The sequence below is a fragment of the Sphaerochaeta sp. genome, from assembly GCF_050256055.1.
Classification (GTDB): Bacteria; Spirochaetota; Spirochaetia; order Sphaerochaetales; family Sphaerochaetaceae; genus Sphaerochaeta.
In genome coordinates, this window is record NZ_JBFWIJ010000011.1 from 1 (window position 1) to 57,671 (window position 57,671).

Annotated in this window: 49 protein-coding genes (1 of these 49 running past the window's edge); 19 read left to right on the top strand and 30 right to left on the bottom strand. The window is 52.3% G+C overall.

From position 1 onward, the window contains the following. Positions 1–266: 266 nt before the first annotated feature. From AB7C91_RS06030 to AB7C91_RS06055, 6 genes are all read left to right on the top strand, one after another. On the top strand, positions 267–1,310 hold the full coding sequence (locus AB7C91_RS06030) for a LacI family DNA-binding transcriptional regulator (protein ID WP_332447127.1): 1,044 nt from the start codon (positions 267–269) through the stop codon (positions 1,308–1,310). 44 nt (positions 1,311–1,354) lie between these two features. Beyond that, complete coding sequence (locus AB7C91_RS06035) at positions 1,355–2,473, top strand: amino acid ABC transporter substrate-binding protein (RefSeq protein ID WP_428589904.1); 1,119 nt, start codon at positions 1,355–1,357, stop codon at positions 2,471–2,473. A gap of 64 nt (positions 2,474–2,537) precedes the next feature. Continuing rightward, positions 2,538–3,749, top strand: a complete 1,212-nt coding sequence (locus AB7C91_RS06040; protein WP_332447125.1) for an ABC transporter permease subunit — start codon at positions 2,538–2,540, stop codon at positions 3,747–3,749. Positions 3,750–3,759: 10 nt separating this feature from the next. Next, positions 3,760–4,950, top strand: coding sequence for an amino acid ABC transporter permease (locus AB7C91_RS06045; protein ID WP_428589907.1), 1,191 nt, complete (start codon positions 3,760–3,762; stop codon positions 4,948–4,950). A 14-nt stretch (positions 4,951–4,964) separates the two neighbouring features. Beyond that, a complete protein-coding gene (locus AB7C91_RS06050; protein WP_332447123.1) occupies positions 4,965–5,723 on the top strand; it encodes an amino acid ABC transporter ATP-binding protein in 759 nt (252 codons plus the stop codon). Between the two features lie 19 nt (positions 5,724–5,742). Then, the gene (locus tag AB7C91_RS06055) at positions 5,743–6,480 is read left to right on the top strand and encodes a glycerophosphodiester phosphodiesterase (RefSeq protein ID WP_428589910.1); all 738 of its coding nucleotides are present in this window, start codon (positions 5,743–5,745) and stop codon (positions 6,478–6,480) included. Here AB7C91_RS06055 and AB7C91_RS06060 read toward each other — a convergent pair. Genes AB7C91_RS06060 through mnmE form a run of 5 tightly spaced genes read right to left on the bottom strand, consistent with a single transcriptional unit; the run spans position 6,455 to position 13,900 of the window. Next, the gene (locus tag AB7C91_RS06060; protein ID WP_332447121.1) at positions 6,455–7,267 is read right to left on the bottom strand and encodes an aminotransferase class IV; all 813 of its coding nucleotides are present in this window, start codon (positions 7,265–7,267) and stop codon (positions 6,455–6,457) included. The genes AB7C91_RS06055 and AB7C91_RS06060 overlap by 26 nt on opposite strands. A 15-nt stretch (positions 7,268–7,282) precedes the next feature. After that, positions 7,283–10,063 (bottom strand): DNA translocase FtsK, encoded by a 2,781-nt coding sequence (locus tag AB7C91_RS06065; RefSeq protein WP_428589913.1) that lies wholly within the window; start codon positions 10,061–10,063, stop codon positions 7,283–7,285. 43 nt (positions 10,064–10,106) lie between these two features. Next, a complete protein-coding gene (rsmG, locus tag AB7C91_RS06070) occupies positions 10,107–10,766 on the bottom strand; it encodes a 16S rRNA (guanine(527)-N(7))-methyltransferase RsmG (protein ID WP_332447119.1) in 660 nt (219 codons plus the stop codon). Next, a complete protein-coding gene (gene mnmG, locus AB7C91_RS06075) occupies positions 10,756–12,570 on the bottom strand; it encodes a tRNA uridine-5-carboxymethylaminomethyl(34) synthesis enzyme MnmG (protein WP_332447118.1) in 1,815 nt (604 codons plus the stop codon). Before mnmG ends, rsmG begins: the two co-directional genes overlap by 11 nt. Position 12,571: 1 nt before the next feature. Then, a complete protein-coding gene (gene mnmE, locus AB7C91_RS06080) occupies positions 12,572–13,900 on the bottom strand; it encodes a tRNA uridine-5-carboxymethylaminomethyl(34) synthesis GTPase MnmE (protein WP_428589918.1) in 1,329 nt (442 codons plus the stop codon). 67 nt (positions 13,901–13,967) lie between these two features. Here mnmE and AB7C91_RS06085 point away from each other — a divergent pair, with 67 nt between their 5' ends. From AB7C91_RS06085 to AB7C91_RS06105, 5 genes are all read left to right on the top strand, one after another. Next, on the top strand, positions 13,968–14,960 hold the full coding sequence (locus AB7C91_RS06085) for an amino acid--tRNA ligase-related protein (RefSeq protein ID WP_428589921.1): 993 nt from the start codon (positions 13,968–13,970) through the stop codon (positions 14,958–14,960). Positions 14,961–14,978: 18 nt separating this feature from the next. Further along, positions 14,979–15,542 carry an elongation factor P gene (gene efp, locus AB7C91_RS06090; protein ID WP_332447115.1) on the top strand — a complete coding sequence of 188 codons (564 nt, stop codon included), beginning with the start codon at positions 14,979–14,981 and terminating at the stop codon, positions 15,540–15,542. A gap of 200 nt (positions 15,543–15,742) precedes the next feature. Further along, positions 15,743–17,023: an ABC transporter substrate-binding protein gene (locus tag AB7C91_RS06095; protein WP_332447114.1), complete on the top strand. Its 1,281-nt coding sequence runs from the start codon at positions 15,743–15,745 to the stop codon at positions 17,021–17,023. Positions 17,024–17,094: 71 nt separating this feature from the next. Next, positions 17,095–18,009 carry a sugar ABC transporter permease gene (locus tag AB7C91_RS06100; RefSeq protein WP_332447113.1) on the top strand — a complete coding sequence of 305 codons (915 nt, stop codon included), beginning with the start codon at positions 17,095–17,097 and terminating at the stop codon, positions 18,007–18,009. Position 18,010: 1 nt separating this feature from the next. After that, on the top strand, positions 18,011–18,859 hold the full coding sequence (locus AB7C91_RS06105; RefSeq protein ID WP_332447112.1) for a carbohydrate ABC transporter permease: 849 nt from the start codon (positions 18,011–18,013) through the stop codon (positions 18,857–18,859). On the opposite strand, the gene AB7C91_RS06110 is transcribed toward AB7C91_RS06105, so the two are convergent. From AB7C91_RS06110 to AB7C91_RS06120, 3 genes are all read right to left on the bottom strand, one after another. Then, a complete protein-coding gene (locus AB7C91_RS06110) occupies positions 18,856–20,931 on the bottom strand; it encodes a glycoside hydrolase family 88/105 protein (protein ID WP_428589926.1) in 2,076 nt (691 codons plus the stop codon). The two genes, AB7C91_RS06105 and AB7C91_RS06110, sit on opposite strands and share 4 nt — an antisense overlap. 87 nt (positions 20,932–21,018) lie before the next feature. Next, positions 21,019–22,653 (bottom strand): hydroxylamine reductase, encoded by a 1,635-nt coding sequence (hcp, locus tag AB7C91_RS06115; protein WP_428589929.1) that lies wholly within the window; start codon positions 22,651–22,653, stop codon positions 21,019–21,021. A gap of 22 nt (positions 22,654–22,675) precedes the next feature. Then, positions 22,676–22,999: a cupin domain-containing protein gene (locus tag AB7C91_RS06120; protein WP_332447109.1), complete on the bottom strand. Its 324-nt coding sequence runs from the start codon at positions 22,997–22,999 to the stop codon at positions 22,676–22,678. A gap of 177 nt (positions 23,000–23,176) precedes the next feature. Between AB7C91_RS06120 and AB7C91_RS06125 the strand changes: the two genes are divergently transcribed. Beyond that, positions 23,177–23,752 carry a manganese efflux pump MntP family protein gene (locus tag AB7C91_RS06125; protein ID WP_332447108.1) on the top strand — a complete coding sequence of 192 codons (576 nt, stop codon included), beginning with the start codon at positions 23,177–23,179 and terminating at the stop codon, positions 23,750–23,752. On the opposite strand, the gene AB7C91_RS06130 is transcribed toward AB7C91_RS06125, so the two are convergent. Continuing rightward, positions 23,749–25,047, bottom strand: a complete 1,299-nt coding sequence (locus AB7C91_RS06130; RefSeq protein ID WP_332447107.1) for an MFS transporter — start codon at positions 25,045–25,047, stop codon at positions 23,749–23,751. The genes AB7C91_RS06125 and AB7C91_RS06130 overlap by 4 nt on opposite strands. Before the next feature lie 117 nt (positions 25,048–25,164). Here AB7C91_RS06130 and AB7C91_RS06135 point away from each other — a divergent pair, with 117 nt between their 5' ends. Continuing rightward, positions 25,165–26,244: a KamA family radical SAM protein gene (locus tag AB7C91_RS06135; protein WP_428589933.1), complete on the top strand. Its 1,080-nt coding sequence runs from the start codon at positions 25,165–25,167 to the stop codon at positions 26,242–26,244. Here AB7C91_RS06135 and AB7C91_RS06140 read toward each other — a convergent pair. The 17 genes from AB7C91_RS06140 to AB7C91_RS06220 all read right to left on the bottom strand — a co-directional run bounded on the left by AB7C91_RS06140 (position 26,225) and on the right by AB7C91_RS06220 (position 46,218). After that, complete coding sequence (locus tag AB7C91_RS06140) at positions 26,225–27,376, bottom strand: hypothetical protein (RefSeq protein WP_332447105.1); 1,152 nt, start codon at positions 27,374–27,376, stop codon at positions 26,225–26,227. The two genes, AB7C91_RS06135 and AB7C91_RS06140, sit on opposite strands and share 20 nt — an antisense overlap. 25 nt (positions 27,377–27,401) lie before the next feature. Next, positions 27,402–28,010, bottom strand: a complete 609-nt coding sequence (gene coaE / locus AB7C91_RS06145) for a dephospho-CoA kinase (protein WP_428589936.1) — start codon at positions 28,008–28,010, stop codon at positions 27,402–27,404. Continuing rightward, a complete protein-coding gene (gene polA, locus AB7C91_RS06150) occupies positions 28,010–30,859 on the bottom strand; it encodes a DNA polymerase I (protein WP_428589939.1) in 2,850 nt (949 codons plus the stop codon). Before polA ends, coaE begins: the two co-directional genes overlap by 1 nt. 2 nt (positions 30,860–30,861) lie before the next feature. Continuing rightward, on the bottom strand, positions 30,862–31,635 hold the full coding sequence (locus tag AB7C91_RS06155; RefSeq protein WP_332447102.1) for an MBL fold metallo-hydrolase: 774 nt from the start codon (positions 31,633–31,635) through the stop codon (positions 30,862–30,864). Then, positions 31,632–31,970, bottom strand: a complete 339-nt coding sequence (locus AB7C91_RS06160) for a hypothetical protein (protein WP_332447101.1) — start codon at positions 31,968–31,970, stop codon at positions 31,632–31,634. The genes AB7C91_RS06155 and AB7C91_RS06160 overlap by 4 nt, the downstream gene beginning before the upstream one ends. A 97-nt stretch (positions 31,971–32,067) precedes the next feature. Beyond that, a complete protein-coding gene (locus AB7C91_RS06165) occupies positions 32,068–32,700 on the bottom strand; it encodes a hypothetical protein (RefSeq protein WP_332447100.1) in 633 nt (210 codons plus the stop codon). A 53-nt stretch (positions 32,701–32,753) separates the two neighbouring features. After that, the gene (locus AB7C91_RS06170) at positions 32,754–33,374 is read right to left on the bottom strand and encodes a hypothetical protein (protein ID WP_332447099.1); all 621 of its coding nucleotides are present in this window, start codon (positions 33,372–33,374) and stop codon (positions 32,754–32,756) included. 104 nt (positions 33,375–33,478) lie between these two features. Further along, positions 33,479–35,386 carry an NAD(+) synthase gene (locus AB7C91_RS06175; protein ID WP_428589944.1) on the bottom strand — a complete coding sequence of 636 codons (1,908 nt, stop codon included), beginning with the start codon at positions 35,384–35,386 and terminating at the stop codon, positions 33,479–33,481. Continuing rightward, entirely contained in the window at positions 35,383–36,540 is a 1,158-nt protein-coding gene (locus AB7C91_RS06180; RefSeq protein WP_332447097.1) for a class I SAM-dependent RNA methyltransferase, read from the bottom strand. The genes AB7C91_RS06175 and AB7C91_RS06180 overlap by 4 nt, the downstream gene beginning before the upstream one ends. Continuing rightward, positions 36,524–38,269: a M3 family oligoendopeptidase gene (locus AB7C91_RS06185; RefSeq protein ID WP_332447096.1), complete on the bottom strand. Its 1,746-nt coding sequence runs from the start codon at positions 38,267–38,269 to the stop codon at positions 36,524–36,526. Before AB7C91_RS06185 ends, AB7C91_RS06180 begins: the two co-directional genes overlap by 17 nt. A gap of 10 nt (positions 38,270–38,279) precedes the next feature. Further along, complete coding sequence (locus AB7C91_RS06190; RefSeq protein WP_428589948.1) at positions 38,280–39,635, bottom strand: sigma-54-dependent transcriptional regulator; 1,356 nt, start codon at positions 39,633–39,635, stop codon at positions 38,280–38,282. Then, positions 39,632–40,957, bottom strand: coding sequence for a sensor histidine kinase (locus AB7C91_RS06195; protein WP_332447094.1), 1,326 nt, complete (start codon positions 40,955–40,957; stop codon positions 39,632–39,634). Before AB7C91_RS06195 ends, AB7C91_RS06190 begins: the two co-directional genes overlap by 4 nt. Before the next feature lie 18 nt (positions 40,958–40,975). Then, the gene (locus tag AB7C91_RS06200) at positions 40,976–42,157 is read right to left on the bottom strand and encodes an ABC transporter permease (RefSeq protein ID WP_332447093.1); all 1,182 of its coding nucleotides are present in this window, start codon (positions 42,155–42,157) and stop codon (positions 40,976–40,978) included. Further along, a complete protein-coding gene (locus tag AB7C91_RS06205; protein WP_332447092.1) occupies positions 42,147–42,833 on the bottom strand; it encodes an ABC transporter ATP-binding protein in 687 nt (228 codons plus the stop codon). The genes AB7C91_RS06200 and AB7C91_RS06205 overlap by 11 nt, the downstream gene beginning before the upstream one ends. Position 42,834: 1 nt before the next feature. Continuing rightward, positions 42,835–43,959: an efflux RND transporter periplasmic adaptor subunit gene (locus tag AB7C91_RS06210; RefSeq protein ID WP_332447091.1), complete on the bottom strand. Its 1,125-nt coding sequence runs from the start codon at positions 43,957–43,959 to the stop codon at positions 42,835–42,837. A 14-nt stretch (positions 43,960–43,973) separates the two neighbouring features. Further along, on the bottom strand, positions 43,974–45,410 hold the full coding sequence (locus AB7C91_RS06215) for a hypothetical protein (RefSeq protein ID WP_428589953.1): 1,437 nt from the start codon (positions 45,408–45,410) through the stop codon (positions 43,974–43,976). Positions 45,411–45,507: 97 nt separating this feature from the next. Further along, complete coding sequence (locus tag AB7C91_RS06220) at positions 45,508–46,218, bottom strand: SDR family oxidoreductase (RefSeq protein WP_428589956.1); 711 nt, start codon at positions 46,216–46,218, stop codon at positions 45,508–45,510. Positions 46,219–46,323: 105 nt separating this feature from the next. On the opposite strand from AB7C91_RS06220, the gene ftsH reads away from it, so the two are divergent. From ftsH to AB7C91_RS06240, 4 genes are read left to right on the top strand one after another with little or no spacing between them, the layout of a single operon-like run. Further along, complete coding sequence (ftsH, locus tag AB7C91_RS06225; protein ID WP_332447088.1) at positions 46,324–48,288, top strand: ATP-dependent zinc metalloprotease FtsH; 1,965 nt, start codon at positions 46,324–46,326, stop codon at positions 48,286–48,288. Between the two features lie 11 nt (positions 48,289–48,299). Next, positions 48,300–49,244: an Hsp33 family molecular chaperone HslO gene (locus AB7C91_RS06230; protein ID WP_428589959.1), complete on the top strand. Its 945-nt coding sequence runs from the start codon at positions 48,300–48,302 to the stop codon at positions 49,242–49,244. After that, positions 49,241–51,472 (top strand): bifunctional 23S rRNA (guanine(2069)-N(7))-methyltransferase RlmK/23S rRNA (guanine(2445)-N(2))-methyltransferase RlmL, encoded by a 2,232-nt coding sequence (gene rlmKL, locus AB7C91_RS06235; protein WP_332447086.1) that lies wholly within the window; start codon positions 49,241–49,243, stop codon positions 51,470–51,472. The genes AB7C91_RS06230 and rlmKL overlap by 4 nt, the downstream gene beginning before the upstream one ends. 59 nt (positions 51,473–51,531) lie before the next feature. After that, complete coding sequence (locus AB7C91_RS06240) at positions 51,532–52,155, top strand: CpXC domain-containing protein (protein ID WP_332447085.1); 624 nt, start codon at positions 51,532–51,534, stop codon at positions 52,153–52,155. On the opposite strand, the gene AB7C91_RS06245 is transcribed toward AB7C91_RS06240, so the two are convergent. The 3 genes from AB7C91_RS06245 to AB7C91_RS06255 all read right to left on the bottom strand — a co-directional run bounded on the left by AB7C91_RS06245 (position 52,133) and on the right by AB7C91_RS06255 (position 55,463). Continuing rightward, the gene (locus AB7C91_RS06245; protein ID WP_332447084.1) at positions 52,133–53,158 is read right to left on the bottom strand and encodes a 2-hydroxyacid dehydrogenase; all 1,026 of its coding nucleotides are present in this window, start codon (positions 53,156–53,158) and stop codon (positions 52,133–52,135) included. The genes AB7C91_RS06240 and AB7C91_RS06245 overlap by 23 nt on opposite strands. A gap of 45 nt (positions 53,159–53,203) precedes the next feature. Then, positions 53,204–53,971 carry a Fic/DOC family protein gene (locus AB7C91_RS06250; protein WP_332447083.1) on the bottom strand — a complete coding sequence of 256 codons (768 nt, stop codon included), beginning with the start codon at positions 53,969–53,971 and terminating at the stop codon, positions 53,204–53,206. Positions 53,972–54,164: 193 nt separating this feature from the next. Beyond that, complete coding sequence (locus AB7C91_RS06255; protein ID WP_428589964.1) at positions 54,165–55,463, bottom strand: hypothetical protein; 1,299 nt, start codon at positions 55,461–55,463, stop codon at positions 54,165–54,167. 163 nt (positions 55,464–55,626) lie between these two features. Between AB7C91_RS06255 and AB7C91_RS06260 the strand changes: the two genes are divergently transcribed. Both AB7C91_RS06260 and AB7C91_RS06265 read left to right on the top strand, forming a co-directional pair. Beyond that, entirely contained in the window at positions 55,627–56,208 is a 582-nt protein-coding gene (locus AB7C91_RS06260; protein WP_428589967.1) for a TIGR00730 family Rossman fold protein, read from the top strand. 39 nt (positions 56,209–56,247) lie between these two features. Next, positions 56,248–57,174: a YitT family protein gene (locus AB7C91_RS06265; protein ID WP_332447080.1), complete on the top strand. Its 927-nt coding sequence runs from the start codon at positions 56,248–56,250 to the stop codon at positions 57,172–57,174. On the opposite strand, the gene AB7C91_RS06270 is transcribed toward AB7C91_RS06265, so the two are convergent. Further along, positions 57,171–57,671: the 3' portion of a nucleotidyltransferase family protein gene (locus tag AB7C91_RS06270; RefSeq protein WP_428589971.1), read on the bottom strand. 408 nt of this gene lie beyond the right edge of the window; the window shows 501 of its 909 coding nt (coding positions 409–909); its start codon lies off the right edge, out of view; it ends in the stop codon at positions 57,171–57,173. The genes AB7C91_RS06265 and AB7C91_RS06270 overlap by 4 nt on opposite strands.

Below are 57,671 nucleotides of genomic sequence, written 5' to 3' on the forward strand. Positions count from 1 at the left end.
GTAAATTTCATTGGTTCTATATATCGCCTTTACAAGAAATAGCTATTTTCACAGAAACAGGAGGCCCCAAATGGCCTCTCTCTGTTAAAGATAGAGGAAAATGACAGTATTGTCCACCTCTGTTGCATAACCTGTATGGGTTCAGGCATGTCAGGTACGCAATCAACACGCTGGAGAAAATTCTTGTATATTTTTTTGACAATTCTTGAATACTAATGCTATACTACTTTTGCTTAAACGTTTTAGCAACTACATAAGGAATGCTTATGCCGAAAACCAGCTTGAAACAAATTGCACAGGAAGCTCATGTTTCGGTTACCGTCGTTTCCTTGGTACTGAACAATAAGGCAAAAGAGAACAGGATCAGTGATGAAACCCGAGACCGCATCCTGGCCATCGCACAGAGGGAACAATACATTCCGAATCGACTCGCCAGTGCGCTGCAGTCAAAACGTTCAAACATTATCGCCATCGTCGTACCGTTTACCCCTGTTGGATTTTTCGTGGAACTGATCTACCACATTGAACAATATGCGATGGCCAAGGGGTATCAGGCGATGGTGATCAACACCTTCAATGATGAAAAGAAAGAGCGGGAATCCCTGGGATTGTATCGTTCCGGGTTGTTCGATGGAATGCTCATCGCTTCCCTGAACAATTCCTCCCCAAGTCTGAACATCTATCGGGCAATGCAAAATCAGCTCTTCCCCTTCGTCTTCGTTGATCGTTTCGCCGAAGGAATCAAAGCGGACGTCGTATCATCCGATCATTTCCATGTTGCCTATGAAATGACTACACAGATGCTTGAAACGGGAAAACGAGACATACTGATGCTGACCAGAGGCGGACAGGCAATGAACTCGACTGCCAAACTGCGTATCGAAGGCTATGAAGCCGCGATGCGGGAAAAGGGTCTCGAACCATGGGAAGCATCGTTCCAACTTCTCAGTGGAGAGGTCGATGGACAAACAACCATAGCTTCCGTACTCGCTGAATTGACGAGGAAACCTGAGGCAATCTTTCTTCACTCCGGATATTACATGCCCCATCTCATCAAAGTCTATGGGGATTCCCCCTTCAAATCCTATAAAGCAGAATTCATGACGGTCGACCAATTTTCCTTCACCCAAGACCTGATGATTCAAAAAGATCTGCTCGAACACGTAGTCGGTCATTTTTTCATCACCATACAGGATATCAAGCAAATAGCACAAAGAGCGTGCGATATCCTTTTGGAGAAAATCGAACATACAAATCAGGAATTGGAAGCGAAAACCATCCATATTCCGACCAAAACATTCTGGGGGTAAATACCAAGAGCTATCTTGGCAGAAATACAAAAGGAGAGAATTGTATGAAAAAACATTTGATGGTTGCTTTTGTACTCATGTTTGCACTTGTGCTGGGTTCGTCTTGCACAAAAGCACAACCGACACCTACAGAGAGCAGCACAGTGCAACAACAGCCGACGGTAGCGACACCTGTTGCAGAAGTGAAAAGCACTCCGGCTGCACCGAAAGCATCGGTATCCACCTTACAGCAGATACGCGACCGAGGGTATATCGTCGTGGGAGTGAACGCCTCCAATCCCGGATTCGCCTACCTGCAGGAAGATGGAAGCTACCAGGGATTTGAAATCGATCTTGCCAAAGCCTTGAGTGTGGCTGTTTTCGGATCACCTGACAAACTGGAGTTCAGACCCTTGACCAGCAAGGAACGTTTCGTTGCGTTGCAGAGCGGGGAAATCGACGTGCTGATCCGCACCGCAACGGTGAATCTGTCCAGGGATACGGAGCTGGGACTCGACTTCACTTCTCCTTATTTTTATGATGGACAAACCTTCGTAGTAAGAGACAATCTGGGGATCAATACGATCGAGGATTTGGAAGGAGCCTCCATCGCCGTACTTACCGGCAGCACCACCGAGACAAACCTGGCGGCAACCATGGCGAGCAAGAACATCTCGTACCGTCCCCTGACCTTCGAGAATCTTGATGAAATGAAGAGTGCATTCATCAATGGCCGTGTTGACGCAGTTTCCGTGGACAAATCCTCAGCTGTTGTATTTTTGGCTCAATTTGAGAATGCAGGGGACTTCAAAGGATTGGAAGAAACCATCAGCAAGGAACCGCTGGGCATCGCTGTCAGACATGGAGACAGCAACTGGAAAGATATCTGCCAATGGACATTGTTTGCCATGTTCTATGGGGATGAACACAACATCACCAGCGCCAACGTCGATGAAGTACGTGCAACAACCAGCAGTCCAGAGACAAAGAATGTGCTGGGAACCGGCAAGGAACTGGGGCCCATGATGGGACTTTCCCTCGACTGGGCATACCAAATCATCAAGCAGGTCGGCAACTATGGGGAAATCTTTGATCGAAATCTCGGTATTCCTCTGCGTGTCACCCGTGGTTACAACAAGCCTTGGAACCAAGGCGGATTGTTCTACGCCAATCCGTTCAATTGATCCACAGAATCGTTCATCCTACCTCGGCCAACCGGGGTAGGATGACTTGGGAGAACCTACATCCATGTCCAACGGCCCAGCAAAATCACACCGAACACCCATCTGGCAAGACAGCCATAAAAGGAATCTGCTCAGTCAGTTCCTCTTCACCGTCTTGATCATCATCTTCATCTCCATTTGTTATGGAAATGTGGTGAATTCCTTATCTGAAATAGGGATGATCCCCTCATTCAAGTTTCTTCGCATGGTGAGTCATATAGATATCAGTGAATCAATCTTACCGGTGGACAACTCCTCAAGTTATGTACGTTTGATAGCCGCAGGGTTTCTGAATACCATCTCCATTTCATTCCTTGCAATTATTTTTTCGACCATGCTTGGCTTGGTTGTAGCCCTTGCCAGGCTTTCTGCCAACTTTCTGCTCAACAGAATCGCGATGATTTATATTGAGATCATCCGCAATATTCCCCTGCTATTGTTGTTGCTTATTTGGTATCGCGCATTTTTCCTCAAGCTCCCCGGGATCCAGACAGGAATACTCTGGGGGAAACAGACACTTGCGAACGGGCAGACATCTGTCTCTTTCTCTCTTTCAAACCGCGGAATCAGCATGGTTTGGCTGCGACCGTCCGAGCATATGCAGCCTTTCCTGATTTGCCTTGCCATCATACTGGTTGCATCCATTGCCTTGGTATGCTTTCTGAAACACAGGGAGTCGAGAACTGGCAAGGAGCAACATACGCTTTTCTACCCGATTATTGTGTTTCTGGCTGGAGCGGTCATTTCCTATCTACTGCTTCCCTACCCTGCCTTGCAAAAAGACATTCCCATCTTGGGTAAATTCAACATCACCGGAGGAATGCACATCACCTCAGAGTGGTTCAGCTTGTTTTCCGGTTTGATTCTTTATACTTCTGCATTCATCGCTGAAATCTTCCGAGCAGGAATCCAAGGTGTCCCGAAAGGACAAATTGAAGCCGCAAGGGCATTGGGATTCAGTCATATGAAAACCATTCGCCTCATCATCATTCCCCAGGCAAAAGTAGTGGTGATTCCCCCGTTGACCAGCCAATTCCTCGGTGTAGCAAAGAATACTTCCCTTGGGGTATCCATCGGATTCCCCGACTTATTTGCGATCTCGGGAACCATCATCAACCAATCAGGAAGAGCTTTGGAGATGATCAGTGTCGTCATGGTCATATACCTCGGGCTTAGTCTTCTGACCAGTTTGGTCATGAATCTGTACAATCGACGGATCCAAATTATCGAGAGGTAGGTAGGGATACATGAAAGAACAAACCATACAATTGGACAGAAAACCAAACCGCATGCTGCACTGGATGCATACCAATCTTTTCTCCTCCATTGGGAATACCCTGTTGACCGCCCTATCAGTCCTGCTTTTGTATGAATTCTTCGCCAAAGCCTTCATACCACTTTTTTCGTGGGATTGGACCGTGATCAAAGCGAACCTGAAGTTGATTCTTACCGGTAGCTACCCCATCTCCGAACTCTGGAGAGTATGGGTATGCCTTGGGTATGCGACCTTCTTTTTCGGTTGCTCATTCGGCATGACCGCGAAACGCCCGCAGAAGGTGCTGTATGGCATTGCCCTATTTCTTGCTGCACTTTCCTTTCTGCCGTTTGGAGGACAGCAGAAAACATCACTCCGACTTTTGATTCTCATTCTCTTCGGTTCATTTTTCCTCATCCAGCGAATCGGAAAGGAAAAGCAGTCGTTGGTGGTGACCCTTGGGTGGGTGTTCCTGCTGCCTTTCTCTTTTTGCATCATCAGAGGTTTCGGATTTCCCCTGCCTTTGGTGAAAACCAATCTTTGGGGAGGATTATTGCTTTCGCTGCTCATCAGCTTGACCAGCATCTTCCTTTCCTTGCCGATCGGACTCTTGTTGGCATTGGGGCGACGCAGCAACCTCAGGATTCTCAAAAGCGTTTGCATCTTCACCATTGAAATTATTCGTGGAGTCCCCTTGATCACCATCCTGTTCATCGGATATCTCATTCTTCCGATGGCGTTACCGAAAGGATGGGCCCCATCAGTCTTCATCAGGGCTCTGACCGGGGTGGTGATGTTTCATAGTGCCTATATGGCGGAAGCGTTACGTGGAGGATTGCAAGGTATCAGCAAAACCCAATATGAGGCTGCAAAAAGTCTGAACCTCAGCACGACGAAGACCATGGCATTGGTCATTCTTCCTCAGGTCCTGAAACGTATGATTCCTGTTTTGGTGAATATGTTTACCTCAGCTCTGAAGGATACCAGCCTGATCAGTATCATCGGGATGCTCGATCTCATCGGCATTTCCACTTCGATTGTCAGCAATCCAAAATATCTGACCGGTAGTGCCCAAGTGCTCTTCTTTGAGGGGGCCATCTACTTCATCCTTTGCTACAGCATTTCCAAAGCGAGCATCCTTCTGGAAAAAAAGCTCGGCGTCACTTCAAAAATCCATTCATAACAAGGCAGGGAAGTATGCAAAACACGACGCAAAAATCCGAACTGATCACCTTCAAGGATGTTCATAAATGGTACACTCCTGAATTTGAGGTGCTCAAAGGCATCAACCATACATTCTACAGAGGGGAGGTATCAGTCATCATCGGACCGTCGGGAAGCGGAAAATCCACCTTCATCAGAACCATAAATGCCTTGGAGGAATATCAACAAGGAGAAATCACCATTGACTCCATCCCATTGGACCATAATATCAAACACATCAATGCAATCAGAAGCAAAATCGGGATGGTCTTCCAACAATTCAACCTCTTTCCTCATCTATCCGTATTGCACAACATCACCTTGGCGCCCATCTGGATTCTCAAGCAGACAAAGGAAGAAGCAGAGCATACGGCCATGCAGCTTCTGGATCGGGTAGGAGTGAAGGCGCAGGCATTGAAATATCCCAACCAACTCTCGGGAGGGGAACAACAACGTGTGGCTATTGCCCGTTCCTTGGCGATGCATCCCGAGATCATGCTCTTTGATGAACCCACCAGTGCCTTGGATCCGGAAATGATCAAGGAGGTTCTGGATGTAATGAGTGAGCTTGCAGACAAGAATATGACCTTGATCGTCGTAACCCATGAGCTTGGATTTGCGAAGGCGGTGGCTGATCACGTCATTTTCTTTGATGCAGGGAAGATTGTGGAAACAGCATCCCCGGATGAATTTTTCGCTGCTCCGAAAAGTGAACGGACAAAACTGTTTCTTTCTCAGATATTGAGTCATTGAGTGCTGAGGGGTGTGAAAAATGCAAGTATATGCGCATAGAGGGTTCAGCGGGAAATATCCGGAGAATACCATGTTGGCATTCTCCAAAGCCGTAGAGGCAGGATCAGACGGAATCGAACTGGATCTCCATTGTACCAAAGACGGTAAACTGGTCATTATGCATGATGAGACCTTGAAACGGACAACCGGCCTTCCGGGATATGTTCGGGACTATTCACTGGATTTTTTGCAGCAATGCAATGCAGGCTTGCCCTACGAGAATCAATTCGGCGAAACCCCAATTCCGAGTTTTTCCGAATATTGTGCATACATTCGGGACAAGGACGTCGTCACCAATATCGAAATTAAGACAAACCGCATCTATTATGAGCGGATAGAGGAAAAAGCGCTTGAAACCATCCGATGCTTTGGTATCGAGGACAAGGTGTTGTTTTCCTCATTCAATTGGCTTTCGGTCATGGCCTGCAACCATCTGGCTCCGCATATACCTTGTGCAGCCTTGATCGAGGATGCCTATGTAGATAACATTGAATACAGTCTGCGTGACTTGGGCATAACCTACCTCCACCCTGATATTCATCTGTTGGATGATCAAAACGTGAAAGCCTGCAAGGATCAGCATATCGGCCTGAACGTCTGGACCGTCAACACTCCCCAAGACTTGAAGCAATTGATCGCATGGGGCGTTGACGGGGTGATCACCAATCATCCAGACCTTTGCCTTGCGGCACTCAATCCTCCAATTCCCACGACCTGACCAGATCCCTGATCGCAAGTGTCTTGGCGTACGGACCTGAATACGACCGATCGTCCAACCTGGCCAGCGGCATGGCTGCCATGCTGGTCGCTGAAATGAACAATTCATCAAAACGCCCCGCCTTGAGGTCTGACAAAAGAGGAGCGGTGAAGACCACGGAGAAGCCCAGTTGTGCGGCTGCCTTGAGCACCCGCTCCCGAGTGATGCCGAGCAACACCAACTCGTCGCTTGCGGTGTACAGGGTTGAGCGCTCGAACGCAAAGAAATTGCTTCTCGTTCCTTCCAACACCCGGCCGTTCCTATCCGCCAGCAGAGCCTCGAAACAATCCTGTCGATGTGCTTCTTCCAACGCAAGGTAGTTGAGCAGGAGATTGCCGGTCTTGCAACTGGGAACCAACCGCTCACCGAAATACGTGATCGCCCCTACTCCCCGGGTATAATATGAATCCGGATAACGCAGCATCTTCTGGGCGGTGATGAATAGCTGGGGTTCAGGCCCTCCGTATATCTGGATGCGCATCGTCGCTTCACCAAGTTCATCAGTCTTGATCAAGTCATACACCCACTTCGTCAATTCCTCCCTGCCGAAGGGATGGACCAATTTGATTCCCTCACACGAATGGGCCAGACGCACTAGATGGTCGGCAAGGTGCACAGGATGAGATTGAATGATCCTGATTGATTCATAGGTGGAAAAGCCAAACTGGACTTCCCTGCGGGTTACCGGAACCACCGCTTCTGTGGTATGGATGACCACACCGTTATGGATTGCATGTTCGCCAATCATTCTCAGACTCCTCTTTTATGGGTACTTGATCAATTCGCGGGGCTTGCTCCCATTCGGGGGCCCCACATACCCAAGCTCCTCCATCTGTTCGACCAGACGGGCAGCCCGGTTGTACCCTATCTTCAACCGCCGTTGCAAGTATGAGGCGGAAGCGCATTTTCGTTCCACAACGATGGCAAGCGCACGTTCCATCAATTCGTCATCACTGCTTGCATCACTGGTTTCCTCATCATCGGAATCGCTGGTCTTGCTCTCCTCGTCCTCGAAGAAGGATTCATCGATGAAATCGGGCTCTCCCTGGGAGGAAACGAACGCAACTACCTGTTCGACCTCCTGATCACTGAGGAATGATCCCTGGATGCGCTCGGTAGCTGGATTTGAGCTGGACATATACAACATGTCACCCTTGCCCAACAGCTTGTCGGCCCCTTGTTCATCCAGAATGATCCTGCTGTCGGTCGCGCTGGTTACGGCGAAAGCTATGCGGGTGGGGATATTGTTTTTGATCACCCCGGTAATGACGTCCACCGAAGGCCGCTGGGTGGCCAACACCAAATGGATGCCTACCGCGCGGCTCATCGCTGCAAGTCTGCTGACCTTCATCTCCATGTCCTTGCCGACCAAATGCATCAAATCGGCGAACTCGTCGATCACAACCAAGATATACGGCAGTTTCTCCCGGGCCAGATGGCTGGCCTCGATCTTCTCATTATACCCGATGATATTCCGTACATTGATGCCTTGCAGCAACTTATAGCGACGATCCATCTCATAGAGACAGAAATCAAGGGCCTTGAGCGTCCGCTTTGCATCGGTAATGACCGGAGTGAGCAAATGCGGAATACCGTTGTAGATATTCAGTTCCACAATCTTGGGATCGACCAGGATCATCCGCACTTGCTTGGGACTGCGCCGGAACAATACGGAACAAATCAAGGAGTTTACACATACGCTCTTACCGCTTCCCGTAGAACCGGCGATCAAGAGATGCGGAGCCTTGATGACATCGATGACAATCGGTTGGGCCATCAGATTCCTGCCCAGTACCATGGGAATGCCGAAACCCTCCGGCAAGGAAGGGAGCATCTCCCGAAAACCGATGATGTCGCGCTTGGCGTTGGGAATCTCCACGCCAACAGCAGACTTTCCGGGGATCGGGGCGACGATGCGTACCTGGGTAGCTGCCAAAGCCAACGCAATGTTGTCAGCAAGATTGACGATCGAATTGACCCGAACCCCGGCGGCGGGAAGCAATTCGAACATGGTCACCGTCGGTCCTCTGACGATATTGGTCAATTCTACAGTAATATTGAAATCCTGCAGCGTCGACACTAAAATCTGCCCCCGTTTGAGGGTATTCTCATCTACATCGGAGCCGATCTTCGGGTAGGACAACAACATGGATTCAGCGGGAAATTGATACGTGATCCTGTTTCGATTCAACAAAGCGCTCGTTCCATTTTCCCGGCCGCTCAGGCCGCCTACCCCACTCTCTGCTTGAAGACCGTCCGATTCAGGCTCCTCCTGCTGGACCTGCAATGTCTGCGGCTCTTCCAGAACTGCGCCATTTTTCGGTTTTGCGGTACTCTCCGGGGCAAAGAACGTCGGCTGGACAGGAATCGGATCGATTGCTGGAGGGTCGGGTTGTTCATATCGGACCGAGAGAACCCGTTCATGAATCGCCAACGGCTCTGGCGCCGGTTCCATCTCAGTTTCCTTTCTTGCCTGATGCTCCTCAACCGCTTGTGCCAGCATCCCCTGCACATGGCCGCTCTTCTCAATACGTCTGGCCTCATGCTTGCGAGTTCCCTTCCCCACTGCCTCCAAGGCTCCCTGAAGAAACCCGGAAAGAGGAGCAGGGCTCTTGGTTGCTTCCCCTTCGGCTGTATTGCTTGCTACCCGTTGCCCCTCCTCTTGTCTCTTTCGGGCAAGTTCCTGCTGCTTCCGCTCAAGGTAGGAGACTCCATTGTTGCGCTTTCGCTCTTCGGTCAGGGTATGCAGCGCGCCGATGCTGACCTTGCCCAACACCTGGATCTCATCGACTTCGATGACTTCCCGCTCCTTCGGCCGTTCGACGACCGCCCGCTTGCGGGCTAGATTCTCCAAATTGGGAATATCAACTATCGGAGGAAAGTCGACCTGCTGTTCGCCGAATGAATTTCCTTGTTCCTCCACAAGGGGAGCAACCCGTTTTTTCTGGAGCACCACCGTCTCCTGCTCTTCCTCTTCCGGTACGTTCTTCCTTCGGCGCCACAGCGATCCACGTTTCTTTTGCTTCGGCTCCACCTGTGCTTCCTGCTTGGCGATACGCTCGGCTTTCCGCTGCTGATACCGTTCCAATCCATCGCCGATCAAAATCAGGATGATGAACACTACAGTCTCTGCCAGAAATGCCATGACGACTTTCCAGGAGGCTGTACGCAAGTCGACCGAACTGGCGAGCAACCGCGAAGCAAAAAGCGGTTTGTCACTTCCCATCAACATATGGGAGAGCGTATACAGCGTATACGCCATCAAAGCGGTAAACGGAACAAGGATGAAGGTGAACTGTCTCCGCCCACGGAAGGCGAACGTCATGATCGTCCAGATTCCCAGCAGAAACACCAAGGGAACCAAACCGAACAGGGATGGGGTTGGAGAGAAGGAGAAAAAATGTTCCAAGACGGTTCGAATACGGGCGAGCAACGCAGAATCGATACCGAACAGCGGCAACACCAACAGGCTGCCTACCAACAGCGTTGCTGCCAGGCAGAACAATCCGAATAGCAATGAAAAGCGACCCTTATGCTCCTTCACACCTTACTCCTTGGTTTCTAAACACTCCATACGGCCGATGGTATCACACCTTTTTCAGGATACACAGCATTCGATCCGCATCAAGAAAGGGGACCTTCAGTTTGACGAAGCGTGCCTGCCAACGACTCTTGCACTGCTTTTCTACTGCAAGGAGTTCTTGCAGAACTTGGTCTTCTTGTGCTTTATAGGCGCAAACCGTACCACCCTCGGCCAATATCGGGGCGACCTCATCCAAGATCTCAGCAAGCGGACGGAATGCACGGAAGGTGATAAGATCGAATTGCTGCTTCACTTCCTTCAGGTCGCGCTCCAGCACCTGTACCCTTTGTCGCAGTCCTGTGCGAACCAATGCATTGCGCAAAAAATCGACCCGCCGTCCCATCCGCTCCACCAAGATGAAGGAGTTCTGTTTCAGGGCGACAGCCAAGGGGATGCCGGGAAGCCCAGCCCCCGAACCAAGATCGGCGATGGTCGTGGAGGCACTGAAATCGGGAAGTCCAGCAAGAACCGGTGCACCCGCCAAGGAATCCAATAGGTGTCGGATGATCAGGTCCTCACCTTCAGAGCCTACCAGTTTGTATACAGGATTGAAAAGTTCCAACTCGGCAAGGTACGCCGCGAGTTGGCTATGCTGGGAATCATCAAAGTCAAGACCGAGCTCGCGGATGCCTTGCGCCAACAATGCGGAGAGCTTATCGTTCATGCCGCCCTCCCTTGTCAAGATGGACGATGAGAATCGCCAGGTCGCTGTTGCGCACTCCATTGATACGCGAGGCTTGGCCGACGGAGAGGGGACGAACTTTCTTCAATTTCTCCCGTCCTTCCGCACTCAAACCATCCATTCGGTCATAATCAATTGCATCATCGATGGAAAGGCTCTCCAATTTCTCGAACCGATTGATCTGCCGTTCCTGACGGTTGATGTACCCTTCGTATTTCACATCAAGTTCCACCTGATAGAGGATCGGTTGTTCATAGCCGGACAATTCGGGAATCCGACCAGCAAGATCGGCAATGGTGACCTCGGGCATGCGAAGTGCCTGGAACGCACTCTTCTCCTCATACTTACGAGTTCGCAGCAAATCCTTGACGGCATCCATCTTTTCAATTTTTCGGGCGAGACGATCCAGTTTTTCCTGGGTCTGCAGACCCACTGCATGGCCTTTGGCGGTAAGCCGTTGGTCACAGTTGTCATGACGCAGGTTCAGTCGATATTCTGCACGGCTGGTGAACATACGGTATGGTTCCTTCGTTCCCATGGTCACCAGATCATCAATGAGAACTCCGGTATAGGCTTCGTTGCGGCTGAGGATCAAAGGTTTCTCTCCCTTGAGTTTCTGTGCGGCATTGATGCCGGCCAGCAAGCCCTGGCAGGCGGCTTCCTCATACCCGCTGGTACCGTTGGTCTGTCCTGCTATGAACAGATTCTCAAGCAACTTGCTCTCCAAGGATGGATAGAGCGCCTGAGGATCAATGTAGTCGTATTCCACCGCATACGCCGGTCGCATGATCTGTGCATGCTCCAATCCCGGTATGCTGTGGATGAATGCAAGCTGGACGTCCTCGGGAAGCGAAGAGGAAATCCCGTTGAGATACATCTCCTCGGTCCCCACCCCTTCCGGTTCAACGAAGATCTGGTGCCGCTCGCGGTCGGGAAATCGAACGACCTTGTCCTCCAGGGAAGGACAATACCGAGGCCCTTTTCCTACGATTTTTCCCCCGTACAAGGGAGATCGGTGAATGTTCTCCTGAATGATCCTATGAGTCTGCTCCGTCGTCCAGGTGATGTAGCAAGGAAGCGAGGGACGGTCGACGCTGTCATAGTCGAAACTGAAGGGCATCATGATCGGCTCGCCGTCCTGCAATTCCATCTTGTCAAAATCGAGGGTGGACTTTCGCACCCGTGCGGGAGTCCCCGTCTTCAGCCTGCCTACAGGAAATCCTTTGGCGCGCAGGGCGGTTCCCAATCCTATCGCTGCCTTCTCATTGAGCCGGCCGTCCGGAGCATCGTATTCCCCGATGAAAATCCGCCCTTCCATGAATGTACCGGTGGTCAGGACCAGAACCTTGCAACTGATCGTATGGCGGCGCTCGGTGACCACCCCGACCAATCGTTTGCCCGTGGAATCAACTAAAAAGTCCACTACCGTATCCATGAACAGGGAGAGGTTGGGTTGCGCCTCCAAAGTTTGCTTGGCAAGCCGGGAATAGGTGAATTTATCGGCTTGGGCGCGTGGAGCCTGTACTGCCGGGCCTCTTCGCCGATTGAGGATCCGGTATTGGATCATACTCTGGTCGATCAAGTGGGCCATCTCCCCACCAAGCGCGTCGACTTCACGTACCAGATTTCCTTTTGACAACCCTCCGACTGCAGGATTGCAGGAGAGTTTTCCGATTGTATCAAGATTCTGGGTGATCAAAAGCGTCTTGAACCCGATTCTTGCCAGGGCGAGGCCGGCTTCAATTCCGGCATGTCCGCCCCCCACTACTAGTGCATCATAATCCATCTTATTTTCCTACACAAAATCCACTGAATATCGTTTCCAGGATATCAGCGGGAGTTACTTCTCCGGTAAGTTCACCCAGGTTCTGCAACGCCTCGCCCAGCTCGACGGCAATGATATCCAACGGGATATCCTGATCGACCAGGACCAACGCACGTTCCAAGGCCTCGGCTGCATGCAACAACAACCGATGCTGCCGCTCCGACTCTATGATCAGTTGGTCTTCCATCGTACTCTGCATTCCATGCCTGAGCCGATTTGCAATCTGGCCGAGCAGAAGGCCGACCCCTTCGCCGGTCTGGGCGCTGATGGCCAACTCACCCTTCGGAGGTTTTGCCAGATCGCTCTTGTTGTACACGACCAAGGTACGTTCATCCTCCTGAGGAAGTGGACCATGCTCGCTGCTGTCCACCAAGTACACGACAAGATCAGCTTGGCCGATCAGGCGTTCGGTACGTTTGATCCCTTCGCTCTCGATGACATCCTCGCTTTCACGAAGCCCGGCTGTATCATAGAGCTTGACCGGAATGCCCTCGACATCCAAGTCCGCCTCGATGTAATCACGGGTAGTCCCGCGTACCGGACTGACGATGGACCGTTCCTGTTTCAACAACAGATTAAACAGAGAGCTTTTACCGGCATTGGTAGAGCCTGCCAGCACAATACGTGCCCCCTGCTTGAACAGTTTCCCGATCTGATAGGTGGAAGAGAGTTGCTTGATCAAATCGAGGAGAAACACCAACCGCTGCCTCGGGAAGGTGAATGCGTCCAATTCATCTTCTGCATAATCCAGCTGGACCTCCACAGTAGCCATGATGGCCATCAACTCGTTCTTCAGGTGGGTGATTTGATCCTTGAGACTTCCTTCCAAACGACCAAGCGCCATGGAGCGGGAGCGCTTGCTCTGGCTGGAAACCAATTCCTGGACAGCTTCTGCCTGCGTCAAATCCAGACGCCCGTGCAAGAACGAGCGGAACGTGAATTCTCCGCCCTCGGCACTGCGCAATCCCAGACGGGCGAACAACTCAAGGATTTCCTTGATGACCGCCAAAGAGCCATGGCAAGTGAATTCCACGGACTCTTCCAGGGTATACCCATGCCCCTCGGTATAGACTGCGCATACCACCTCATCAATCCTTTGGTGTTCCTCATTCTGCAGATATCCGTGCACGAGCGTTGCATTTTCTGCTTCCTCAAGGGCCTTCGGGCGTGAAAAACAAGCGGCAAGGCGCGCTCTGCATCCTTGTCCACTGACCCGTATCACAGCAAGAGCACTCTGCACCCAACCGGTGGCCAGGGCATAAATGATATCATCCGTCTCGTACCTACTCATATGATCGAGTATACTGTAGCGGGACGGCCACTTGCAACACGGACAGGGCTTTGGCTATGATGCGGCCATGAAAGCAGCAGCGCAATTTCGCAGTACAATGAACCGTACCATCAGGACGTTCTTCGATGATCGGGGCTATACGGAAGTGGACACTCCCTCACTCAGCCCCACCCTCATACCGGAAGCTACCATCGAGAATTTCAGCACCCGTTTTGAAAATCCCTTCATGCCGTCAACCGATCTCTATTTAATCCCCTCTCCGGAAATCTATATGAAGCAGTTGATCGCCAATGGGTTTGGCAGCATCTATCAGATCAGCCATTGCTTTCGCAACAGCGAACAGCTTGGACACATCCACAACCCTGAGTTCTCCATGCTGGAGTACTACACCATGGATGCCGATGAACAGGATTCGATCAGGATCACCGAGGAACTGCTGACCTCATTGCTCGATCCATCCGCGCCTGAGGATCTGAAGCCTCCCTTCGCTCGCATCACGGTGGAAAAAGCAATGAAACACTTTACGGGCATCGATCTGGGACAACACCAACGACAAGCCTCCTTGGCGAACGAAGCACGCAAGCTCGGCCTTTCGGTTCCTGATGAACCGGAAAGCTGGGAGGAAACCTTCAACCGAATTTTCCTCACGTTCGTGGAACCAAACCTTCCCCAGGACAAACCGTTGGTCCTGGAGCGCTATCCATCACAGATCGAATGCCTGGCAAAACAGGATGGGTGGTACCGAAAACGCTGGGAACTATACATCCGCGGCATTGAGATCGCAAACTGCTACGATGAAGAACGTGATGAACGGGTGATCAGCGACTATTATGCATCGGAATATGCCAAACTGATCCAAACCAGGAGCGAATCAGGCTCGGTGATCCCTGACACTGATCCTGATCTGGCAACAACGTTTGCACGTATGCCGCAGTGTTCCGGGGTGGCCATCGGGCTTGACCGCCTGCAGATGGTGTTGATGGGAAAAAGCGATCTCCAGGGGGTGATTCTTTTTCCCCTTTCTGATATGCTGAACAGTGGCTATACGCGCAATTTGTAACTATACGAGGTACTTAGCATGATTAAAGCAGGTCAAATCGATAAGGGAACCGCCTTGTTGATCAAAGGACAGCCCTTTGTTTGCATCGACCGTGAATTTGTGAACCCCGGAAAGGGTTCTGCATTCGTTCGCCTCAAGCTCAAGAGCCCTGCTACCGGTCAGACGCTCAGTGAGACGATGAAAAGCCAGGACAACGCTGAGGATATCACCGTGGTCGATAGAGACTGTCAGTATCTGTACAACGATGGGGAGCATTTCCACTTCATGATGACCGATACGTTTGAACAGATCGAAGTTCCCATGGCAACCTTTCCCGATTATGAATTCTTGATGAAGGACGGTGAAACCTACCGTTGCACCTTCTGGGAAGCACAATTGCTGGATATCCAGGTTCCGCCCAAGGTGGTATATCTGGTGGCAGAGGCTGAGGAAGCCGTCAAGGGTGATACCGTACAAGGTGCAACCAAGTATGTTACCACCGAAACCGGACTGAAGGTTCGCGTTCCCATTTTCATCAAACAAGGTGAGAAGATTCGGGTGAATACGGAAACCAAGGAATATCTGGAACGGGTGAACAGCTAGGCTGAACGTTTCCCTTGCAACCTCCAAACTATCGTTTGGAGGTTTTTCTTCGCCCGTTTCCTTGGATATTTCTGTCTTATTCCGACCAACTCTTGGATTATTCATACCTATTAATTCCTTACTTAATAACACTTAAAAAGTTTTGACTTCTCAAAGCAACCCTCCTACAATACAAGTAGCGAAAAAAGGAGAGTAGCAATATGAGAGGAAAAACATTTCTGATCATCGTACTGGCTGTCATGCTGTTGGTGCCGAGCTTCGTCTTCGCCCAAGCCACAGCGGAACAGCCCAAGGAATCATCGATGCGTCTGGCATGGTGGGGCAATCCGACCCGTGACGAACGCACGCTCAAGGCGGTGGAGATGTTCCAGGCCAAATACCCGGAAATCAAGGTTGAGACGGAGACCACCGGTTGGGGCGGTTACTGGGACAAGATGAACACCCAAGCCGCAGCGGGAAGCCTTCCTGACATCATGCAGCACGACTATGCATACATGCTGCAATGGGTGCAGCGCAATCAACTCGCCGATCTGACTCCGTATGTGCAGAAAGGAATCATAGACCTTTCAAAGGTCAATGAATCCTTCCTCTCCGGGGGAAGAGTCAACGGAAAGCTCTACGGCATCAGTTTGGGAACCAATGCAGTTTGTCTGACCTACGACCCGGCGGTATTGGCTAAGGCCGGCATTGCCGAACCGGACAGCGCAACCTGGACCTGGGACGACTTTGAACGCATCGCGTTGGAGATCTACAAGAAGACCGGCGTACAAACCATTCCGTTCTTCACCACCGACCCGAAGGTAGGATTCGACAACATGATCCGCCAAAGCGGAGCCGCCACCTATGGGAAAACCGGTCTTGGCTTTACCGATCCCTCAATCCTGAAGGAATTCTACGCCATCCAGCTCAGATTGCAGGATGCCGGCGCCTTGATCAAACCGGAAGTGGCCTTCGTACTGGTAACCCCGGAGGAAGGGGAATTTGCCAAAGGCCGTTCCTGGGTTGAATTCATCTGGTCCAACCAATTCGTCTCCACCCAGGCTGCAGCAAAACGCCCGCTCAAGTTGGCACTGCTGCCCAACATCAAGAATCCAAAGGCAAAAGGAACCTTCCTCAAACCTTCGATGTTCTTCTCGATTCCCGCGTCTGCAGAGAATCCCGAAGCAGCTGCCAAGTTCCTCAACTATTTCCTCAACGACCTATCGGTCAATGATGTGTTGATGGGCGAACGAGGGGTGCCCATTCCTGATGATGTACGCGAGCACATGGCTACCAAGGTGGACCCGGTGAACAAGCAGATTTTTGAATACATCAGCCTTGCTTCCCGGAATGCAGGCCCGATCGACGCTCCCGATCCAGCAGGAAGTGGAGAATTCCTGAAAATGGTACGTGACGTATCCCAAGAGATCCTGCTCAAGAAAGTCAGCCTCGACGAAGGGGTTGCAAAAATCATGAGCAAAGGAAACGAAATTCTCAAGTAATCATGCACACGCACGGGGGCTGCCCGACGGCAGTCTCCCCTCTTGGCCCTATTCATTTTCAAGGAGCACCCATGAAGCAGCGAGTATTGCACAAACAATCCTGGAGGGAGGACCTTTCAGGCTATGCGTTCATCAGCCCTTGGCTGCTTGGATTCATAGCCTTTTCCATAATTCCCATCCTCTTTTCCCTGTACTATTCCTTCACCGATTATGACATACTGGGCAAACCGGTCTTCAACGGCCTGGAGAATTTTCGGAAAATGGCTCATGACGACCTCTTCTGGCAATCCTTGAAAGTAACCTTTTTCTATGCCTTTATTTCTGTGCCGCTGCGACTTGGATTTGCCTTTTTTGTAGCGATGCTTTTCAATCGCGGGACCCGGGCCATCCGATTGTATCAGGCAATCTATTATGTTCCATCCCTTGTCGGCGGCTCAATCGCCGTAGCAGTGATGTGGCGCAGGCTCTTCATGGCCGATGGTGCATTGAATGCAGCGTTGGCCAAAATCGGCATCATCACCGATACCTCTTGGATCGGCAATCCGGATACCGCCATCTGGACTTTGATCATTCTGGCGATCTGGCAGTTCGGTTCATCCATGCTGATCTTCCTTGCCGGACTGCGTCAGATTCCCAAGGAATTGTATGAAGCGGCCTCCATCGACGGGGCAGGGCCGCTGCGCAAATTTTCCAGCATTACCGTGCCCCAGATCACACCGGTACTCTTCTTCAATCTGGTCATGCAGCTGATCAACGGGTTCACCGTCTTCACCCAGGCCTTCGTGGTATCGGGGGGGACCGGAGATCCGTTGAATTCCACGTTGGTTTATGCACTGTACCTCTATCAACGTGCATTCAAGTACTACAACATGGGATACAGCAGTGCCATGGCATGGGTGTTGGTCCTCATCATCGGTTTGATGACGGCTTTTGTCTTCAAGACTTCCAACTCCTGGGTGTTCTATGAATCAAAGGAGGGCAAGTAAGATGCATGGATACAAAGCCAAACACCTGCTGGTGCAAAGCATCTTCCACATCGTGGTAATCCTTCTGGGATTTCTGATGCTCTACCCGATTCTCTGGATGATCTCCAGTTCCCTGAAGGCGAATGCGGAAATTTTCAATACCACGACCCTGATACCGTCCTCCTGGCATTTCGAGAACTATTTGCGTGGGTGGAAATTCAACAATTCCATCACGTTCACCACCTTCTTCGCCAACTCATTCTATTATACGATTCTTTCGAGCCTGGGAGCCGTCATGGCTTCATCCTTGGTTGCATATGGGTTTGCCCGCATCCCGTTCAGAGGGCGATCATTCTGGTATGCAGCCATGTTCCTGACCATGATGATACCCTACCAAGTGGTCATGATCCCCCAGTTCATCATCTTCCATAAAATCGGGTGGATCAACAGTTTCAAGCCCCTGGTCATCCCCCAGTTTGCAGGACTGCCCTTCTTCATCTTCCTGATGGTGCAGTTCATCCGCCAGATCCCCTATGAGCTGGATGATTCGGCAAAGATCGACGGATGCAATCGGTTCATGATCTATGCGCGCATCCTCTTTCCCTTGATCAAACCTGCGGTCATCACCAGTACCATCTTCAGTTTCTATTGGAGATGGGACGACTTTCTCGGTCCCCTGCTCTATCTGAACAAACCCAAGCTCTTCACCGTCTCGCTTGCGCTGCGCATGTTCAGCGACCCGATGACCTCCACGGACTGGTCTGCCATCTTTGCCATGGGAACGCTCAGCCTGCTTCCGGTCCTACTCATCTTCCTACTCTTCCAGAAGTACATCGTCCAAGGATTGGTGACCACCGGTTTGAAGGGCTAGCCGAGTTTTTGTGCTTCACACAAGCTAAGCAGAACGATCCCGATCCCATGGGTGTCATCCAGACGGGGAAGCAGCTGATGGGCATAGTATTGACGGGAGCAGGAAAACTCCGAACCTCTGCAGACTCCCCAGACATGCCCCTCTGAATCGATGGCCGTCTCCTTTAGAGCCTGCACCGCCTTCAGGCACGCCTGTCGATATGGCTCTCCGTCAGGGTACCAACCGCTTCGGACACCTCGGGAGAAGGAACAGGCAAACATGGCCGTACAACTACTCTCCTCATAGGACTGAGGCATGTCCAATACTTGGTGGAACATGCCATTTTCCCCCTGAAGACGTAGTACACCTTTGCTGAGACCCTGAAACAACGAAAGCAGCGCATCACGCTTGGGGTGGTCGACATCGAGGACGGTGAGCAATTCGGATAGGCTGAACAAGGCCCAGCCGTTTCCACGCCCCCAGGGGATGCCCGTCACCAAATTCCGCTCGAAGTCATAGACATGACTCATCAACTGTTCTTCCTGCAGAAAGAGATACTTGGAAAATCCGAAGAACTGATGCACTGCATCTTCCAAATATTCAGGGTTGTTGCGATAGGCGGCATACCGGCACAAAAATGGAACCGACATGTACAGATCATCCACCCACAGCGTGTTCTCATGAAAGGTATGCATCAGACCGGTACGAAAGAACGTTCCGTCCGAGAGCCTTGGCTGGGTCTTGGACAGGTAGTTGCCCACCACCTCCATCAAAGGAGCATAGTCGTGAAGTTCATGATCCTTCGCCACTTCCAGCAGGGTGGAAGCAAAGGAACCGCAGTCATCGAGACTATCGAGGCTGGTCATCAGATGATGGACTGCTGTGGCACCGCCCAGATGTTCGGCATCCCAGCATGCATAAGCATAGGTGTCGATACTGCTTTGGATATGTCGATTTATATAGGAATGGATGCGATTCGATAGTTCCGGTTCCGTCGGCTTGAGCATCCGTTCGGTTTCCACCAGACCATAGAGAGTCACCCCCAAAGGATAGTTCCAATGACCGAACAACACATTGTCGTTGTACATTCTCAAATAGGTTGAGACTCCCTCCAAGTGCCAGAAATCCTGACCCTGAGAAGTGGCGAATGGTTTTGAGCATTGGACGATAAAGCCTTCCGGTCGCATGTCGAAGGGACCGGCGAACAGATACCGGTAGGAGCTGTTCAGATCCAAGACGGGGGTGTGGCAGAACAGCGGAGCGTTCGTCCTAGCTTCCTTGATCGAGAGTTCGAACCCGTCCCCCACTTTCGCATAGCAGACCAGATCATGATCGCCCTCGGAAAGCTCCACCGAACCGGTGATGCTTTTCCCATCGATGGAGAGCTCTGCGTTGCAGATGACATTGCACCATGTACTTGTGTCCAAATGCAAAGCGGTGGCGACAACAACATACGATTGCGCGGATGCATCGTTAAATATCCGACCAAGATCCACTGCATCATCCTTGAAGTCCGGTAATTCAGGCAACCAAGCCAGGACATTCAGGTGTTGGGCATCCAACACATCCAATTGATTCTCCAGCGTCTTGGAATAACAGAATCCTTCCTGTTCCGGATACAAATCGGGCATAAGAAAATAATAATCCAATTTCCCGACCCAGGTACCGAACTCCCCTCCGAAACCTCCACTGGTATTCTCGCACTCCAGCACCACGTCATTGAAACCTTCGTGCATCACAAGCTCGAAGATTTGCTTGGAACGGGCACGCTCGGAAAAGATGTCGCTCTGGGCGGCGAGCACCCCGTTGACAAACACCCGTATCGGACCGTAGGGGATCAAGGCAAAGCGCAGATTCATGACCATCGGTGCCTGATAGCGTCCCCAGAGATAGGAAAAGGTCCCCAGCTTCGCATCCGGAAGCAACACTTTCAGATCCGCAAGGTATCGATAATCCTCCCTGCGGTAGATGCCCCGCTTCATGAAGGGACGATAGGTATACCCCCCTCGTTCATGCACAGAGAGATAGCGAGAGGCAATCGTCCGTGCAGCTTCCTGATCGGATGCCGTTCCCATATGTTTTGTTCTGTCCATACTCCAAGTATCGTATCGAACGACGCTGGATGCAAGAACAAACACGAAATGGGAGCTTGCGCTCCCATTTCCGATACTGAGGATTACTCAGCCTACCAAAATCTGGAGGTCATCCTCCACCGAGGAAATTCCGGCAATGCCGAAGTTTTCCACCAGTACATTGGCTACATTCGGAGAGAGGAATGCAGGCAAGGTGGGTCCAAGATGGATGTTCTTCACTCCCAGATAGAGCAAGGCAAGCAACACGATGACCGCTTTCTGCTCATACCATGCAATGTTGTAGGCGATCGGCAGGTCATTGATGTCGTCCAGACCGAAGACTTCCTTCAACTTCAAGGCGATGAGCGCCAAGGAATAGGAGTCGTTGCACTGACCGGCGTCCAACACACGGGGGATCCCGCCGATGTCACCGAGATTCAGCTTGATGTACTTGTACTTCGCACATCCTGCAGTGAGAATGACCGTGTCCTTGGGCAGCGCCTTTGCAAACTCGGTATAGTAATCCCTGCTCTTCGAGCGACCGTCACAACCGCCCATGACGACGAACTTCTTGATCGCTCCACTCTTCACCGCATCGACGATCTGGTCGGCGAGGGCGAATACTTGCTCGTGCGCGAATCCACCCACCAGCTCTCCGCTCTCAATCTCCGTCGGAGCCGGGCAAGTCTTTGCCAAGGCGATGATCTCGGAGAAGTCCTTCGTATCGCCGACTCCGCCCTCAATGTGCTTGCATCCCGGGAATCCAGTAGCTCCGGTGGTGAACAACCGGGTCTTGTAGGACTCGGCGGGAGGAACGATGCAGTTGGTTGTCATTAGGATCGGACCGTTGAAGGATTCGAACTCCTTCTTCTGCATCCACCATGCGTTTCCGTAGTTGCCGATGAAATTCGGATACTTCTTGAATGCCGGATAATAATGGGCGGGAAGCATCTCGGAATGGGTATATACATCGACACCGGTTCCCTGGGTCTGCTCAAGCAACATCTCCAGATCCCTCAGGTCATGACCGCTGATGAGGATGCCAGGGTTCTTGGCGACACCAAGCTTGACCTTGGTGATCTCGGGGTTGCCGTATGTGCTGGTATTCGCCGTATCCAGCAACGCCATCCCTGCCACACCCCATTTCCCCGTCTCCAGGGTAAGAGCGACCAACTCCTCGACACGCTTCTCTTCCAGAAGATCGGCAAGCGCGGTCTGGATGAATGCATCAAGTTCCTCATTGTCGTTGATCAGATTGTTGGCGTGCTTGGAATAGGCACTTACCCCTTTCAGGCCGTAGGTGATCAACTCCTTGAGACTGCGGACATCCTCATTAGCTTCTCTGAGCACGCCCACCTGCTTGGAAAACCCGGCATAGGAGGCACTATCCAGATTATCGAACAGAGCAGCCTCGGCAAGCCCTTCCTTGTTGGACAGAGAGGCAAACAGAGCCTGCTTGGTCTTGATGGTGAGCACAATCCTGTCCACGATCATGGCATCATCGAAATTTGCATTGGTGATGGTGAGAAAGAGATTGTAGGTGACCAGATGATTCACATCCTTGCCTACCGTCTTTCCTTCTGCACGAGTTCTCACTGCCACTTGGCTCAAGCCTTTGGTGACCCAGATCAACAGATCCATGAGATTAGAGGTTTCGGGCTGCTTACCGCACACCCCAATTTGTGTACATCCAAAATTCCGTGCGGTTTCCTGACATTGGAAACAGAACATCTTATTGTCCATCGTGTATCTCCTTGTAGAATTCTTAGAAAATGACGACCAGAAACATCTTGAAACGTTCCGGGGCATAGATTGCATGCGCTACATTGCTGGGCATCAGAATCGACTGTCCAGCATGGATCGTGGAGACTTTTCCATCAATGGTGATCTCACCGGTTCCATCCAAGGCAATCAGCAATGCATCCCCGCCGCTGGCGTGGGTGCTGATCTCCTCACCTTTCTCGAAGGCGAAGAGGGTAAGACTATGGTGTGTGTCCTGTGCCAAGGTCTTGCTGACCACCTGCCCCGTTTGATACTGGATCTGCTCGGCAAATGTCATGACTTCTGCAATCTTGAAATTCTTGATCATACCTATTGTACTCCTGTATGGGCTTTCGCCCTTCCCTACAGGTAGAGAATACCCTGCATCACGGCAAGCGTATGTTGGAAATACAACAAATTAAATATTTCTTGATTTTTAGGGAATTCTTGTCCTTCCTGCGGAAACCCCCTATACTTTACCAGTCTTCATCGTGGGGGTACTCGTTTGGGAATCATTGAACTGTTGCTGGTGTCCGTAGGTCTTGCCATGGATGCGTTTGCCGTGTCTCTGTGCAAAGGACTGCGCATGCGCAGGATCAAGTATGCCCAAGCACTGGTAATCGCGCTTTTCTTCGGTTTCTTCCAAGCAGCCATGCCTCTATTGGGATGGGTACTGGGACTCCAGTTCGAGCGTTACATCACCGCCATCGACCATTGGATCGCCTTCATTCTCTTGGGAATCATCGGAGCAAAGATGCTCTACGACTCCCTTACCGAAGACCCTTCCTGTCCCATCGAGAGCGTAGAGCATCTCGATCTCAAGGAGCTGCTGCTCCTTTCCATCGCCACCAGCATCGACGCACTGGCGGTAGGCATCACCCTTGCATTTCTGAAAACCGATATCATCCGCTCGGTCTCCTGCATCGGACTGATCACCTTCGTACTTTCCTTCGCCGCGGTTGCCATCGGAAACCGATTCGGCAACCGCTTGCAAAGCAAAGCAGGAATTGTGGGAGGAGTCACCTTACTGGCGATCGGATTGAAAATCCTCCTCTCCCATCTGGGAATCCTTCCTTTTTAGGATTCCAATTGGTCATCCTCGGGTTCTCCCCGATGGACACTGCCCATCAAGAAGAAGGCTACCAGCATGGAAGCCGAACCGTAGAGGAAAATTGCCCTGAAACCGAAGGCGTCAATGAACGCCCCGGTTATCGGGGGCGAAATGATGGAAGCCAATTGACTGAAGAAATAATACAACCCGGTATAGATTCCCACCGTCTGATAGGTCGACATCTGCCAAAGCATCGGGAAACTGTTGGTAACGACCGAAACCCAGAAGATACCGAAACAGAAGAGTAAGGCCCAGAAGGTATACTGCCGGACAGCGGCACTCATGGATGCGGTGAGCGGATCATGGAAGAAAATTCCCGCCAGCAAAACCACCAGAACCATGAGGGAGAAACGGATCGTCTTCTTTCTTCCCAACCGATGGGCTACGATGCCGCTCGGAATGGCAAAGATGGCATAGGCAATGCCCACCATGCCTGCAGCCAGGCTGGCGGTACCACTGCTGGTCTTCAGAATATCCTTGCTGTACAACCCCACGAAGGGGAGAATCCCCTGGTAGCCGATGAACCAGAACAGCAAGGACAGGAGGATGAACAGGGCACTCTTGTCCTGTTCTGCAAATATCACCTTCAAGGAGTGGAGGATCGGTTCCTTCTTTTCCGATTGCTCATGGTCTACGGCTTTCTTCTCCTTGACGAAGAAGAACAGAAGAAGCACGGCAATGATGATGAGAATCGAGGAGATGGGGAATGCAAGGATGTCCTTGGTCGGGCCGCGGCCGGGAAGATTGATCGGAACGTCCATCAGACGGGCCAATCCAACCGTCCCGACGATAGTGGCAATGCCTCCCATCGTGTTGATCACCCCGTTGGCCTCACTTCTCAGATTACCGGGGATCATGTCGGGCATGAGCGCCACGACCGGACCGCGCACTGCCTGTTTGAACAGGTTGAGGATGAAGATCAACAGGATGAGCAGCCAAAGGCTGGACAGCGCCGAATAGGGAATCAGGCCGAAAGCGACGGCGGTTACCGGCAGGCAAATAACGATGAAGGGCATCCGCCTTCCGATCCTGGTATGGGTCCGGTCGCTGATGGCACTGAATACAGGAATCAAGAAGATGGCCAACATGTTGTCAAAGGTCATGATGGAACCGATCAAAGCTTTCGATTCTACAAATTTAGCCAGAAAAATGGGAACATACGTATCATACAGTGGATCCATCAACCCCATGGTGAAAAAACCGAGACCGATCAGAAAGGTGGTGAGATAATACCCCTTCAGACCTCGTTTCTGGTGTGTAGCCATACTCGTACGACTCCTTTGCGTGATGCAGGTGGTATGAGTGTACCATATAAACAGACAAAAGGGAGAAGCTTTCCTCCATGTCTGGACGAAATCCTTGGTTTAGGCTACACCATCTGCATGCAAGCAACACCGACACACACGATCATCAAGAGCAAGGAAGAGCTTTCAACATACCTACAGCTTACAAAATCAGAACAGTTGTTCGACCAAGACAGCACCACCACCCTTCCCCTACGCATCCCATCCTATTTTCTCAACCTCATCGATCCTGACGATCCCAATGACCCGCTTCGCAGACAGGTGGTTCCCACCGATGCAGAACAAATCTTCATCCAGCAGGAATATCTGGATCCGTTGGCCGAGGTCGATCACAGTGTAACCGACCGCTTGATCCATCGGTACCCGAGCAGGGTGGCTTTCCTGACCACCGACGTCTGTGCCATGCACTGCAGGCATTGCTTCCGTCGAAGATTCACCGGAACCTTCCAAGGTCCCGCTACCGCGCAACAAATAGACGAAGCTGCCGCCTATGTGGCTGAGCATCCCCAGGTCAAGGAGATACTGTTTACCGGGGGGGATGTCCTCACCCTTTCGGACAGTAATCTTTCGGCGATGATCGAAGCTTTCCGCTCCAAACGGCCTGACCTGGTCATCAGGCTCTGTACCCGCATGCCGGCAAGTTATCCGATGCGCATCACCCAAGCTTTGGTGGACATGCTCAAAACGCATGCCAGCGCACCGTTTTATCTGATGACCCAATTCAATCACCCCCGGGAGTTGACCGAACAAGCTTGCCTCGCCGTCAAACGGTTCGTCGATGCAGGAATCCCTGCAATGAACCAGACGGTACTGCTCAAAGGCGTCAATGATGATGCTGACACCTTGGAAGCGTTGTGCAACTCGTTGGTATTCAACCGGATCAAACCGTATTACCTCTTCCAAGGGGATCTGGTATCGGGAACCAACCATTTCAGGGTCCCGCTGGAACTGGGGTTGGCCCTTGAGAAGGAACTGAGAAGAAGGCTTAGCGGGCTTGCCATGCCCCTGTATGCTGTCGACCTTCCCCAAGGGGGAGGCAAGGTTCCCTTGACCACAGGATACCTGTCTGAACAATCAGGTTGCGGCCGGTGGGAATTCAGAACGATTGACGGTGAACGGAGGGTCTACCCGGATCCGATTACGGAGCCAGACGCTTGAGCACCTCGTCGATGGCTTTGGTTCGGATATCCTGTCGCTGCTGCTCATACACTACCGGATCAAGATAGACAACCTGGGGTTTCTCCTCGAAAACCGGGAGGGTGATCGGTTCGAGCCCTTCCTTCAGAACCGGCTGGCTGGGTGTTTGTTCAACACTCACCACTGGTTGGGTGACGACAGGCGTCGGGGCGACGGTGGCAGTCGGCTCGACAGCAGGGACAGCGACCGGTTCGACTGTCGGTACCGGTTCAACAGCAACGGGCTGTGCAACCGTTTCCAACGCAGGCATCGGTTGCTCCACTGCATTCACGTTCACCGAGGGAACTGCAGGGGCAGCAGGAACACGAACCAGCGGCATCTTCGCCACATAGGCATCGACTTGGGAACGAACCGTCCCTTCCATACCATCCAACAAGGAAGGAACCAGATCCTTGATGATCTGATTACGATAGGAATCATAGAGCGCAAGCAGATCAGCCTCACCCAATCCCTTGGGCAGTTTCTCCGCGAAATAGGCAAGATAGCTATCCTTGTTCGCCTCCAGCTGGGCGACCACCTGCTTGACCACCATGGGTATCATGCCATCGACAATCTGGGGAATGTACGCCTCGACGGAAGCCTTGGCATCCGAGATGGTTGTATTCATGGTCTGGGTGAGGGACGACCCATACGCCAGGCCTTCGCTGCGCAAGGCTTGCACCTGCGTATTCACATAGGATTCCAAGGAGGAAACCGTTGAAGCCTCGAGTGACTTCTGGATGCCAGCTGCAGTACTTTGCCACTGCTGTTTCAGCTGGTCAAGAAGCAACGGCTGCAAAGAAGAGGCAAGGGAAGCGACAAGTGTCTGGTCCGAAAGCAATTGGGTCTTGATTGCATCGGTCAAGGTCGGTTCCAATTGTTCCTTGAGCTTGGGAAGCAACTGCGCCTCCAAGGCAGAGGTATCGGCGACCTGTTCCACTACCGGCTTTCTAAGCGGAGGGGTGACTTCCATCAATGGTTGGGTCTGTCGAAGTTTTGCTTGGGCTAGAATCTCATTGGGGACTCCCGGACGCAGATACCAGAGGCCCGCAAAGGCGAAGAGCGTCACGACAATGGTGATGACCAGCAAATTGATCCGTACCGATTTCTTCATTTCAAACCCTCATACTGACACGATTTCAACCTGAATGGGAAATCTTGATTCCTATCGTAGCACAATAGGTTGCAACTTGTCGATGAATTAACCGTTTGGAGTGGCTATTGCGCATACGTTCACATGCGACAGCGCTTCCGATCGCATGAAAGGTAATGTCTTTTTGGGCACGCTCTCGTGCGAGGAAACGACGCCAAGACAACGACTCCCGTTTTCTACATCGCAAAAATCGAAGCCAAAGCGGAGCATCGATGAAGAGCACCCGATCACAGAGCGTCACCAAACCCATCCGTTTGAGTAGGGCTGCATTGAGGATGACGGCAGCAGTTGGCTGCGATCGTTCCGCATCAATGATGGCCTTGCACGCCGACACCATCTTCGGATGGGTGATGGACTCCAGCAATTGCAGTTTTTCCGGATTGGAAAATACCAAGGCTCCAAGCGCCTTGCGGTCGATTCGTCCGTCGGTGAACACGGCAGCTCCGAACGCCTGAAGCAATTCGTCCTTGCTTTGTTCAAGTGCGTCATGTCCCAGCAGATCCACATCAATCACTTTGCACCCCGCCTGAGCGAATACCTCGGCATATTGGTTCTTCCCTGCACATGCCTTTCCGGTCAATCCAATGACCATCATCAGTGTATTTCCCCCCAATCCTTCCCCACTTCAATACTGGTCTTCAACGGGACACTCAATTCAGCCGCTTTCTCCATGGCTTCCTTGACGACTACTTTTGTTTGTTCGATTTCCGCCTCGGGCACCTCGAATACCAGTTCGTCGTGTATCTGAAGCAACAGATGAGCAGAGAGCCCGGCTTGGGCAAGCATGCCGTCGACCCGAAGCATGGCGAGCTTCATGATGTCGGCTGCACTACCCTGGATTACCGTGTTGACGGCAATGCGTTGGGCTTTGGCCCGTTCAACGGCACTGCGGCTGTTGATTTCCGTAATCGTCCGCACATGTCCGAGCAAGGTGGAAACATAACCATCCTGCTCAGAGCGGAGTCGCGTTGTTTCCACAAAAGCCTGCACGGCACTGTATCGTTCGAAATACTGGTCGATGAACTGTTTCGCCTCGGCATGGCTGATCATCAGATCGGTAGCAAGACTGTGCACACCCATGCCGTACATGACGCCGAAGTTGATCGTCTTGGCAATCCTTCGCTGGTCGGCGCTCACCTCCTCAAGCGGAACATCAAAGATGAGGCTTGCCGTCGACCGGTGAACATCGACCCCCATTGCGAACGCCTGCTTGAGCCCCGGGTCATCAGCCATATGGGCAAGGACCACCAATTCAATCTGCGAGTAGTCGGCGGACAGAAACACGCAACCAGGTTTAGGGATGAAGGCGGAACGAATCCGCCGTCCTTCCTCGGTTCTGACCGGGATGTTCTGTAGGTTCGGGTCCTTGCAACTGAGCCTGCCGGTTTCCGTGCCCGTCTGGGAGAAGGAGGGGTGGATGCGTCCGGTTTTGGGATTTATCTGCTGCGGAAGCTTGTCGATGTACGTAGTCTTGAGCTTGTTGAGCATGCGGTACTGCAAGAGCAATTCCACTTCAGGATAGGTGGAACGAAGCGGTTCCAATACATCGGTGGACGTGGAGAATCCTGAGCGTGTCTTCGCCCCGGTGGGAATTTCCCGCTCGACGAACAGCACCTGCTGCAACTGCTGCGGGGAGTTGAGATTGAACTCATGACCGCAAAGAGAAAAGACCTGTGCCTTGATGGCTTCGATCCTTTGGTCGAATTCGCTTGTCAGCGGCTCGATCAAGGTCCTTTCCAAATGAATACCCGCCATTTCCATCCTTGCGATGATCAAGAGCAACGGCATTTCCACCGCGGTGAGAAGTCTCTGCAAACCTCTTGCCTGAAGCAACTCACTGAACAACCGGTACAGGCGGAAGGTGATCTCTGCATCCTCGGCTCCATAGAAGACCGCCTGATCCAAGGCAATATCGCTGAGCTGGCTTCCCTTGGGCACGATGTCGGTATAATGGACCGTCTTGTAGTCCAGATACTTCTCGGCAAGAAAATCCATGTTGAACGTCGAGGTACTGTCGAGCAACCAGGCCGCAACCATGGTGTCGAACACCAGATTGGCTGGAACGATACCCCATTGGCAGAGCACCTTGTAGTCATATTTGAAATTCTGGCCGACCACGGGAAGCCGCTTCGTCTGGAGATACTCGATGAGCACCCGCTTGACGGCATCCTTGTCGAGCAAGGGACGTCCTTCATGGACCAAGGGAACATAGTAGGCGGTCCCCTCCTCCCAACAGAAGGAAAATCCTATGACTTGGGCGACCATCGCATCCAAGCTGGTCGTCTCGGTATCGAAAGCGACCGGTTTGTGCGTAGCCTCAGCTTTGGCGAGCAGCCGCGTAAGCTCCTCCAGCGTAGTTACCGCCTGGTAGTGAGCCGGTGTCTGGGTTGATGACTTTGCCTCCACAGGTTGCATACGAGCAGGCACTTCCACCTGTCCAACTCTTCCCAGCTCCTTGATGATGGTTCGCATCCCGATCTGTTGAAACAAGGGAATGGCCGCCTCATAGCGCACATCCCTGACCAGAAACTGTTCGGTATCGAATGTCTCTACTTGGAACAGGTCGCGCCTGAGTTCCACCAATTCCTTGCTGAGCTTGGCGTTCTGCTCCCCTTCGGCAAGTTTTTTCTGCAGACCGGGGGCGATCAACCTAAGATTTGCATAAATACCTTCCAGCGTCTCGAATTGTTGCAGCAGCTTCACCGCTCCCTTCTCGCCGATGCCTTTCACGCCGGGCACATTGTCCGAGGAATCCCCGAGCAGGGAAAGATAGTCGACAATCTGGTTCGGCTTGATCCCATACTCCTCCTCTACTTCCAGGCACCCCATCAGTCGATAGAATTTCTCATGTTTCTTCGCCGGCCGGAGCGCAAAAGTATGGTCGTCCACCAATTGCAGCAGATCCTTGTCCCCAGTGAACATGATTGTATCGAGCTGGTGACGCGTCGCCTCCTCGCTGAGGGTTGCGATGATGTCATCCGCCTCATATCCATCCATCGCGATAGTAGGAATATGCAGGGCTTTGAGAATCGACTCGATCAGGGGGACCTGTGTATGCAGGTCTTCGGGAGCCGCTTCCCGGTTGGCTTTATACGGTTCGTACAAGGTATGGCGGAATGTCGGGCCTTTGCTGTCCATCGCCACTACCAGATAATCGGGATTGTACTCCCTGATCAACTTCAACACGGTGGAGAAGAACCCGTAGACGGCCGAGATGTTGTTGCCTTGCGTGTCACGCATCGGGTTGGCGAAAAACCCGTAATACGAGCGGTAGATCAAGCCGTATCCATCAATGATGTACAACTTTTTCAAGTCCCCGAACCTCGCCGGCTGTGGGCTGGGATCAGGTTCCTTTTGTTTCGGTGGTATGGACAACGGGCGGTTCCCGGCTTCGGCCTTCAGGGTTTCCTGGTCAAATTCCTGTTCAGTGAACAACTCATCCATTCCTAGCCTCCTATCGAGCAAGTCAAGGTATCATAGGCAACATGAAAGCCTTCGGGTAATTCGGCTTGAAGCCCTTGGTGACTCAGTCCGTGGCTGAGATGGGTGAAATATACATCCTTCGCCCCCACGCTTTTTGCGAACGCAGTGGCTTCGAAAACACTGTAATGAGTCGGATGCGGCCAATACCGCAATGCCCCCACCACCAAGACATCGAGATCCTGAAAATACGGGATGCTTTGTTGAGGAACCTCACTGCAATCAGTGGCATAGGCGAATGATCCGATACGAAAGGCAAAAATCTGTTTTTTCCCATGCAGGATGGGGATCGGGGTAACTTCGAAAGAGGAAATGCACACCGTTTCATACGCCTTGAGCGTATGTATGTTGAGGTGGGGGATCCCTCCTGCGACATCATCGCCCCCCAGAACATAACTGAACCGGCTCTCGATGGCCGATGCCACCTCCTCAGAACAGTATACATCCAAACTGCGGTCCCTGCAGAACACCCTCAGATCGTCAATACCGTTGAAATGATCGGCATGGTCATGGGTATAGAGCACGGCATCAAGCTTGGTCAGATTCGAACGGAGAGCCTGAAGTCGGAACTCAGGGGTCGTATCGACGAGCAGGGTATGTTCTCCTTCCCTGAGCAAAATGCTTGAACGGTATCGCTTGTCATGGACGTCGGAAGACATGCAGACCGGGCAGGTACACCCGATTACCGGAATACCATGGCTTGTTCCGGTACCAAGAAAAGTGACTTCAAATGCCTTCATTTTGCCATATCCGTCACTTGCTTCAGCGCATCCTGCAGGACCTGCTCGCCCTGTTTGGCAGCATCAGTGAGCTTTTGCTGTACCTCTTTGCTGGAAAGCAACGACTGCAGTCGGGCAAATGATTCCTTGGTGAATTCGGGATTGTTCCTGACTTGGTCAACGGCACCATTGACGGCATCGAGCACCAACGCATTGACCGTCCCTGCGCGATAGGCGAAGCTAACTCCCAAAAACTGCATGCTCATGCTGGGAATGAAGAAATACATGATGAAGAAGGACAGAACCGCCACCGTTATGGAGGACAGAAATGCATGAAAGAACCCTTTTTTTGCCATGGTGATCTCCTTTGGACACTGTATCATACTTGGCCGAAGGCGAAAAGGAATTCAGGCCCGGATTTCTCCGGGCCTGAGGATACCATGCAGCAAGCTATTAGAACAAGGAGAACAGCAGGGAAACACCAACCGTTCCATTATCAAGATTTGCATTGAACAGCTTGTTCACATCCTGATAGTTCTTGAACGTGTAATCGGTATTCAACGTGTAGTTCAAACCGAGCATGAGACTGCCGAGGTTGAAATCCACCGTTGCACGATAGGCAACCGGGGAATTGATGAAGGTCTCGCCCAAGGAATCGAGGGTCGTTGCATTATCATTCGCATCGAAAATGGTGAATGCACCAGTATCGTTGTTCATTCGAACGATCCAGTTGGGCCCCATGCCGAAGCCGAGGCGAAGCAGACCGAGCAGATCCATGGAAATACCGGCGGTGCTCAAGGTCTCGATCTTGGTGTAATCAACACTATCGATGGTTTCCTTGGAGAACTTGCCGACCAGATCCACTTCGGCAATCAAGAGTTTGGCGCGAACATCAGCACCGAATGCATAGTTCTCGATCTTACTGAAGCCAGTATAATCCTCGCTATCCAAAGCGGTTTTGATCTGACCGAAATTCTGGTTGTACTGGGCAGTTACACCAAGGCTCAGATCAACGACAGCAGCACTCAGGGCCGCAGGAAGTACTACACACACCACAAGAAGCGTAACCAAGAATTTCTTTTTCATTGAAAACCCCTTTTTTCCAGTTTACCTGTCAAAGATTCATTTGTGTTCTAAATCTAGAACATTTTTAATGCCAACGCAAGGGAAAGAGTACCCTTTTCAACAGCAAAGGCACTCCACCAAGCATTGTTTTCCAATACCGCACCCAACGTTGTCTGACTTTCCATCAGATATCGAAGGGAAATCCCAATCGGGCCAAGCTCGGAAGCCAACCCTGCCTGCAGATACACCGGGCTGTCCAACATCGCCTCACCGAAGGACTTATGCTGGGCGTCGACGGTATTCCCATTCGACAGTTGATAATATGCGCGAGCATTGGAAGACTCCGAAGGAATATAGGTGACACTGGCTCCAGCCCCCATTTCCAGTGAAAGCAAAGAACCCAGAATCGGAAGATTCAACGAACCCATGCCGATGAGCAGCACTCCCTGTCCATCATTCTCACATACCATGGGGAACACCATCGCCTGTGCTTGCACGAAGGCCAACCTTGCACTGACCTCACCGCCGAACAACCAATTGTCCGGATCCTGGATACCCAGGGAAAATTCGGTCGGTTCAGCCGGGGAATAAGCCGCCCCGAATCCAAGGCTTACATTCACAAGGCTTCTCGCTCCAACGGAGACAGGAAGCAACAAACTGACGACGGCCACCAAGGCCAGGAACTTCTTTTGCATGTACGATGTCGACTCCTCACCTCTATAACAGTTGCAAAGAGTCGATGACTACAGGAAATCCATAAAAAATTTTGTTGAATTCCAGTACTATTTTGCTATAAGTTTTACAGCCGATCCAATTCTGTCATCCATAGTTGGTAGGAGGCATCACTATTCATCCGCCAGTCCCCTCGTGGAGACAGGGCGAGAGAACCGATCTTCGGTCCGTCAGGCATGCAGGAACGCTTGAACTGCTGGGTGAAGAACCTGCGGTAGAAGGTCTTGAGCCATTTCAGGATGAAAGCCGGTTCATACTGGCCTTCGAAGGCCTTCAACGCCAAACGATAGACTTTCTGTGGAGAAAAACCCCATCTGATCGCCTGATAGAGGAAGAAATCGTGCAGTTCATACGGCCCCACCAGATCCTCGGTCACCTGGCTGATCGTCCCATCCCCATGGGCAGGCAGCAACTCGGGGCTGACCGGCGTCGCCACAATATCGAGCAATACCTTCCTCGTCGCCGCATCACTGATGGAAGCCACATGTTTGACCAAATGCCGTACCAAGGTTTTCGGAACCGAAGCATTGACGCCGTACATGGACATATGATCCCCGTTGTAGGTAGCCCATCCCAATGCCAACTCGGATAAATCCCCGGTTCCCACCACCAATGCGTTGAGCTTGTTGGCTAAATCCATCAGTACCTGGGTCCGTTCGCGCGCCTGGCTGTTCTCATAGGTGACATCCAAAACCTCTGGATCATGATCGATATCCTTGAAATGCTGAGCCACCGCCTTGGCTATGGAAATGGTCTGCAATTCCACGCCCAAAGCCTTGGCAAGCTTGGTCGCATTGCCCCGGGTACGCTTGGTCGTCCCGAACCCGGGCATCGTCACCGCAAGAATGTTGCTTCGATCCAATTTGAGCAAATCAAACGAACGGACACTCACCAAAAGCGCCAAGGTGGAATCCAAGCCACCGGACAAACCGACCACGACCCGTTGGGATTTTGTATGCATGAGTCGTTTTTTCAGACCAAGCGCCTGAAGCGTAAGGATCTTCTCACAACGAAGTGCCCGTGATTCTTCATCCTGGGGGACGAAAGGAGCTTTGTCCACATACCGAGTCAATGTACAACTCTTTTCGGACAAGCTGAACGAAATCTGTTGGTAGGATGCCTTGGGAACCTTGAAATTATTCAAGCGCATCCGTTCCAACGCCAATTTCTGGACATCTATCTCGGTGACCAGGAGCGCATCGCTCACCCCGAATTGTTCGGCCAGCCGGATACCGTCCTCATAGATGAGGTTATGCGGACAGAACACCAAGTCGGTTGACGATTCTCCTTCCCCAGCGTCGCTGTACAGGTATGCAGCGACAAGGCGTGCACTTTGGCCCGAAACCAAGGACCGGCGGTATTCCTCCTTGCCCACCAGTTCGTCACTGGCCGAGCAGTTGACGATTACCGTCGCTCCGGCAAGGGCATGGTCGACGCTCGGCGCCTGTGGCACCCAGAGGTCCTCACACACCTCGCAAGCCAACACGAATTGTGCAAGATTGCTGCAGGTGAATAAAAGTCGGGTACCGAACCAAGTCTCCTGGCCCAACACATCAACCATCATATTCCGGTCCTCGGGAACCGCGAACCAACGCTTCTCATAGAATTCTTGGTAATTGGGAAGATTCTGCTTGGGAACAATACCGAGAATCCGTCCCTTCTGTACTACCACCGCACAGTTGTACAGCCTTGACTGCACGACCAACGGGCAACCGAGGACCAACAACAAATCATTTGACCGGCTTTCCTCCACAATAACCTGCAACGCCTCCAATGCCCCTTCCTGCAGCGAAGTTTGGAAAAATAGATCGGCACAGCTATAGGAAGTGACAACCAATTCCGGGAGCACGAGAAGCCTGACCTGGCGGGCGACGGCCTCACTGATGCGCTGCAAAATTGATTCGGTATTGAAACGGCAATCGGCAACACGTACCGAGGGGGATGCTACTGCACAGGTGATGAATCCGTCGTTCATGCTTGTTTCTCCATACGGTCGAGGACGACCACCACCTCTTGGTGGAAAGTCTGAGGATACAGGTGGAACACCCTGACACTGGTTGCAGTGTAGCCCTCAGCGGCAAACCGTTGCAAGTCACGAGCCAAGGTGACACTGTAACAGGACACATAGATGATTCGTTTCACCTTCCAGGAGGCGATGAGAGAGGGCACCGTCGCATCCAGTCCGGTACGGGGAGGATCGACGACCACCGTATCCACCTGCTCCTTGCGCCCCTTCGCCCATATTTCCACCGCTTCGGCATAATAGGAACAGAAGGGAACATTCCGCTTGGCGAAGGAAAGACAGAGTTTCTGTTTTTCCACTGCGATGACCTTCCGTCCTGCCTGCTCAAGAAAGGCGCTGAAGGTACCCACCCCGCTGTACAGATCCATCACCACCGACCCGAGTGCCTTGGATGCCACATATTCGGCAAGAGCGGAGACCAAAAACCGATTCGATTGGAAAAAGACCTCACTGGACAGAAAAAACCGCTTTCCCCCTACGGTGGTCATCACCTCTTGGTCCAACACGGAAAGCCCATCATCCGAGGCGAAGACGGGAACCTCGATATACCGCCCCTTCCCTCCCTTGTTGGCAAACATCAGACGCCTTGCTGCAGCAAACAACGGTTCAGGCTCCGTCAATAATGCTTGCAACGCATCCACCAGAACGGGACACGAGTCGATCGGAACCAAGGTATTGGACTTTCTTGCAAGAAATCCTACTTGCTTTGCATACAGATCCACATGAAAACGGACCCGGTTACGGTAGTTCCAGGCCTGGCCGGTCACCACCGGTTCAACCGTGCAGGATTGCAGATCGACACCTCCCAGACGCACCAGGTTGTCAAGCACGATCTGCTCATTCAGCAACGCCTGGTAGCCATCCTCGGCATACTGGAAGTCACACCCTCCGCATACTCCGTAATAGGGACATGCAGGCAGGCGCCGATGCTCATTTGCCTCAATCAGTTCATCAACCGTAGCCGTCGCCCAGCCTTGTTTTTCCTCGAAAAGGGAAACCTTTACCAATTCCCCCGGCAAGGCATCCTCGACAAACACGCGTTTGCCTTCCACTGTACGTGCCAGGCCGTTCCCCCCATGGACCAACTTCTCAATGCGACAAAGCATCTTCCAGTTCCTTGACATACGTCTCAATAATGGACATCGCATGCTGCCAGAATGCAGGATCGGCCAAGTCGATCCCGGCCTGCAAGGCAACCTCTCTGGCCGGCAAACTTCCTGCCGCACCGAGCAACGCCTCATACTGCTTGTCGAATCCGGGCCCCACTTCCGTACTCTTCTCATACAAACCGAGTGCGAACAACTGACCGAACGCATAGGGATAATTGTAGAAGGAGAATCCCTGTGAATAGTAATGGCCTTTGGCCGCCCACATGTAGGGATGGTATTCGACCAGACCGTCTCCATACGTACGTTTCTGGGCATCCTCCATCAAGGTGCAGAATTGGGCCGCCGTCAACTCGCCCTCCGCCCGTTGTTCAAATACCGCCGACTCAAAATAGAATCTGCTGAGAATATCCACACACACCTGACAGGCATCCTGCAGGAAATGTTCCACCAAACCCAGCCGCTGTTTCACATCGCTTTGCTGTAATGCACCCTGGAATACCAGAAATTCGCTGAAAATCGAGGCTGTCTCAGCCAGTGTCATGGGATAAGTCCGCATCAGATGGCTCTTATCCATGACAATGTGGTCATGCCACGCATGGCCGAGCTCGTGGGCAAGGGTGGAAACTCCATTGAAGGTATCATCGAAATTGGAAAGAATCCTGCTCTGCTTGGCGATCGGAAATGCCGTATCGTAGGCTCCACCGACTTTGCCCTTCCTGCTTTCCGGATCAATCCAACGATTGGCAAAAGCCTGGGAAGCGAATGCCCCCATATCCGGTGAGAAACGGGTGAATTGCTCGATGATGAACGTTTGGGCCTCAGCATAGCTGAATGAGCTTTGGGTTGCCTCTAGCGGTGCGAACAGATCGAAGAAGGCACAACCGGGAAGTCCCAGAAGGGTGGCTTTCGCCTTCAGATACCGTCTGAAGAGACCAAGATTGGCCTCCAATGTAAAGATCAGTGCATCCAGAACCGGTCGGTCGATCCGCGATTGGCTCAGGGATCGCTCCAAGGGCGAAGCATAGCCGCGCTTTTTGTCCAAGGTGAGGGTGGTACCCTTTACGCCATTCAATGCTGCGGCAAACGGGATTTCATACTGCCTGAAGAGCGCGATTTCCTGCGCAAAGGCTTTTTTTCGGATAGCCCGGTCGGCATTGGTGGCCTCGTTGCGCAACTGTACAACGGTTTTGGTCGTCTGCTCGTCCCAGACGCTGCCGATGCTCGACCCCATTGCTTCCTGCAACCGGGAAAAGGCATCGCAACCCGATCGAGCAAGATCGCTGGCCAAAGCTTCCAAATCAGGATCCAGCAAATGGCTCTGTTCCTCCAAAAGTTCGGTCAACACGAACCGATAGGAACGCAGAGCCTGTCCATCTTGGGTCAGCCGCAATACCTCGTCTTTTCGTGAGGCAAGAAAATTCAGGAAGGCAACCTCCAGATGTTGGATGGTAAGGGAGGCTTGTTCAACCTGTCCCACTGCCTTCAGAAATACGGAATTGCCGGTGTCGGTGGTCAGACAGGCTGAACTGTAAGCCTGGAGATTTTCATAATAATCCAAAATCCGTTCGTAGCGGGAAATGCATTCACCAACATCACACCGCTCATCCCCAAGATGGGTTTCCAATGCGACCGCATCCTCTGTCATGTGTTTCAAATCGGAAAGGAATTCCTCGCTTTCACAGCCAGGATAGATGGGATTGAGGTCCCACGTAGGCAACAAACTCATACTGCTTCTCCTAAAGGTTCAGATCATACTCGGCAATCTTGTTGATGAGCGTCCGGCGGCTGATACCCAATTCCTCGGCTGCCCGGGTTCGATTGCCTTCCCAACGATGCAGAGCTCGGATGATTGCATCAATTTCCACATCCTTCAGACTTTTTGCCTCGGATGCAATAAGTTTGGGCTCCTCCTTGGTTTGGGTACGCATGGAAACCGAACCTCTGAGATCCAGATCATCACTTTGGATTTCCTCGCCGTTGGTAAAGATGACCGCCCGTTCCAAAATATTTTCAAGCTCCCGGACATTTCCGTAGAAATCGTGATTACAGAGAAGTTCCAATGCATCTGCGGAGAATCCGCTGACCTTATGGCCCATCTGCCGGTTCAACCGTCTGAGGATTCCTGCAGCCAACAACGGGATGTCCTCCCTTCGTTCCCGAAGCGGAGGAATCGAGATGCGTACGACGTTCAGCCGGTAAAACAAGTCCTCGCGGAAGTTCCCGTCACGAACCTGTTGTTCAAGATCCTTGTTGGTAGCCGCGATGATCCGGGCATTGATCGGCATGGCGGTGGTACCGCCCAACCGGGTTATTCTGCGGTCCTGGAGCACCCGAAGGATTTTCACCTGCAGGGAAAGCGGCATATCCCCGATCTCATCAAGAAAGAGCGTCCCCCCGCTGGCGAGTTCGAACATGCCGGTCTTGCGGCTGACCGCCCCGGTAAATGCGCCTTTTTCATAGCCGAACAGCTCGCTTTCCAAAAGATTCTCCGGTACACCACCGATGTTGATAGCCACGAACGGACCATCTTTGACCGGACTGGATGCATGGATCTCGCGGGCAACCACTTCCTTACCGGTTCCGCTTTCCCCGGTGACGAGCACCGTTGAATTGGTATCGGAAATTTTGGTGATGACATCCTTGATCCGCTTGATCGAGGTACTCTCCCCGACGAAAATCTGTTTGTCATCCTCGGTTTTGCTGCGGGTCTCGCTTTCCACCAGATTGCGAAGATTCTGGGCATCGACAAGCTTTTTCAAGCGGATGGTCAGTTCCTCCGGGTCGAAGGGCTTGACGATGTAATCCTGTGCCCCTTCCTTCAAAGCCGACACAGCATCGCTGATTTCCCCGTGAGCGCTGATCATGATGATCGGCATTCTGAACCCCTCTGATCGAATCCAACTGATCAAGGAGAGCCCGTCCATACCCGGCATCTTCAAGTCAACCAGACAGGCATCATAGGCTTGTTCGCGGAGCATCCGCTGGGCGGAAAGCCCATTCTCGGCACTATCGCTCTCAATGCCGTCCAAGCTGAGATACCGCTGCATCAGATCGCGGATATTCGGTTCATCATCCACCAGTAAAATTTTCATTTTGTTTCCTCTTGCAGCAAACGGGGAGCATGGATGGAACGCGGCAAGGTCACCTCCGCCACGGTACCGCCTCCTTCCCGTGCATACAGACGGATATTTCCACCCCGGGCTTTGACAAATTGCTGTGAAATGGACAGGCCGATGCCTGATCCGTGTATTTTGGTCGTAAAGAATGGATCAAAGATTTTCTTCACATCCCCTTGGGGAATGCCATCCCCACGATCCATGACATAGACGTGAACGAACCCGCGTTTGTCGCTGGTAATACGCACTTCGACCTCCGGGTCCCCATCACTTTTGCTTTCCACGGCGTTCTTGAGGAGATTCTCAAAAACCGATCGCGCACGATCCCCATCGATCTCAATCTGTTCCTTCCGGTCACTGCTGAATCGTATCGGCCGATCAAAGCATTTGATCAATGAGGAAAAAAGCTCCGTCAAATCGACGGTTACCGGTGTTCCCAAGGGGTTACGCAGAAAATCACTGACCTTGTTGGTCAGCTGGGTAAGCCGTTGGACCTCCTGTTCCATCAAAAGCAGGTCATGTACATGATCCTTGGGCAGCGTTTTCTTCAGCAAGGCCAATTGGATGGTAATTGCGCTGAGCGGGTTCTTGATCTCATGAGTAAGCGTCCTGGCAGCCTGCCCAAGATTCACCAGGCTTTCCTGCTTGGCAAGGGTCTCCCGGTATCGGCGATTGTTGCGGTAAATACTCAGCACCAACAAAAACAGTCCGATCAAGGTCAATGTCGAGATGAACCCGATTACCATGATCACTACAATCCGATGGTGATAGTTCTGTCCGTCGAAGTGCAGATACAGTACATCGGGGAAATCGATGGGAGTAGGAAGCAAACCGCTTTCGCTGAGCGTCAGTTCGCCGGTATCCAACAGGATGGTCAACCGACTGTAGCGGATGTATTCGATCATGCCGGTTTCCGGATTGTAGGTGGCGGTCCCTGTGTTGCTGCCGTCCTTAGCCAAGGATTGTATGGAGGAAACCCGGTCCAACGGGAGGGTCATGGGGACATTGCCCAGACTCAGAACCTTTCTGCCCATGGAACTGTAGACTCCGATACCTGAGATATGCTCATCCTGCATGGTCTTCAACGCTTTGGAGGTACTGTCCTGCAAGGCAAGAAATACCGAGTTGAAGGCTCGCTCCGCCTCACTTTGCATCCGCAGTTCCTCACGCTCCAATATTGCGGTCGTCAGAAACACGACCAACGCAATGAGCACCAGGAATGCGAAAGACAGTGAGGTGATGACGATGAACGGCTCCTTTGCATCGCCGATCATCCATCGCGTTCTCTTTGCGTTCACCCTATCTCCCCCGAGCTCTTATTCGTAGTTGAGGGCATCGATCGGGTCCAATCGGGATGCTTTCATCGCAGGATACCATCCGAAGAAAACACCGACGAACATCGAAAAGCCCAGTGCAAGTATGACTGACGTATAGGATAAATGCAACGACCAATCCATAAGGTTGGTCACTGCATAACTGAGCAACGCCCCTACAGTGATGCCGAGCAAGCCTCCGATGATGGTAAGCGTCAACGCTTCACAGATGAATTGGCCGCGTATGACATTTGGGCTCGCCCCAAGAGCCTTGCGGATGCCGATCTCCTTGGTACGCTCGGCTACGGACACCAACATGATGTTCATGATGCCGATGCCACCCACCAGAAGACTGATCGCGGCGATGGCTGCCAAAAACGCACTGAAGGTTCCCGTAATCTGATTAGCCATCTCCGCCAAACTGGCAGGACTGAAAAGATTGTATCCATCGGTTCCTACGATTCCATCAAGATACTCGGTCACCCGATCGGATACCTCGATCGTATCGAACCCCGATTTCACCTTCAACACATACGCTCCGACAGAGGTAGCTCGGGCAAATCGCTGGGTATACGTATTGTACGGGATGAAAACGGTATTGTTGTACGATAGATTGAAGGTCGCATCCTTGCTCTCAAGCACCCCGACGATCAGATAACTTTTCGCTTGGTTACGGAACAGGCTGACATATTGGCCCACCGCCTGGCCGTCAGGGAACAGCTCATCGGCAATGGCAGAACCGAGGACGACGACCTGTCTCCGATTGATATTGTCCATGGCGCTGAAGAATGAACCCTCTGCAAATTCCAGATTCAGAACCGAACCATATTCAGAAAGCACGCCTGAAACCGATGCATTGATGGTTTCCTTCCCATTGCGTACCTGGGCGTTGCTGTTATTCTGAGGCAGTACGATCTCAAGTCCGTCTATGTCCCTGATCAGCATATCGGAGAATTCCTCATCAAAGATTCCGGTGCTGCGTTGACCGTAGGAAGGATAGATGGTGATCATGTCCAAACCACCGACGGCGATGCTGTCGGTAATACTCTGGGAAGCGCTTGCACCGATGGTCAGGATCGCTACGACCGAAGCCACCCCGATGATGATGCCAAGCAGGGAGAGGACGGTGCGCAGTTTGCTTCCACGCATTGCATTGAAGGCAAGTTTGATATTTTCAAAGAGCATACCCTTCCTCCAATTTTCCGTCACGTAGATGAATTTGGCGACGGCAACGCATTCCCAATTCCCGGTCATGCGTCACAAATACCACGGTACGCCCCTCACTGTTCAGTTCCTCGAACAACTCCATGATCTGATTCCCGGTTTTACTGTCCAGTGCACCGGTCGGTTCATCGGCCAGCAGAATGGTTGGATTGTTCACCAATGCACGGGCGATGGCAACCCGCTGTTTCTGCCCGCCGGACAGCTCGTTGGGCCGGTGATGCAACCGATCGGCGAGACCGACCCGTTCGAGGGCTTCCATAGCCTGTTGCTTGCGTTCCCGTACGGAAACCCCGGCGTACAACAAAGGGGTGATCACATTATCCAGGGCGGAAAGTTTTCCCAGCAGATTAAACTGCTGAAAAACAAAACCCACCTTCCTGTTGCGAATATAGGCCAGCTCGGCTTCATTCAATCCGGCCGTATTTTCCCCGTCGATATCGATGAGCCCGCTGGTCGGCGTATCCAAACAACCGATGAGGTTCATCATGGTTGACTTTCCGCTTCCGGATGGTCCCATGATGGAGGTGAACTCCCCTCGCCTGATATCCACGCTGATGCCGTCAAGAGCCTTCACCATGAATTCCCCCATGATGTAGTAGCGTCTGACATTCTGTAACCGTATTACGCTGTCTTCCATCTTAGCGCATCCTTACGCCCATGGAACCTCCGGGGGAACCGCCGCCGAATCCGGCAAGGGCGCCTGCCGAGGTATCGGTACGTTTGACCAGCAAGGTATCTCCGACCTTGAGATCTCCACTGAGCAGCTGACTGATGCCTTCTCCAAGATACTTGACGGTAACCGGAACGCTGACCGTACTGCCATCTGCAAGTTTCTTGGTCACCGTGCTGCTTCCGCGCGTGGTGGTGACCGCACTCTGGGGCAACAGCACGAGCTTGGTCTCCCCCTCACTGGAGATGCTGCCTTCGAAGGTGTAACCGGGAGCAATGGATTGAGGAGGATCGGGAATGGTCAATTGAACATCCATCACACCGATGCCTTGGTTGGTGTACCGCCCGAGCATGGGGATGTAGGTCACATCAGCCTCAATGGAGGATTCAGGATAGGAATCGAAATACAGTACCGCCTTCTGCCCGAGTTTGACGTATTGCATGTCGATTTCGTCGATTTCCACCGTCGCTTTCAGACTGGAACGGTCAATGATGGTCATGGCACTTGAACCAGCGTCGAAATAATCGCCTTCACTGACATTCACTTCCGCCACCACCCCATCGAAGTTGGCATAGGCCTTCGTATAGTCGAGGCTGTTCATCGCCGATTGCAGCTTCAGTTTCGCAAGTTCAATATCCCGTTCGCTTCCGGTCACTTCCAACTGTTCAAGTTCAGCCTTCAGATTGGCGACATTGTATTGTTGGGTGGTATCGTCTATTGCGATCAGGACATCCCCCTTTTTCACGACATCCCCTTCCTTGACATAGACCTTCGTCACCGTCCCGGTTGCACGAAGAATGACTTTCTGCGTATCGTTAGGTTCCACATAACCGGAGAGGTCGATGGTAGTGGTGAAGGTATTCTCATACACCTTCGCCTCCACTTCCTTGACGGCGGTGACCGGGGCTTTTGCCTGGGCCCAAGGGAACCGGCTGTTCGTCTTATAGAAGCTGTAGAGATAGAGAGCCAAAGCAATGAGAGCGAGCACCACCACCGTGGTGACGACGCGCTTGATGCGCTGTCTTCTGATTTTCTTGCGCAGTTGGTTGCGGACCTGATGTTCTGTATTCACTTCATGGGATGTCTCTTGCATGGAATCCTCTCTCCTTAGATTTGCATGGTACGGATCCGATTCTCCAGAATCAGACCTTCAAGCAAGGTAGTCTGCAGGGTGTATGCATCCTGGTCGACAGTGAAGGCGGCGTCATCCACTTGTTGCTGCGTCGCCAAGCCTTTTGCAAACAAGGTCTTCTGTTGTTCCAGCAGATTTTGATCATAGGCGATGGTCTGCTTGAGCAAGGTATACTGCAACTTCCAGGAGGCTATGTCACTCTGCAACTGTGCGGCATTGGATGCATACTCGTCCCGGGCGCTGGTATAGGCAAGCTGGGCGAGCATGACTTCGTTCTCCGCCTTCTGCAGCGTCAGACGGTCGGATGCATCAGTAGGATTGTTCTTCCAGGTGCCTCCGACCGAGACGGAAGGGGAAAAATCATTGGCGGTAACGTCGTAGGTCGCATTGACCTTCGCAGTGACGGAGAATTGTTTGGCACTCAGGGTAGCCGATGCGGATCCCTGCAACATTTCCTTTGCCGGGACTCCAACGATCAAACCGGCATTGGCCGAAGATCCTCCGATACCGCCGCCCACAACCAAGTTCCTGTTGGTGAACTCGGCCTGTTTCAGCCTGAGCGCTTCCTTCGCCAAATCAAGGGCAAGGCTCTTCAGACGAACCGAGCTGTTGCCGTTCACCTCGCTGGAGAAATTCAAATCCGGTTCCTTGATCTCCTGGACACCGTCCCAGGCGAATGAGGTCAGGGTGGAGAATTGTGCGAGCAGCAATTCCTTTGTGTCTGTATAGGATGCAAGAGCAGCCTGCTTTGCTTGGATGGCCTGCGTTTGCGCCTGATAGGCAAGACTATCCTGCTTGAGCGTTTTCAACTGCAACGCTTGTTCGACCGACCGTTTCAGGTCGGCGATCTCTTTCTGTGTCTTTTTGATCGACTGTTCATTCGCCAGGATCCGGGAGATCTGGGTATAGATGCTGGAGGTGAATTGCAGCTTGCTCGTATCATAGGTACTCAGTGCCAATACCTCGGTTTGCTGGTTGAGCAGGTTCTCCTGGTTATCCGCCGTGTAGCCGTAGGTGATGGTGTGGGAAACCTCAACCGAAGGGGTGAGTGCATAGGCTGAACCTGGGGTCTGGACGGCGATCGGCAGGGAAACATCAATGGTGGTCTTCCCGTCATCAGGGAACACGAAGGTCGCACCTACCCCGGTGGTCTTGAGGTCGTAGGCGCCGGCCGTAGTATTATATGCTGCCGAGACTGTCCCACTGGAAAGTGTTACATCCACCCCCGCTTTCGCTTGGGAAATACCTTGGGAAAGCAAGGCGTTTTGTTTGGTTAGTTCCAGATCCTGCATCTGGCTCGACTGCGCAAGCGCCTTCTGGACAAGATCATCCAGCGGAAGGGAGACCAACGGGACGGAGACGACAAGCAGGCAGGCAAGAAACAACAAACGTCTGGCATGTACGTTGTACATCGGTACACACTCCTCACATATTCGATCGATCACTGGTATTTACTATCCTACAAATCCCATACAAACGGCAACGCTTTGCCACCCAACTCCACATAAACTACAAAAGTCTTTGTCCTCCGTCCACGCAAAGCTCCGTACCGGTAACAAACGACGCCTCCAAAAGATACGAAACGGCTTTGCAGATATCCAGAGCCGAACCGGTGCGTCTGAGCGGGAGCGTCTGTTCCATCTTGGAAAAATAGGCGTCGTCACCATTGCTGAGCACAGGACCTGGACTGATGGCATTGACCCTGATCATGGGAGCCAACGCAACGGCCAACGCCTTGGTCTGCATTGCCAATGCACCTTTGGAGCAGTAATACGCGGGTCGTGAGCTCGTCGGGCTGCTGAGCTTGGTATCGAGCACGTTGATGATGCTCCCCGTCCCCCCACGCTGCTTCACATGCAGATACAGCTGCTTGGAAAGAAAGAAGGGGGCTGTGCTGTGCACCGCCATTGCCTGTTCGAACACCTGCAGGTCGGTCTGTTCCAGCGAAACGGAGGGAAAAACCGATGCATTGTTGATCACATGATCGATCCGACCGTACAAAGAGCATGCACGAGTGAAGAAATCCTCGAGCAGTTCGCTCTGCCGTAGGTCGGCCTGCACCAGTTTCAGGTCATAGCCGAGGCTGCAAAGCTCCTCTGCCTCCGCTGTGCTGGTATGATACTGCACAACCATGCGGTATCCCTGCTTCGCCAGATGCAGGACAAGCGCTCTGCCAATACGTTTTGCTCCACCGGTAATCAGAACCACAGGTTGTTCCATCATAGAACTGTAACTATACCGACCTGGTTGCCGATTGGCAATTGCCACAGTATATTTGAGCTGTGGGAGGGAGTGCTCTCCCAACTTTTACAAGGATACCGGGCGATGAGCAAAGACAATAAACAAGATAAAGACTGGAAAGAAGCATTCAAACGAAAATTCAATATTGAACCGGGGGTTCACCTGGGTGACAACGGGCCGAAGGACAAGAAGAAATTCACCTTCTCCTTTTGGTATTTTTTCGTTATCCTCATGCTCTTTCTGGTATTGAATACCTTCATGGTTACGCGTCAGGCGAATGTCTATTCGGTTGACTACACCCAATTCAAGTCTCTCATAGAAAACGGGACGATCAAACGGGTGGCGATCGGGACGGAGCAGTACATTGGCTATCCGTACACCAAGGATCAAGCGGTGAGTGACCTCAATACGTTGACCGTGGACAAGACGGGGCCGGTGGCAAACACCCTTTTGCAGTCCTTCAGCACCTACAAGGTCGACGACCCAACCTTCATACCCCTGCTCGATTCCAAGGGGGTCGAGTACTACGCCACCCCACCGGAAAAACCAAGCCTGCTTTCCTCACTGCTTTCCTACGTGTTGCCGTTTGTATTCGTCCTCTTGATCTGGCGTTTCCTGTTCTCCAAACTCGGCGGACAGGGCGGACAAGGGGTCCTCTCCTTCAATCAGAACAAGGCGAAGATCGTTGCCGAAGGGGACACAGGCGTACGGTTCGCCGACGTTGCCGGAGCCGATGAAAGCAAGTATGAGCTCGAGGAGGTCGTGGACTTCCTCAAGCATCCAGAGAAATATACGGAAATCGGAGGGAAAATACCCAAGGGCGTCCTCTTGGTCGGCCCTCCGGGAACCGGCAAGACCTTGCTTGCCAAGGCTGTTGCAGGAGAAGCCGGGGTCCCCTTCTTCAAGATGAGTGGTGCCGACTTTGTCGAAATGTTCGTCGGTGTCGGAGCCGCCCGGGTGCGGGACCTGTTCCGTCAAGCACGGGAAAATTCCCCCTGTATTATTTTCATCGATGAAATCGATGCCATCGGCCGCTCTCGCGTATCTGCAGGCATCGGCGGCAACGATGAGCGGGAACAGACGCTGAACCAGCTGCTGGTGGAGATGGACGGATTCGATTCACGTACCGGTGTCATCATTCTGGCCGCCACCAACCGTCCCGAGATTCTCGACCCTGCACTCCTCCGTCCCGGCCGCTTCGACCGTCAGGTTCTGATCGACAAGCCGGACTTGGAAGGCAGACTGTCCATTCTCAAGATCCATACCAGAAACATCAAGCTTGCCGACGATGTGGATCTTCGCAAAATCGCCCAAGGTGCCGCCGGTCTTGCCGGTGCGGACCTTGCCAACATCGCCAATGAGGCAGCGCTTCTGGCGGTTCGCCAAAAACGCAATGCAGTCACCCAGGCTGATTTGGAAGAAGCAATTGAGAAATCGGTGGCGGGACTGGAACGAAAAAGCCGATTGCTCAACGCCAAGGAACGGGAACGGGTTGCCTATCACGAAACCGGTCATGCCCTGACCGCCTACCTTACCGAAGGCGCGGAGCCGGTCAGCAAGATATCCATCATCCCCCGTGGGTTGGGAGCATTGGGGTATACGCTGCAGTATCCGACCGAGGATCGCTTTCTGCTCAGCCAAAGCGAATTGTTGGGCAACATCGACACCTTGCTGGGAGGCCGGGCTGCCGAGGAAGTCATTTTCAAGGAAATTTCCACAGGAGCCGGCAATGACATCAGCAGAGCCAGCGACTTGGTCCGTCGCATGATCACCGAGTTCGGGATGAGCGAGCGATATCGGAATATCACGCTGCCCACCACCCAAAGCGGAATCGCTGGGGTCTCGGGTGCTCGCGAGTACTCGGAGAAGGCACAGGAATACATTGATACCGAAACGGCGCGCATCGTCAATGAACGCTATCAGGTCGTCAAAGGAAACCTGGAGAAGAACCGTAAAGCGCTTGAATTGATCACCTCCAAGTTGCTTGAAAATGAAGTAATCAATGGAAGCGAGTTCCAAGCTCTTGCAAAAAGTGAGGTCATTGTCTAATCTGCTTCCGTATGATTAAGAAAAAGATAGAAGATAGAGATTTACAGGAACACCTGGCCTCCCTACCTGAAGATGGGCGCGAGGTGTTTCTTTTGCATAACGATTTGATTCGTGTTACTGCAATCCAAGCAACAAACCTGATAAACCAGATGCGGGAGAATCATGAACTGGGCCTCTTGGAGACCTATGTGTTGGGTCAGGCGTACCTGGCGGCCGGCTTGCTCAGTGCGACGGTCAAAGGCAACGACCGAATTCAGCTGAACATAGAATGCGGAGGCCCCATTGGCGGCGTCTTTGTGGAAGCATGGGCGGTGGGGGCGGTTCGCGGATACCTCAAGCACAACCCCATCCCCTTGCAGCGGCAACTGACCAGTCTCGACCTCAACGAACTTTACGGACCGGGATTCCTTTCGGTCTCCAAATTGTTGGAAGGACACAAGACGCCCTTCACGGGCCAGACCATGATGGCCTATGGTGATCTTGCCAAGGATCTCGCCCTGTATTATCAGCAGTCGGAACAGACTCCTTCACTGTTTGTACTTTCGATTCATTTCGATACGGCCGGTCAGGTGACGGGAAGCGGAGCACTCTTTCTGCAAGCCATGCCCGGCTGCGATGACGCGGTGCTTTCCCAACTGGAGCAGACGGCCGGAAGGCTTGCCTCCCTCGGATCGTTCCTGTCCGAAGGAAAACCTGTCAGTGAATACGTGCAAGAGCAGTTCGCATCGCTGGGCGTTCGGCATCTGGCCCATCAACCACTCGGCTTTTCCTGCCCGTGTTCACGCGAACAATATACACGTTACCTGCAGCAATTGAACCAAGAGGATCAAGCAGACATTCTTGAGAATGGACCGTTTCCCCTTGAGTTGGTTTGTGTGAACTGCAACACACACTACCAGTATGAGAAATTTGAACTTGCATCCCTGTTGTCAAAGGCAGGAGGAGGAAGACTATGATTTTCTTTGCCACATCTGCCTTGTACATGAATGACATCATCGAGGAGGAAGCCCGAAAGGCGGGAGCCACCGATATCAGGACGGTCAGTGGAGGGGTTGAATTCTCAGCCGACCTGGCCGCCGCCTACCGGTTCTGCATCACCAGCCGCACGGCGACCCGCGTGTTGCTCGGACTGTTTCAGGATGAGGACGTCCAGAATATCGATGATCTGTATGAAGCATCCCTGCAGATACCCTGGGAAGAATGGGTGAATCCGAACATCACCTTCTCGGTTACCGAGACCGTGAAAAACGTTTCCTATCTGAGAAACTCACACTTTGCAGCGATCAAGCTCAAGGACGCTATCGTCGACCGCATCCGCGAGAAATTCGAAGGTGAACGGCCACAGGTGGACAAGGAAGACAGCGATGTCGTCTTCCATGTCCACATCGATGGGGAAGCAGTCGCCTGGTATGTTGATTTCTCCGGCAGGGGACTCTATCGCAGAGGATACCGTGCCGCCCAGACTGATGCAGTACTGAGCGAATATCTTGCCTGTTCGGTTATTTATCGTTCGGAATGGAGAAAGACTCTGGAGAAAGGCGAAGGGGTTCCCCTTTTGCTTGATCCCTTCTGCGGAAGCGGAACCTTGGCCATCGAGGCAGCCCTTTGGGCAAGCGACCAAGCCCCCGGGCTGGTCAGCTCCCGCAAATTCGCGTTCTTCAATCTTCCGATCCATGACGAGGCTCTTTGGGAACAGATTGTCGACGAAGCTTGGGACGCAGCCGAGAAAGCGAAGGACCGTGAGATTTCCATCCATGCATGGGACATCGATCCCAAGGCGATTGCGATTGCAAAGAAGCATGCAAAGCTGGCGCATGTCGATCATCTGATCGATTTCCAGGTGAAGGATTTCACCACCATCAAGGCTGAGGACGTTCCCCAGCAGGCCGGATATATCATCACCGACCCTCCCTACGGGATCCGCATGCAGAATGATGTCGATTTGAAAATTCTCTATCGCAAAATCGGTCAACAAATCAGTTCTCTGTTCGGCGGTTGGTACGTTGCAATCCTCTGTGGACAACAGGATCTGCTTTCCTACGTCGACATGAAACCGGACCGGACCAACACGGTGAACAACGGGGGTATAACCTGTCAGATCGCCCATTATTACGTATTCACCGAGGAAGAGCGTCAGCAGATGATCGAACGCGCCATCCAACGCAAGGCAGAACGCCTTGCCCTGCCCCTGAGCGAAGGAGCACAAATGGCGTACAACCGTTTGGTCAAGAATCTGGCGAACCTACGGCCGAAAATGGCTGAACAGCAGGTCACCTGCTACCGGATCTACGATGCCGACATGCCCGAATACAGTGCCGCCATCGACTTGTATGAGGAGAAGTACATCAGCCTGCAGGAATATGCACCTCCCGCTACCATTGATGCAGAGGATGCTCTCAGAAGACTGGGCGAGCTCATCGATGCCACCGAACGGGCTACCGGAGTCGACCGGGAGCGTATCTATGTCAGGCAACGTACCATCCAGAAGGGAGAAAAGCAGTACGAGAAGATGGCCAGCACCGACAAGTTCTACATAGTCAACGAGTCGGGGGCAAAGTATCTGGTCAACTTCACCGATTACCTGGATACCGGCGTGTTCCTCGACCATCGTCCGATTCGCACGGAGATCGCCAACATTGCACAGGGCAAGCGTTTTCTCAACCTGTTCTGCTATACCGGCACGGCAACCGTTCAGGCTGCTAAAGGCGGAGCCTTGAGCACGGTCAGTGTCGATGCCTCGGCCACCTACCTCGACTGGGCGGTCAAGAATATGGAGCTCAATGGTTTCACCGGGATGAATCATTTCTTCTATCGCAGTGATTGCCTGCAGTTCCTCTTTGACACCTTCGACCGATATGATTTGATTTTCTGTGATCCCCCGACCTTCTCCAATGGAACGGGCAGGGACAATTTCGATGTGGATCGTGACCAGGTCAGACTGATCAAGGCCTGTATGATGCATCTCGATCCCAAGGGGACGCTGATTTTCAGCTGCAATTACCGCAAGTTCCGACTCGATGAACGGTTGATCGACGAGTTTGATGTCCAGGACATCACCCCGTCTACGATCGGGTTTGACTTCGAACGCGACCAGAAGATCCACTACACCTTCCAGATCAGGCATCGTGCAGTGGTAAAAACAACCAAGAGCAAGCCTGTGGTACGGGCAATTCGCAAAAAGTAATGATTGGGCTCCTGCAAGGGAGCCTTTTCTTTCCCTGCCCGCCATGGTAGAGTCAGCACATGCACCAAGCCACCCTCGCCTGTCCGCACTGCCACGAGCAACAGAGCCATACGCTGCACCCCTTTGTGGATCTGGCCAAGCAACCCAAACAAAAGTTGGCGATCCTTACCGACTCACTGTTCACCGTCACCTGCCCGGCGTGCAATCGGCAATTTTCAGTCCTGCATGAATGCCTGGTGGTGGATGAAACTCGAAAATTTGCCGTGTTGCTTGCACCGCAAAGTGAATCGTCCGAGCTGGACAATTCGTTTGCCGATGGAATCCGATGGGAAACCTATACCCTTCGGTTGGTGACCGACACCGCGAGCTTGAAGGAAAAGATCCTGCTGCTTGACAGCGAATTGGATGACCGGACGATAGAACTGTGCAAGTTGTATTTGAGCATGCAGCTTGATGCTTCCTCGGTGCGACTCTTCTTTGCCGAACACCAACACAAAGAGGGCCAGTTGCTTTTTTCGGTCATCAACGAGCAAGGCGCATTGGCAGGTTCCCTGTCGGTTGAGGCTGAACTGTATCGGCAACTGCTTGATACATCCAGACGATTCATCCCCAAGGAGGGATGCTTCAGCAAGGTGGATGCCCATTGGGCGATGAACCAGATCAAAAACAACGCTGACCACTGATTTTGTGGCAAGTGTCGCACTGGTAACAGATCTCATGCTCCATCACCTCTCCCTTCACGTATGACTCGATGCTGGTCAAGGTGGTTTTGGCAATGTTCTGAAGCGCTTCCCTCGTCAGGAACGCCTGATGGCTGGTCACCAAGACATTGGGCATACTGATCAAGAGCATCAATACATCATCGTCAAGGATGGTCGAGCTTTTATCTTCATAGAACACCTCCCCTTCCTCTTCATATACATCCAAGGCTGCTGCTCCGATCTTTTTGCTTCTGATTCCTTCGAGCAAGGCATGGCTGTCCACCAGAGCCCCGCGGGAAGTGTTGATCAAAACGACTTGGTCCTTCATCCATCCGATCGACCGTCGATTGATCAAATGTACAGAATCCTCGGTCAGTGGACAATGCAGGCTGATGATGTCGCTACGCCGGCACAAGTCTTCAAAATCGGTATAGTGTGCCTCCAGTGCCGGATCAGGATAGGGATCGAAGCAAAGCACCTGCATGCCGAATCCTTTGCAGATGTCGATGAAGATGCGCCCGATTTTTCCCGTTCCGACCACCCCGATCGTCTTTCCGTGCAAATCGAAGCCTACCAGCCCGTTGAGACTGAAATTGAACTCACGGGTGCGGACGTAACTGTGGTGGGTATGTCGCACCGCACTGAGCAGCAGAGCCATTGCATGCTCGGCAACGGCATACGGCGAATAAGCCGGTACCCTGACGATATGGATTTTCCCGAAGGCGGCCTTGAAATCGATATTGTTGTATCCGGCACAGCGCATGGCCAATAAGCGCACACCCTTCTGATACAAGGTCTCGAGAACCTGCTCGTTGATGGTGTCGTTCACAAAAGCGCAGACCACCTCGAAATCATCCGCCAATGCCGAAGTCTGCTCATTCAATTTTGACTCATAGTAGGTGATCTGAAAACCGAAATCAGCTGCATATTGGTCGAACCATACTCTGTCATACGGTTTTGTATCAAAAAACGCAATGCGTGTCATAGGGAGTTCTCCTTCCATGAGGACAAGCTGCCCCGTCCCCAAAACTTAGATGACCACCTCTTCCAAAACATCGATCAAGAGCTGATAATCGCCGTCGATCGCACTGATATCGGCTTCCAACAACCGGTCGGCATCAACCTGCGACCAGTCGACGTCATACCCTGCATTCATCGACAACTGGTAGAAAAACAATCGGGCTGCGCGTCCATTGCCATCCCGGAACGGGTGCAATGCCTCGAGCTCTCCCATATAAAATGCGAGATCATTGATGAACCGCTCACGATCAAGGTCTTTCAGATAATGGTCCTTGCGCAACCTGGTAAAGATGTCCTCGGCGGCACTTTCGATGAACTCAGGACTGCAGAACACCGTCCGTTTCGCAGCCACTGTTGTTCTCACCAAACCCGCTGAGGGATATACGTCGCCGAACATCCGCTCATGGATCGATTTGAGATATTCGAAGTCATAGGTATTCTGTACGGTCTCCAAAAGCATTTCCGCCGTGCGAAGATCGGCAAGAAACGCTTCCACCTTCCGAAGTTTTCCCCGTTCCTTGATGGAGAAATAATTCACCAGACAGGATGTATGTTGATAAAACGTATGTTCATCCTTCGGTGGAACATACTCATGCGAAAGATCATGATCCTCAATATAGCGCTGGATACTTTCATCAGGGGAAGCCTCCCCTTCCAAAACGTTCCGTACCGATTGTTCCTCTTCTTCGGAAAACGCAAATCCTTCCGCTTCATGATTGAACTTGATATAGTCGATGCATGCTTGCACTCGGCCTGCTTTCATAAAAACACTAACCATCCTTCTGCCCCCTCGGGGGCACGGTATATCCTTTCTCGTACAAATCCCGAACTGCATCAGAACAGGATATCTTCCAAGAACCCTTTACCTTATCTTGGTCTATGATAGCCATACCGAAGAACAGAGGTCAAGGCACGGTATACAAAAAGAGCCCGTTGACGGGCTCTTTTCTGAAGAAATTCATGCGTGTCTGCTAGAAAGAGAATCCCATGTACACCGTTCCTTCCGCAAATTGGGGAATGGTGGAGAGCGAGGAAAGCCCGCCCTCACTGAGGATCAAACCATATTTTCCGTTGACACCCAGGCTGAAAGTCTTGTTGAACTTATATTCGAACCCGGCCTTTGCGAATGCACCGTAGAGCATATGATCGCTGTTGGTATCCGCCAGACTCGGTCCATAGGTGAAGAATCCACCAAGACCCAGATCAAAGACGGTCTTGCCGAACTCCATGTTCAGCATCGGACTTACGCTGACCGTGATGGCATGATCAAGATGGGAAATCGGTGTGGCGAAATCGAAGGCAAGCAAATCCTTGGCCACGGAAGACCAGCTGTAGCTGTTCATGTACGGAGAGTATGCAAGACCGATATCCACGCCCAGACCCAATGAATCGTTGAAGGTCATCAGGTTGTTCAGTTGCAAGCCAAGCTCAGCTTGTACATTGAATCGGGAATAAGACCCACTCAATGCGGGATTCTGGAAGTTGAGTACACCGCCCAGCGTAAGGGTGGAATACGCGCGACTCGCAGCTTTTGCTTTTTGGGCAACGGGGGCGCTTTCAGCCACGGAAGGCTGTGCTTCAGCGACCGGTGCGGCCGCCGGCGCTTCGAGTGCGGGTGCGCTTTCCTGGACTACCGGTTGCGGCTCCACCACTGCAGGTTCGTTTGCAGCAACCTGTTCAGGCATGGGCACTACTGCTTCGGCTACCGGAACCACCGGCTCTGTGGAGGCGCTCACGGCAACCTCGGCTACTGGTTGTTCCTGGACCGGGGCGCTTTGTTCTGCTACGACCGGCTGGCTTTCGGCTACCGGCTGCTCCTGCACCGGGGCCGGCTGTTCAGCGACGACCGGCTGGCTCTCGGCTACCGGTTGTTCCTGCACCGGGGCCGGCTGTTCAGCGACGACCGGCTGGCTCTCGGCTACCGGTTGTTCCTGCACCGGGGCCGGTTGTTCAGCTGTTTGGACCGCAGGTTGTTCGACCGGGAACATCGGCTGGGCTACCGACTGTGCACTATCGCTGAAATTAACTCCATCATAGGATTGCTGCAGATACAGCGTATGGGCGATGGTCCCATCAAGACCTCGTTGGGTATAACTGGTCACCGAAGAATCGACCACTGTCCAAGCATCGGCATTCTCGCCATCCACTTGGTAGCGGAAGGTAGTCACCAGAGGATCCTCAAGCAGCCACTCCCAGGTTATGACAACAGGCACTGCGAACAAGACCGATGGCAACAGGATCAAGGCTGCCAATACTGCTAATACTTTCATTCTCATAGTACACAACTCCTATCAATAGCTCTGAAGAAGGCTACCAAACTACCGTATATTGTATCATACACTTCTCCCTTCAATATAACAAGCAAACCGACGGTCGGTAACCCCTGTTCCTACAATAGTTGCAACTGATGTGTCATATCGGTAGGCTGATACCATGAACAACATACGAACCTTGGCCGTATTTTGCGGCAGCAGCAATGGGAAAAACCCCATATATGAGATGACAGCCCGCCAATTGGGGGAGGCCATGAGCAAAAAATGCCTTGGGTTGGTCTACGGCGGCGGTAATCGGGGGTTGATGGGCTCAGTAGCCCAAAGCCTCTACCAACGCGGAGGAAACGTCATCGGGGTCCTTCCCGAGGCCTTGAATCGACCGGATGTGCGCATGCATCAGGTGGAGGACACTTTGATCATTGCGTCCTCCATGCATGAACGCAAACAGACGATGTACGATCTTGCCGATGCCTTCGTGGCATTGCCCGGGGGAATCGGGACGTTCGAGGAAATCCTGGAAGTGTATACGTGGTTGCAACTCGGCTATCATCACAAACCGGTGGCGTTGCTCAATGTCGCAGGATTCTATGACCAGTTGCTTGCGTTCCTGCAACACAGCGTTGACGAGGGGTTCCTGAAACAGGACCACCTCCATGCGTTGATCGTCGAACAAGACGTCGAATCGCTTCTCGCCCGCTTGGTAACATGGAATGCCGATCTGAGTGACAAACTGAGGCAATGAACTGTAGATACTTTGCTGTTTTGGATCTATGCTATGTGCATGACCAAACAGCAATATCATCTGCTTGAACTCTTCTACATCACGACAGGGTCGTTTCTTACCGCCCTGGGCATCGCACTGTTCTCCTCCCCTGCCAAGATTGCCAGCGGGGGGGTCAGCGGTATTGCCATCATCATCTACCACACCCTGGGAATCGACACCGGTCTTTCCATTTTCATCCTTTCGGTACCTCTGTTTCTGTTGGGTGTGGCCATTTTCGGCAAGCAGTACGGGGCCAAGTCCCTGGGTGGAACCATCCTGTTGAGTTTGTTCACCTCCCTGATCAACGCATGGGTCGGTTACGACGGGGTCTTGGATTACAGCAATCCGCTTTCCATCCTGTTGTCGGCGATCAGCGGGGGCGTGTTGATGGGACTCGGCGTGGGTCTGGTGCTCCGAAGCGGGGCAAACACCGGGGGAACGGACATCCTTGCCCAAATACTTGCACGGTTCACCCCGCTTTCCCTGGGAACATCGCTGTTCCTCGTCGATGCACTCATCATCGCATCAAGCGCCTTCATCTTCTCCTTGGAGATGGCGTTATATGCAACGATGACGGTCTATATCGTCGGAGTCACCATTGATCGGGTGGTGCTCTCATTTGGAACGCGTTCTGCGAAGACTGTATTCATCATCAGCGAGAAGCGTAAGGAAATCGAGCTTGCAATCCTGGAGGAACTCGGCCATGGAGGCACCATACTCTACGGCAGCGGGATGTACACCGGTTTTGAGCGGCCGGTCATCATGACGGTGGTGGCCAACAACAAACTCGGCGCACTGACCGCCATCGTCCATCGGCATGACGATGACGCTTTCATGGTGGTGCAAGAGGCATACAAAGTCCTCGGTGAGGGGTTCACCCCCATCGAGGAAGCAGCTTGGGCGGGTCTGTCGGACGTCACCCAGAAACAAAAGAGGAAGTCCTAGTATTTCCAGAGCTTCTCGGGATAGTAGCCTTTTGCCACCTTCTGAGCCAGTTGATCCTTCACATTCTGGCGGTCTTCGCTGTATGTCATGCCGAACCAGGTATCCTGGGTGGTGTAGAACCGAATCTTTCCTTCCTGATTCGTTACGATGCGGCTGGCACCGTTGGGAAGATAGCACTCCGTCTTTTCACTGGTGATGTTGTCCTTGATGAACGATTCCCAATACGAAGCGAAACTGGTAAAGGCCGTGGGAGCGAATCCGAAGAAATTCATGGACACCCATTCCTTGCCGGTGAGCACCAAATCAGCCCCTTCACGATGACTGACCACCTGCTCGCCCTCGTAGCCGATTTTGGTATGCTCTTCCATATCGAGCAGGTATCCATCCTCAACATGGCAAATCGCCCGACTGACGGTTCCGCTGCGGCTCATGGTATGGTCAAGCACATAGCCCACCATCGCATGTTCGGTACTTGCAGGATCGAGTTCGGTGAGGTG

Coding starts and splice junctions, on each gene's coding strand:
- AB7C91_RS06190 (WP_428589948.1), bottom strand. CDS start 39,635: ATGAAAATTTTACTGGTGGATGATGAACCGAATATCCGCGATCTGATG.
- AB7C91_RS06215 (WP_428589953.1), bottom strand. CDS start 45,410: ATGTACAACGTACATGCCAGACGTTTGTTGTTTCTTGCCTGCCTGCTT.
- AB7C91_RS06110 (WP_428589926.1), bottom strand. CDS start 20,931: ATGGACAGAACAAAACATATGGGAACGGCATCCGATCAGGAAGCTGCA.
- AB7C91_RS06200 (WP_332447093.1), bottom strand. CDS start 42,157: ATGCTCTTTGAAAATATCAAACTTGCCTTCAATGCAATGCGTGGAAGC.
- hcp (WP_428589929.1), bottom strand. CDS start 22,653: ATGGACAATAAGATGTTCTGTTTCCAATGTCAGGAAACCGCACGGAAT.
- AB7C91_RS06165 (WP_332447100.1), bottom strand. CDS start 32,700: ATGAAAAAGAAATTCTTGGTTACGCTTCTTGTGGTGTGTGTAGTACTT.
- AB7C91_RS06055 (WP_428589910.1), top strand. CDS start 5,743: ATGCAAGTATATGCGCATAGAGGGTTCAGCGGGAAATATCCGGAGAAT.
- efp (WP_332447115.1), top strand. CDS start 14,979: ATGATTAAAGCAGGTCAAATCGATAAGGGAACCGCCTTGTTGATCAAA.
- AB7C91_RS06265 (WP_332447080.1), top strand. CDS start 56,248: ATGACCAAACAGCAATATCATCTGCTTGAACTCTTCTACATCACGACA.
- AB7C91_RS06085 (WP_428589921.1), top strand. CDS start 13,968: ATGAAAGCAGCAGCGCAATTTCGCAGTACAATGAACCGTACCATCAGG.
- AB7C91_RS06040 (WP_332447125.1), top strand. CDS start 2,538: ATGTCCAACGGCCCAGCAAAATCACACCGAACACCCATCTGGCAAGAC.
- AB7C91_RS06230 (WP_428589959.1), top strand. CDS start 48,300: ATGATTAAGAAAAAGATAGAAGATAGAGATTTACAGGAACACCTGGCC.
- AB7C91_RS06185 (WP_332447096.1), bottom strand. CDS start 38,269: ATGAGTTTGTTGCCTACGTGGGACCTCAATCCCATCTATCCTGGCTGT.
- AB7C91_RS06035 (WP_428589904.1), top strand. CDS start 1,355: ATGAAAAAACATTTGATGGTTGCTTTTGTACTCATGTTTGCACTTGTG.
- AB7C91_RS06170 (WP_332447099.1), bottom strand. CDS start 33,374: ATGCAAAAGAAGTTCCTGGCCTTGGTGGCCGTCGTCAGTTTGTTGCTT.
- AB7C91_RS06175 (WP_428589944.1), bottom strand. CDS start 35,386: ATGAACGACGGATTCATCACCTGTGCAGTAGCATCCCCCTCGGTACGT.
- AB7C91_RS06240 (WP_332447085.1), top strand. CDS start 51,532: ATGCACCAAGCCACCCTCGCCTGTCCGCACTGCCACGAGCAACAGAGC.
- rsmG (WP_332447119.1), bottom strand. CDS start 10,766: ATGAACGATAAGCTCTCCGCATTGTTGGCGCAAGGCATCCGCGAGCTC.
- AB7C91_RS06210 (WP_332447091.1), bottom strand. CDS start 43,959: ATGCAAGAGACATCCCATGAAGTGAATACAGAACATCAGGTCCGCAAC.
- coaE (WP_428589936.1), bottom strand. CDS start 28,010: ATGATGGTCATTGGATTGACCGGAAAGGCATGTGCAGGGAAGAACCAA.
- AB7C91_RS06060 (WP_332447121.1), bottom strand. CDS start 7,267: ATGATTGGCGAACATGCAATCCATAACGGTGTGGTCATCCATACCACA.
- AB7C91_RS06100 (WP_332447113.1), top strand. CDS start 17,095: ATGAAGCAGCGAGTATTGCACAAACAATCCTGGAGGGAGGACCTTTCA.
- AB7C91_RS06135 (WP_428589933.1), top strand. CDS start 25,165: ATGCAAGCAACACCGACACACACGATCATCAAGAGCAAGGAAGAGCTT.
- AB7C91_RS06155 (WP_332447102.1), bottom strand. CDS start 31,635: ATGAAGGCATTTGAAGTCACTTTTCTTGGTACCGGAACAAGCCATGGT.
- AB7C91_RS06140 (WP_332447105.1), bottom strand. CDS start 27,376: ATGAAGAAATCGGTACGGATCAATTTGCTGGTCATCACCATTGTCGTG.
- polA (WP_428589939.1), bottom strand. CDS start 30,859: ATGGATGAGTTGTTCACTGAACAGGAATTTGACCAGGAAACCCTGAAG.
- AB7C91_RS06180 (WP_332447097.1), bottom strand. CDS start 36,540: ATGCTTTGTCGCATTGAGAAGTTGGTCCATGGGGGGAACGGCCTGGCA.
- rlmKL (WP_332447086.1), top strand. CDS start 49,241: ATGATTTTCTTTGCCACATCTGCCTTGTACATGAATGACATCATCGAG.
- AB7C91_RS06220 (WP_428589956.1), bottom strand. CDS start 46,218: ATGGAACAACCTGTGGTTCTGATTACCGGTGGAGCAAAACGTATTGGC.
- AB7C91_RS06245 (WP_332447084.1), bottom strand. CDS start 53,158: ATGACACGCATTGCGTTTTTTGATACAAAACCGTATGACAGAGTATGG.
- AB7C91_RS06120 (WP_332447109.1), bottom strand. CDS start 22,999: ATGATCAAGAATTTCAAGATTGCAGAAGTCATGACATTTGCCGAGCAG.
- AB7C91_RS06260 (WP_428589967.1), top strand. CDS start 55,627: ATGAACAACATACGAACCTTGGCCGTATTTTGCGGCAGCAGCAATGGG.
- AB7C91_RS06205 (WP_332447092.1), bottom strand. CDS start 42,833: ATGGAAGACAGCGTAATACGGTTACAGAATGTCAGACGCTACTACATC.
- AB7C91_RS06045 (WP_428589907.1), top strand. CDS start 3,760: ATGAAAGAACAAACCATACAATTGGACAGAAAACCAAACCGCATGCTG.
- AB7C91_RS06030 (WP_332447127.1), top strand. CDS start 267: ATGCCGAAAACCAGCTTGAAACAAATTGCACAGGAAGCTCATGTTTCG.
- AB7C91_RS06095 (WP_332447114.1), top strand. CDS start 15,743: ATGAGAGGAAAAACATTTCTGATCATCGTACTGGCTGTCATGCTGTTG.
- AB7C91_RS06255 (WP_428589964.1), bottom strand. CDS start 55,463: ATGAAAGTATTAGCAGTATTGGCAGCCTTGATCCTGTTGCCATCGGTC.
- AB7C91_RS06105 (WP_332447112.1), top strand. CDS start 18,011: ATGCATGGATACAAAGCCAAACACCTGCTGGTGCAAAGCATCTTCCAC.
- AB7C91_RS06130 (WP_332447107.1), bottom strand. CDS start 25,047: ATGGCTACACACCAGAAACGAGGTCTGAAGGGGTATTATCTCACCACC.
- ftsH (WP_332447088.1), top strand. CDS start 46,324: ATGAGCAAAGACAATAAACAAGATAAAGACTGGAAAGAAGCATTCAAA.
- AB7C91_RS06050 (WP_332447123.1), top strand. CDS start 4,965: ATGCAAAACACGACGCAAAAATCCGAACTGATCACCTTCAAGGATGTT.
- mnmG (WP_332447118.1), bottom strand. CDS start 12,570: ATGGATTATGATGCACTAGTAGTGGGGGGCGGACATGCCGGAATTGAA.
- AB7C91_RS06160 (WP_332447101.1), bottom strand. CDS start 31,970: ATGGCAAAAAAAGGGTTCTTTCATGCATTTCTGTCCTCCATAACGGTG.
- mnmE (WP_428589918.1), bottom strand. CDS start 13,900: ATGAGTAGGTACGAGACGGATGATATCATTTATGCCCTGGCCACCGGT.
- AB7C91_RS06250 (WP_332447083.1), bottom strand. CDS start 53,971: ATGGTTAGTGTTTTTATGAAAGCAGGCCGAGTGCAAGCATGCATCGAC.